Genomic DNA, 52,587 nt, shown 5'->3' with positions numbered 1-52,587 from the left:
ACCCGGACTCGTGTCGAGCAAGCCTCAGCAGAAGCCCGCACTCAGCGCACCCGAGGTCGCCGGTGATGGCCAAGGCACGGTGAGAACCTCGGATTCGACGTGTGGCCGGGTCGTGCGAGGCGGAGCGAATCCCCGACTCAGCGCACCCGCACCGCACGCACCGCCGCAGGGCGGCGCCCAGCGCCCTGACGCCCAGCGGCAGCCCCGCCACCATCACCACCACCCGGCACGTCCCCTGCCACCACCGACGAGGTCGGGTCGATCCGCTGCGACAGCACGTACTCCTCAGCGGCCTCGGCCACCCGCCCGAGCCGTTCCAGCACGAACCCCCGCAGGTAAGCCGCCCGAGCAGCACCCCACCCACCGAGCGCGATCCCACGGCCATAGGCCTCCAGAGCGGCGTCCAACGACCCGCAAGCGGCCAGCGCGTCACCCTGCAACGCCCAAGTCCGGTCATCCCCCGGACTGAGCTCGACCAGCTCGTCCGCGTACCCCAAGGCCCGCTGCCCCAGCCCGACGGACAGGTGCGTCCGCACCAGGAAGGAGTACAGGGCGTAGGCCTCGTCCGCCCAAGCCAGCCGATCCATCTCACCCTCGGGCGTGATCGAGGTCAGCGACTCCAGCGCACGCCCCAGGAGCCGGTGGGCCTCGGCGATGTCGTGGCGCACGAACGGGACCACGGCGATCGCCCGGTGCAGGCGTGCCCGGTGCAGCATCCCGGCGAACCCGTTCTGCGGCAGCTCGGACGACGCCTTCACGGCCAGTGCGGCGGCGGCCTGCAGGGAGGTGGAGTCGGCGCCGCGTGCGGCGTTGCGGAACACCACGAACAGCGCCAGGTCGCGGCGCGTCGAGGGCGGGAGGCCGGATCTGGCGCCGCGCAACGCCATCGCCTCCACGGCGGAGGACGGGAGGTGGCAGCGGAGGACGGCGAGCTGTTCGAGGGCGAGGTCGGGTGAGAGGACGTGGTTGCGCGGGTCGATCACGGTCAGGCCGATCGCCGCGGCCGCGCGCTGGGGATATCCCAGGCGCAGCAACAGGTCGCAGGCCACGCGGCGGTCCGCGGTGTGCAGGGTGCCGAGTGTTCGTTCGTGGACGCGCCACCACAGCTCTGAGGCCAGGTCGACGGGGAAGGTCGTCATCTCGGGGCCGACTCCGTCGAGGCGGCCCCAGCTCGCAGCCGTGAGCAGGCGCAGGTGGGCGGACGGTGGCGGCTCGAAGCGGGGCACCGCCGAACCGGCGACGAACGCGCGGGCCATGGCGTGGGTGACGCGGGCGTGCAGGGCGGAGTCCGGGGACGGGGCGGACAGGCCGGCGTAGACGCGGCAGGTGACGGGCACCTGTGCGGTGAGCAGGGCGCGCAGGCGCACGGCCAGCGCTCGGGGACTCGGGTCGGTGCGGTACCGCGGCATCGCGGTCATGCCAGCCTCCCTAGTTCAGCAGTTCCCAGCCGCGCCGGGTCAGGCGGTGGCGGACCGACCTGCCGTTGCGGTGGGTGGACACGAAGCCCGCTGTGCGCAGGGCCGTCGCGTGTTGCGATGCCGTGGGCAGGCTGATGCCCACGTGCTTGGCGAGTTCGGTGGTGGTGCGTTCGGAGGTGAGCGCGCGCAGCACCAGGGTCCGGGTGCGGCCCAGGGCGGGTTCGAGGCTGGCGCCGCTCGGCTGAGGTGCCGTGACCGGGTAGAAGAGCAGGGGCTGCGGTTCGGCGAACATCGACACGGCCGGGCGGGTCAGGCCGTTGAGCACCGGCACGAGCAGCATTCCGGTGCCGCGCAACGAGATCTCGGTGTCCCAGCCCAGCTCGACGTGCAGAGCCGGTGAGGTCCAGGAGATCGACGGGTGCAGCTTGCCGAGCAGGTCGCCCAGGCCGCGCGTCGCCACGTGGGACGACCGGAGCCGCACCTCGGCGTCGAACGCCTGGCGCGTCTGCGACCAGTTCGGGCCGAGCAGGTCGCGGAAACCGGAGTTCAGGGCCACGTGCAGGTCGTGGCGCGAGGTCGGGGTGCCGGCCGCGAACGACCTCAGCCACGGCGACGTCGTGCCGAGCATGCTCGCGATCTGGTCGCGCACCCTCGGCGAGGGCACCTCGAGCACCTGGCGCACGGCGTCGTCGAAGTCGGGCCGGGCGGAGTTGAAGAAGTCGGGGATGAACCGGCCGGGCCTGACCAGTTCGGCGAGCGGGCGGAGGTGGGGAAGCAGCAGGCGGTCCCACTTGCCGCCGTGCATCGTGAACACCAGTTCGTACATCGGCAACGGGGCCGGCGCGAAACGCGTGCGTGCGAGATCTTCCAACTCGAAGAGAATCGTCAACCCGCGCCCTTTGGGCGCAGGTTCGGACATCACGATTGGCATGAGCTTCCCCCCGGAGTGCCGCCACTTCCGAAGGTACGCAGGATTCGTTGTCCGGTGCCGCAGTTGCACTGGTTGACAACGATCGGTGGACAAACTCCGACGAGCGGCCCGGCCTGTTCCGGGAGCTTCAGCAGCAGGTCACGGGCGTGTTCGCAGTCCACGTCCCGATTCCTGGCACCGTCACGGCAGGTCCGCCGGCGTCACCCCGTCGAGTGCACGGGACAGGAGATCGCGCGCTGCGGACCACGCCGGCAGCTGATCAACGATGACGTCCTCCATGACCGTGCCCGAGCGAATCGAGCCCTGACGCGATCTCGGTGAGCCACCCCACGGTCGGTTCGACGATCTGCCTGGCGTCACGACCCTCCCCGTCGGTCACCGCGTCGATGACGGCCAGGTACCAGGAGAGGACCCGCCTCCACGGCGACGACTGCTCCGACGTGAGCCGCACGACTCCGCCGGATTCCGGCAGCGTCGCGAGATGATCGCGCACCTGGCCGGCCACCCGCGCCAGGCAGGAGGACTCCTGAGAGGCGAGCACCCAGTCAGGTTCGCCAGGTCCCAGTTCGGCCCGCAACAGGGCGAGCACGCGCGGGTCGGTCGTGGCCTCACCGGGCACGCGGACCCGGCCCAGGGACCGGTAGGAGGCCGCGCGGCGGTCCAGCAGCAGAATCAGACTTTCGGCGTAGGCGCGAAGCACCTCGATCTCGGAATCGTCGAAGTAGCCGACGATCTCGTCGCCACAGCGGTCCCAGCAGATCATTGCTGCAGTACAGCCGAACCAAGGACGAGACGGCCGTGAAGTTCGCCCCCGCGACCCTCCGGCGAGCGAGAACTGCCCTCGATGACAACCGCGCCTCGGCACCAGCCCGAGCGATCTTCCCGGTCAGTACACCTAGGACTTCGCGCGCAACGTGCGGTACACGCGCTTCGCCTGCTCCCGCGAAGGCATGTAGTACAAGAAGAACAACATGCGGGAGAACCAGGCCATCCGGCCGCGGTACGCGACTCCCCACGCCTCCAGCACCCCGGACTTCTGCCCGAAGCCCGCGGCGACGCCGATGCTCTTGAACCCGAACGGCTTCTGCTGCTTCCCGCGCACCACACGGGCGATGTTGTCACCGACCCAGCCGCCTTCCCCGATGGCCCAGCCCGCGTCCACAGGTGCGGGCGCACCGGACTTCAGCGGCACGACCGCCGCGTCACCCGCCGCCCACACGTTCGGCGCCACCTGGAGGGTGCGGTCCGCGATCAACCGGCCGCGGTCGTCCGCGGGCAGGTCGTCCAGGCCCGGCAGCGGCGTCACCCGGTTGCCCACCGTCGCGAGTGTCGTGTTCGCGGGGATCCACAGGCCGTCGTCGAGCTTCACGCCGCCGGCCGCCACCTCCACGACCCTGGTGCCGGTCAGGACCTCGACACCGTTGCGGTGCAACGCCTGCCGGACCAGTTCGCGGCCGCCTTCGCGGAGTTCCCGGGCGAGATCCGCCCTGGAGCTCACCAGCACCACCCTCGGTCCTCCCGCCGTGCCCGTGGACGCGCCGGTGGCCTTGGCGAGCCGCTGGGAGATCGCGATGGAGCTCTCGACGCCTGCCAGTCCTCCGCCCGCCACCACGACGGTCAGCGACGCGGGCGTCTCGTCCGAGGTTCGCGCGGCCTCGGCCACGCACCTGTCGAGGTGGGCGGCGAGGGCACCGGCCTGCCCGAGGTGCCGCAGGCGGAACCCGTGCTCCTGCAGGCCAGGAACCGACGAGACGTCCTCGGTGGACCCGATGCCGACCACCAGGTGGTCGTAGGCGATCGTCACCGTCGTGCCGTCGAGGCACTCCACCTCGACGGTGCGGCGGTCGCGGTCGACGCGGCGCGCCCAGCCCCGCACGTGTTCCGCCTCGGGCAGCGCTTCGGTGATGGGGCTGAGCTGTGCTTCCGGTGGGAGCTCGCCGGACAGGACCTCGCCCGTCCAGCCGTGGTACGAGTGTGCGTCGACCGGTGCGACCACGGTGATGCGCACGTGGCGGCCCGCCCGGCGCCGCAGGGCGCGGTACGCCCAGACCGAGACGTAGCCGACGCCCAGCAGGACGACGTGCTCCCCGGCACGCGAGCCGCGGGATTCGTCATGGGTGTTCATCGGTGCCTGCTTTCGAGTTCAGAACGGGGGTGCGAGCAGGGCGTCAGTTCTTCCTGCCGTGCACGGAGTGAGCGATCTCGGTGAGTTCGTTCGTCACGCTCGGGGGAAGACCGAGAGACGACAGGCAGCGAAGGGCCGCCGCCGTGTGCCACGCGGTCTGTTCGACGGCCCAGCGCCTGCCGCCGCACTGTTCGACCAGCAACGCCATCCGGCGCACGTCGGACTGGCCCAGGGGCCGGGACGACATGAAGTAGGTCGCCAGTTCGAGCGAGTCCCGGCCGCCGCTGTTCAGCGCGGCGACCACCGGCGCGGACTTCTTGCGCCGGCGCAGGTCGGCGAGCACCGGTTTGCCGGTCACCAGCGGGTCGCCCCAGATGCCGAGCAGGTCGTCGGTGAGCTGGAACGCGAGTCCGAGGTGGGTGCCGTACTCCGCGAGCAGGGCCACGACCTCGTCGGACGCTCCGGCCAGCACCGCACCGAGCGAGGCCGCGCAGCTGATCAGGGCCGCCGTCTTCCCGCTCGCCATCGCCAGGTACTCGTCCGGTGTGACTTTCAGGCGCTGTTCGAACGCCAGGTCCTGGGTCTGCCCGAGGATCAGGGCGCGGACCGTCTGGAGCAACCGGCGCGTCGCCCGGGCGGCGTGCGGCGAGTCCGCCTCCAGGAGCACCTCCGCGGCCGCCGCGAGCAGCGAGTCCCCGGCGAGCAACGCGGCGGGCGCGCCGAAGACCGTCCACGCCGCCGGCTGGTACCGGCGTTCGGTGTCCCCGTCCATCACGTCGTCCTGCAACAGGCTGAAGTCGTGCACGAACTCGACCGCGACGGCCGCGGCGACGCACATCTCCGCGCCGGCACCCGTGCCCGCTCCCGCCAGGACGGCGAGGCGGGAACGCAGACCCTTGCCCAGAACGCCCGTCGCCGGTTCTCCCTCCGCCGTGAGCCAGCCGGCGTGGTACCCGGCCACGACGGAGACTCCGGGGCACAGCCGGACCACGTCGTCCTGCAACGCGAGCACGACCTGGGCACGAACCGCGTCGACGTCGATCGCGGTCGTCAGCGTGGCGGTCATCGGCACTCCTGCGGGTCAGAGCGGTTGAGGTGCGGCGAGGCCGGTGTCCGTGGTGAGGCGGACGCCGTCGGGCACCAGGTATCTGGCGCAGCCGTTCGACCAGTCGAGGTTGGCGCGCATCCACGACCTCATTCCGGCGACGAACGACGCCAGTGCGTCGAGCTCCGTCCGCTCCAGGCCGAGCCATCCCCGCGTCAGGCGGTCGAGATCCCGTTCTGCCGCGAGGAATTCCCCGACCTGCCTCGCGACGAGGTCGTAGGCGGCGGTCACGGCACCCCGGGGGTCGAGCCCGCGCGCCTTCGCGAGCACCAGGACGCCGTTGGTGGTCTCGCCGTTCGCCAGTTCCTTGGGCAGCGAGACGATGTCGTTGACCCACACCACCACGTCGGACGCGCGGTCGAACATGGTGCGCAGCTGCTCGGTCTCGTGCAGCAGCGCGGGCACTTCCTCGCCGTTCGCCACCTCCAACAGGTCGAGCGACGGCGTGATCCCGCCGGACGCGCGCCGGAGCTGCGTGTAGCCGAGGAGGTCCGGCGTGTGGTGCTGAGCGCGGTTGAGCGACTCGTACTTGAACGCCGCCACGAAGTGCGCCATGTGCTGGGTGAACCGCATCCGCCACAACGGGCTGCGGTCGCGGGCCAGTTCCGCCCACACCCGCGCCAGCACGGCGTCGAGCCGCGTCCGCACGTCCGGGGCCTCGCGACCGTCCGGCGTCAGCACGCGCAGCAGCCGTTCGAGGGCTTCCGCGTGCCCGCCGACCGGGTGGTCGTAGCAGTCGTCGATGACGAACGCCCAGGTGAACCAGCCCGCCACCGCACGGACCCCGCCGGGCTCGATGCGCGGGTAGGCACGGGCGACGAGCTCGCCGAGATGCGTCCCGGCCAGCTTGCGGCGTGCCCGTTCGTCATCCAGCAGATCGAACTCGTCGGCCCACTCGAGAATGCTCCGCTCGATCACGTCGGCCAGCGGCGAGATCTCCGGCCGGAAGTCCAGCAACGGGTGGCCCGGCGGCGGTGACAACAGCAGCTCGGTGCCGTAAGAGGACATCAGGGTCATGACACGACTCCTTCCGGTTCAGCGGCGCTCGAGCACCAGCGGCAGGTCACCGGGGGTGAGCTCCGCCTTCACGAACGGCTTCATCTCGTGGCCCGGCACGGCGGTCAGGCGCCACCTGGCCGCGATGGACGCGACGGCGATGGTCATCTCGTGGTTGGCCAGGACGTCACCGATGCACTTGCGGCTGCCGCCGCTGAACGAGATCACCGCGTTGCGCGGCAGCTTCTTCAGCCGCTCGAGTTCCCACCGCTCCGGAACGAACTCGTCCGGGTCCTCGAAGACCGCCGGATCGCGGTGCAGCGCGTACGGGCTGAACAGGATGCTGGCCCCTTCCGGCACGGGGTGACCGGCGAGCGTCGTGTCCGCGGCGGCGCGGCGCGTGATGAACCACACCGGTGGGTACATCCGCAGCGCCTCGTTGATGATCCTGTTGGTGTACGGCAGTTTCGCGAAGTCCTCATAGGACGCCGTGCGGCCGTTCAGCACCGCGTCGACCTCCTCGTGCAGCCGGGCCTCGACCTCCGGGTGCCTGCTGAGCAACCAGAAGGTCCACGCCAGCCCCGACGCGGGCGTCTCGACACCGGCGGCGAGCACGGTCATCAGCTCGTCGCGGATCTGCTCGTCGGTGAGGCCCTCGCCGTCCTGGTCCTCGCCGGACAACAGGATGGACAGGATGTCGTCGCGTTCGCGGTCGTCCGCGCGGTAGGCGGCGACCATGTCGGCGATGACGTCGTCCAGGCGCCCGAGGGCGGCGCGGAAGTCGCGGTTCGCCTTCACCGGCACCTCGTGGATCAGCGGCAGCGGCAGGAACATCCGCCGGTACACGCCGTGCCAGACGATCGGGAACGAGCGCCGCACCTCCGCGATCGCCGCGCCGCTGACCCGTTCGTCGGAGAACATCGCCTGCGCGGTGACCCTCGTGGTGAGCCTGCTCATCTCCTCGAGCACGTTCACCCGTGCGCCGTCCTCCCACGACTCGACCAGATCGCCGACGTGGGACCGCATGACCGCCGTGTACCCCTCGATCCGCGCCTTCTGGAAGGCGGGTTGCACGAAGGAGCGCTGTCGCTTGTGGACGGTCGAGCTGCAGGTGCCGATGCCGTCGCCGAGGATCACCCGCATCTTGTCGATGAACTCGCCGCCCTTGTCGAACGTGCGCGGGTTCTGCAGGACCTCCTGCACCACGTCGTGCGTGACCGCCATGTAGGCGACCTCCCGCCCGAGCCTGACCTTGACGAGATCTCCCTGATGACGCAGGGAGGGCAGGAAGTTCAGCGGATCGGTGAAGATCTGCAGGGCGTTGCCGATCAAGGGCAGTCCGCCCGGCGCCTCACCCAGCCGGTAGTCGGAGCTCTCGTGCACCACCGTCATGACATCACCCGATCACAGGACAGGAACAACTCGTTCAGACGAAAACCGGAGACGTTCGGGACAACCCGTGCGCCACAACGGGGCGCGGCAACTCTTCTGCGTCGAGATAAACACCCGGACGGCGGATGTAGACCTACAGCCGCCCGACCTCTGCGCTTTCTTCCGGGCTCTCTTCCCCGGAGCACGTCCGTCCTGGCGCGGGCGGTGCCGCGTCACCCGATCAGCGATGGCGGTCGTGCAGTCGTTCCACCGGAAGAACTCCGGTGTCCGACCGCTCGCGCAGGCCGGAGGCGAGGCCCGTGAGCCAGGTGACGGTGGGTTCCGCGACCTTCCCCACGGCGACGCCGGCCGCGTCGGTCACCGCGTCGATCGACGCCAGGTACCAGCCGAGCGCTTTGAGCCACGACGTCACCTGGACCGCCGTCAGCCGCACGATTCCTCCGGAGTGCGGGAGCGTGCCGAGCTTCTCCCGCACGCGCCGGGCCGCCTCGGTGACGCACCGGACCTCCTGGCACGCCAGCACCCAGTCCGGTTCCGACGAGCCGATCTCGCAGCGCAGGATCGCGAGGATCCTCAGGTCGTCCGTCGCGGCGGAGGGGATCGACGCCGATCCGGACCACGACTCGTACGAGCCTGCCCGGTGGTCCAGCAGCCTGAGCAGGCTCTCGCCGTAGCCGCGCAGCACCTCGACCTCGAACTCGTCGAGGTAGCCGACAACCTCGTCGCCGCAGCGATCCCAGCAGATCATCGTGCCATTGGAGCGGTCGGTGCGGCTCCACCCGGCACTTTCGCGGCATCGGGAGACCGACGGCCGGGATCCGTGCCCCTGCGCACAGCCCTCATCCGTCTTCAGGCCGGTGTTCCTCGCGCAGGGCCACCAACCGGGCTCGCGCGGCCGCCACGACGTCTTCCGAGGACTCCGCCGCCTCCTGGGCGACGCGGTTCACGAGAGTCGCGACGGTGTCCTCGTGCTCGTCCTGCGCCACCATGGGATTCTCCGAACACTCCGTTGTGGACGGTCAGCGGCGCTTGACGGAGACGCCCGCCAGGACCGCGTTGTGAGGGACGCCCCGCTCCACGAAGCGCGGCCGCAGACCGGGCCAGACGTGCGGCAGGGACACGACTCCCGGCTTGACGAGGGTCGTGCCCCCGAACATCGCCCGGACACCGGAGATCTCGCGGTGGCGCACCGCTCCCCTGCCCGCCGTCAGCAACGACGAGGCCGCCGACCGGTGGGGACCGGCGAAACCCGGCGCCCGGTGGGTGACCGCGATCATGCTGTCCGCAGCCACTCCGGCGGCGTAGCGGGTCATCGTCCGCTCGGCCTCGTCGCCGGTGCCGAGCAGGTCGAGCACCCCCACCGCGAGCACCCCGACCGGCTGGTCCAGCCGCAGCCACCCGTTGTCCGCGCAGGTGACCAGCACACCCTCCACGTCCCTGATGTCCGCGTGCAGGTAGTGGCCGGAACCGCTGTCGCGCAACAGCAAGCTGCCGTGTTCGAACGCCGCGAGGTCGTGGTCGACGTGCACGACGACGGTTCCGCGCTCCAGGTAGGAGGCGACGTCGTGCACTCCGCCCCACGACGGCAGTCCCGCCCCCAGGTCGAGGAACTGGCGGACGCCGCGCCGCAGCATCATCAGCACGGCGTCGTTGAGGAAGCCGCGTTCGAGGCGCAACAGGTGGCGCACCAATGGAACGGCGCTGGAATGCGCCTCGGCGAACTCGCGGTCGAACACGAAGTTGTGGTGCCCGCCGAGCAAGTGGTCGTGCACGCGCGCCGCCGAGGCGAAGGTCCCGGACGCCAGGTCCAGTTCCGATGTGCTCATGTCGTCGGCCAACGCCGCCTCCCCCGGTTGCCAGGACTCGAACGTAGGTCGGTCTCCGACGCCTCTACCAGCCGGTTGCCCGTTCGTCCGACGACGTCGACACGAAACAACCAGCACGGTTTTTCGCGGCTGCACCAAAGGAAGCGAACTCTTCCCGAACCTCCCGAGTTCGTCGCTGACGGGTCGAGCCGGGCTTAGCGTCGTGACGGACCGCGACGTGCGGAGTCGGGCGAGGATCGGGAGGAGGCGCCGGTGATGACCCACAGCGCGATCGCGGCACGCACCAGCACGCGGTGGTACCGGGAGAAGATGGCCTGGAACACCAGGAAAGCGGGCAACGCCGTCCACCTCCACCTCGGAACCGGCGTGGTCGCGTTCGACGTCCCCGGTGACCGGATGATCCACGTGCACGAACTGCTCCTGCACCACGAGATCAGCGCGCCCGTGCTGGTGGTGACGAGTGCGCGCGAGGTCCGCGCCGTGTTCCTGGCGGAGGCGGACGGCGTTGTGCTCGGCCAGTTCCAGATGCCGCTCGGCGTCTCGTACCTGACCTGTCCCGGTGTCGTCGAACTGCCGTTGCTCGACCGTCTCGGGCAGGACCGCAGGTGGTTCGTGACCCCGGATCCCGCGTCGAGGTGGCTCTCCCCGGCGAGCGCCGTGCTCGCCGCGATCATCACCTCGACCCGGCCGTCGTCGCGCCCGCGCCGGAGCGTCCTGCGTCTGGAGCCGCGGCAGCTGATCGGCTGAGGGACGGACCCGGTGTCCGCTGTGCGGCCGCGGGCGGCACGGCCGTCCCGGGTTCCGATGCGCATCGGAACCCGGGACGGGCACTCCGTGGCGCGGAATGCGGTGGCGCGGTTCGCCACGCCGGAAACCCTAGAAGTCCCCGAACGCGGATTCACCGGAATTGCCCGATCTTCGATCGGATCCTGGACGAAAGTCCATCACCGCGAATTTCAGGAAAAAGAGGGCGAGTCGTTCCTCACAGCTCCTCACCGAAGCGGAACCCGACGCGCTTCACGGTGTGCAGGAAACGTGGCCGCGCCGCGTTCTCACCCAGCTTGCGGCGCAGTGCGGCCACGTGGACGTCCAGTCGTTTGCCCGCCTCCTCGTGCTCACCCCAGAGCGCGCTCAGCACGGCCTCCCGCTTCACCACCCGGCCCTGTCCGCCGACCAGCAGGACGAGCAGGTCGAACTCCAGCCGGGTGAGCTCGATCTCGCGGTCTCCCACCGCCACCCGCCTGCTCCTCGGATCGATCTCCAGCGCGCCGGTCCGCATTACGCTCCCGGTCTGCCCGTTGAGCGCCACGCGCCGCAGCAGAGCCTTGACCCGTGCCACGACCACGGAAACGTTCAGCGGTTTGCCCACCACGTCGTCGACACCCGCGTCGAACGCCGTCACGACCACGTCCTGTCCCGCGGTCTCCGCCGCCAGCACCACGGGACCGGTGTGGACGGTCCTGATCCGGTGCAGCGCGGTGCGGTACCCGAGATCGGGAAGGCGCTGCGCCAGGACGACGAGGTCCGGCACCTCCGCGGCCGCCAGGTACGCGCCCTCCGCACCCGTGCCGGCGGTGAGCACGGTGAATCCGGCTGATTCCAGCTCAGCGGTCAGGGCAGTGCACGAGCTCCGGTCCGGATCGGTCACGAGAACTGTCGGCGGTCTGCCTCGCAGCGATTTCAACCACTTCTCCACTCGTGCGCCCGGAATTCCCTTCCGAGATTAGGCCGAACGCCGGCGCAGGGCGGTCAGGTTAAGGAGAAAGTGACCTTCGTGCGGGAGATTGTTCCTTCCCGAACCACACGACGACCAGGATTGTCCGATGGAATTTCTTCAGGCCGCCGTCTTCGCGGCCGATCCGCTGACCGACGCAGGCCTCACAGCACTGCTGCGCGAGTTCGGGGGAATCGACGTCGTCCCCGCCGGATCCGCGCAGCGGGCCGAGGTCGCCGTCGTCTCCGCCGAGACCATCGACACCGAGACGCTCGCGCTGCTCAGCGGCGTCACCAGGACCAGCTCCGCTCACGTCCTGCTGGTGGCCGGCCGGCTGCGCGCGTCGGACCTGCCGGTGCTGCTCAGCAGCCGGATCCACCGCGTGCTCGACCACGCGACCCTCAGCAGCATCGACCTGGTCGAGGCGGCGTTCGAGGCACGCAGGGCCGACGACGTGCTGCAGCGCTACGACATGGCGCAGCGCGCGGAGAGGCTGCGCGCCCAGCACGTTTTCGCGGACGACGACGCGGAGGACACCCACCGGTTCACGCCGCGCGAGATCGCGGTCCTGCGCCTGCTGGCGGACGGGGTGGGCACCGCCGAGGTCGCCACCAGGTTGAGCTTCTCCGTCCGCACGGTGCGGAACATCATCGCGCAGATGATGACGCGCGTCGGTCTCGCCAACCGCTCCCACGCCGTCGCCCGCGCGATCCGCGCCCAGGCGATCTGACCCGCTCACCCGCCGAACGTCGGCACCCCGTCCCGTGCCAGGCCTTCCCGCACCTCGCGCACGACCTCCCTGCTCCCGGCCACGCCCACGGCGTCCGAACCGGCGCTCGAGTGGAGCTCCCTCGCCATCTCCAGGAAGTCCACATCGGGCTGGACGGAGGTGTCGACGATCACCAGGTCCGGCGCCAGAACCTCCACGCGGTCCACGAAGTCCATGCCGTAGGCCCGGACCGGTCCGTGGACGACCCACACCAACTCGGTGCTGTTGCCGGTCCTCGCGAGCCTGGCCAGCCCTTCGGCGATCGCGGTGCCGGTCACGACGAAGATCGCCGACCGGTGCAGGTGACCGAGGTACGAGCCCGCCAACGCGGGCGCCGCGTGCACCCACAGGTGCGACTGCGGGAAGTCGACCAGATCGCTCACCCAGTCGAGCCGCCGCGACACCACCAGGGTCGCACCGCCGCGACGCGGTTCGACGACGAGCGTGAACCGGTGGCACGGTCCCAGTGGTGTCCTGCTCACCATCGTGAGCGCACCAGGTCGTGCCCGCTCGAGCCCCAGCCTCAACTCGACCACCTCGCTGGAGACGCGGACGACCTCGACGGGAACGCGGCGCAACCGCAGCCACGGCAGCACCAGCAGCGCACTGGTCGCGACCAGCAGCCAGAACTCCGGTGACGGCAGCACCGCTTCCGCCCAGAACGTCCCGCGGTGCCGCCGGACCAGCACGAAGTCCATCTGCAGCCACAGCAGACCGACGACCGTCCAGGTCCCGCACCGGTGCAGCACGCGGAAGAGTCCGGGCGCGCGGTGCCGGACGGGTCCCACCGCCGAGATCTGCACGCCGGTGAAGGCGACCACCAGGAACCCGTTCACCGCCACGCACGTCGGCGGGTAGACGTCGGACCGCAGCATCGAGCCGTTCATGACCAGGAACCACAGCGTCGCCGACAGGGCGAACCCGACGTGCAGGCCGCCGTACCCCTCCGCCCATCCCGCGACACGGCGCACGGCGGGCGACCTGCCCCGCCCGAGCGCGACGGCGCACCGGTAGGCGCTGTCGGTGGCCGCCGCTGAGCGCAGGAGGACCGCGACGAGGAGGTTCAGGAGCACCAGGCGCAGGGCCACGTGCGCGGGGACACCGACCTCGAGCGGATCTCCCGGCGCCACCGCCAGGTATCCGATCGCGACGCCGGCGTTGGCCGCCGGCACCACGGCGGCGAAGAAGTTGTAGGCGGTGCGGCGAGGGCGCCGCGGGAGCTCGTCGCGTTCCTGTTCGCGATCCCGCTCGACCATGGGGCTGTTCACCGGCGGCAGCCTGACAGCGGCACATCATCGGCCCCAGCGTCCGCTGAGCGGTTTGCCCCGGCTCGTGCGAACTCTGCCCTCCCGGCGTGGTGTCCGGAGAGTCCTTTGTGCACAGAGCGGCTCCGATCGACCTCCCCCTCTTCGCGACTTCGGCACGCAGCAGTCGCCCACCTCACTCGAACGGAGTCTTCAGTCCGGAGTGGACTGAGTACATCCGGACAAGGACCCGTGTCCGGCAGACCCGACTCCGACGGCAGGCCTGGACGCGCCGCGCTGAGTCGCGGGAACGTGGACGACGTCGCCCACGAGAGGAAACGGTGTCCGCTCGACTCGTCGCGCTGCTGGAGGAGCTGATCGAGCAGCGGCGCAGTGAGAACCACCACGAAGAGGCAGAACACCTGACGGACCTGCTGATGGCCCTGGCGAGCGCGGACGAGTTGTACGCGGCGTTGTTCCGCGACGACGAGAACGCGATGGTCTTCCACGCCGAGGTGCTGAACCGTCAGCTGGACAAGGCTCGGGCGCTGGAGTCCAGGACCTCGTTCCCGCGCCCGTGATGGTGCCCGGCAACCGGCAGGGGGCTGCCGGGCACCACTTTCCTCCTCGGTTTCCCGGGATCATCGATCGATCGCGGGCTCCCACGACTTGCGAACAAGGGGGAATTCCCCCGTGGATGGCGCGCTCACCGCTCCGCGACCACTTCCAGGCCCGAGCGCGGCAGGCTAGCAGACGAACCTCGCCGGTTCCGTCGAAGTGGAGACGCGGGGGCACTCGTCGTGGACGGGAGGACCGGCCGGCTCAAGCCGCTTCCCGCCGATCTCGATCACCGAAACGCCTGGTGTCTATGGTGATCCACATCGCTTCGCCGAGGAGGTGTGGATGGGTGAGGGCAACGGGACCGCTCATCTGCCCGCGGGACTGCAGAAGTTCTTCCAGGTGGTTCTGGGCTTGGAATGGCCCGAGGCCAACGAGGGCGGTCTGCGCGAACTGCGTGATGCGTGGTCTTCTTCAGCAACAGCGGTAGAAGCGTTCTCAGAAGTCGTGGACGCGGATGCGGCGCTGGTGGCCGAAGCGTTGCAGGGTGCGTTGGGCGAGCAGGTCCTCGGGTATCTGCGTACCGATCTCGCTGATGGTGTCGGTGAGGTCGTCGAGGCGATGCGGGAGTTGTCACGTGCGGCGGGGACCGCGGCTGCTGACGTGCAGAAGGCCAAGATCATGCTGATCGCGATGGCGGCGTTGGCGTTGGCGACGGTGATCTCGTTGCTGTACTCGTTGATCTTCTCGTTCCTGGTCCCGGCGGTGGAGGCGGCGGCGCAGGTCGGCCTGCGGCTGGTGTTGCGGGAGTTGGCGGCGAGGATCGCGTCGTTGTCGGTGCGCGGGGTGGGTGCGTCGGCGGTGAAGCTGGGTGTGGACGCGGCGAAGTTCGGTGCGTTCGGTGGTGTGTTCATGGGTGGCCTGGACGGCGGGATCCAGGTGGGTCAGATCGTGGCAGGTCAGCGGGAGGGTTTTGACTGGGAGTCGTTGAAGGGCTCTGTGATCGGCGGTGTAGTCGGTGGTGCTGTGGGTGGTGTGGCGCACGGGTTGTCGCGTGGTGTGGTGTCGGGGTTGTCGGCGGAGGTGCGTGGCCGGGTGTCCGGGTCGGTGCGGGCGTTGGGGCACTTCGGTTATGCGTCGGCGCAGGTGGCCGCGGCGGGTGTGAGCAATCCGTTGATCAACGTGGCGACGGGGATGCGCGGCAACGTCTGGGACGGCATCATCGGCGCCGCCTCGCGGGGACACGCCGCCGCAGGAGGCAGGTCGGGCACGGCGGGCGGAGAGTTGAGGGTTCCCGGCTTCGAGGTACCAGGGGAAGTCGTTCCCGGCAGCCCGTCGCTGGGGTCTACCCCGGACGACGCGTCGGTCGGCACGGCCCCGGCCGGGACCCGGTCGCACAGCCCCGCACGTCCGGTGGGCGAGGCGACCAGGCCGGCTCTCGTGAACTTCCTCGACGACCCGATCCCGGCGGGCGCCCGGCACCGCGAGACGACCAGCAACCCGGTCCACTCCACCCGGGTTCCCAGCCGGGGGACGGCACCGGTCCGGACCGAGACCGCCGCACGAGTCACGGCACAGGCCTCCACCTCCGGCACCCGCGTCTCCGCCCAGTTCGTCCACAGTGGACGCGATGCCGAACCCCTTCACACCGCACCGGCGAGGACGGGCACCACGCTCTCCGAAGCGGTCACCGTCGCCGCGTCCGGCACCCCGGGAACCACCCGCCCCAGCTCCCCGGTCCAGGCCGGCGAGGCGGCAGCTCAGACCCACCCCTCAGACCGCACCGGAACGCACGCCGCGACCTCCGCGAGCGAAGCCCCGCAGAGGCACACCACCTTCGCGATCGGCGAACGTCCGCTGCGTTCGGACGCCACCCTCCACACCGGACTCGACAGTGAACCGGGTCCTTCGGCCTTCGGACCGCCCACCAGGGTCGGCACGACGTTCTCCGAGGCCGTCACCGCGGCCGGCTCCGACCCTCCGTCACGCCCGGCCTCGAAGGACGGTCCCGCGCAGGCCGGATCGCTGCGCGACGTGCTGCCCGAGTACGTCAGGACCGGCCGGGCGCTCGGTGGGGTGGCGGTGAACGCGGTCGGCTCGCGGCCGACGTTCGAAGCACACGTCAAGGGGCTGCTGTCCGGGCTCGGGGCGGGGGACGTGGAAGGTGCGGAGGCGATCACGGCGGCTTTGTTCCGCGGCAGGTTCGAGAGCCTGATGGGGGACGGCGGTCGCTCGGCCGTGCGGGTCGGGGGCGAGTGGTTCGAGGTGCGGGTGCGCGCCGACGTGCGGTTCGGCGACGTCGCGGCGGACCTGCCGGCCAAGCCGGCGTCGCTCGGGCTGCGCGAGCTCAAGGAACGGCACACGGCCGCGGTCGACGACTCCACGGCGGGGGCGTCCGCGCGGGCTCTCGCGATGTCCACGGCGGGGCTGTTGCCGTTCGCCGGGCCCTACGCGTCGGTCAGCGCCCAGGTGCCGCTCGCCTCCCCCGCCGTCGAGCGGACCGAAGGCAACTCCCTCACGGCCCAGACGACGCTGCGGACCTACGGTGACGTGCGTGCGGCGGGTGTTCCGGTGGACTACCACATCACCGTCACCGACGAGGCCGGACGACCCGTCGCCACGAGCACCCACCAGGGCGAGGTAGAACTCCTCGTCCCCGAGGCGCTGATCTCGTCGCACGCACCGCCGGACGTCCGGCAGGCGGTCGCCACCCCCGCCTGGAGCTGGACCGTCGAGTGGATCGCGCCGGACGCCCTGCTGGTGAACGAGGACGACCTGTTCGGCAGGGTCGGTGACGCGCTCTCGAAGGACGTCGTGCGCCTGGGCGCGCCGGGGCGCTCGACGCTCAGCGACTTCCTGAGCGGCAACGGGATCCGCGCCGCGCTGCCGGTCGTGCTGGCCGGAGGTGACGTCGTCTCCCCCGAGTTGCGCAGCCGTCACGGGGATGTCCGCGACGCGGTCCGGATGCGCGCCCACGCGGGCGTTGCGACGCTCGTCGACGTCCTCCCCGGCCAAGGCCAGGTGCGGACCGCCGACAGCGCGGAGCACCAGAGCTCGTGGTCGGCCGCCACGCGCGAAGGAGCCGAGCTCCGCGCGATCGCCGGAGCGGGAACGCGCGTCCACGGCATGGCGACCGTGCTCGGCGGCCTGACCGGCAGTGCCGGCGCCACGAAGGCGAGGACGGCGGGAGGTGGGGCGGACACCAGCCTCACGACGGGGCTGCGCGCCCGTGGGGACATCGGCCTGTACCGCGTCGACACGACGATCGAGGTCACCACGCCCGACGGCCAGGTGCACACCGCACCGGCGGTCGCCTACGCACGGCTCGGTCTCCGGGAGGCCCACGACCTCGGCCTGCCGGTGCCGGAGGGCACGAGCGGCCGGTTCACCGACGTCGGCGAGAGGTTCGAGCCGCCGCTCCTCGCGGCGGGCGCCGCGTCGGGGCAGGTGCGCGTGGGCCGGTTCGACGTCGCGCACCGGGTGGTCCCCGCCGTCGAGGCCGCGCTGAGGCGGACCCCCGGTCTCGAAGGACTGCTGCACGACTGGAACGCCGACGCGGAACGACTGCACGGCGGGGAGTTCGGCGGACAGCTGGTCAACTCGCGCAAGCTCACCACGGCCCTGTCCCCCGCCGCGCTGCGCGCGAAGTTCGGCAGCCTGATCGGCCCCGGCATCTCGGTCAGCTTCAAGATGAGCGGTCTCCTCACCGACAGGTTCGTCAGCGTCACGGTCAAGGCGAGGACCGGACCGGGAACCCACCTCGGCCGTGCCGAGGACCGGACGATCTCCCGCACGGCCGAGTCGACCTCCACGCTCACCGGTTCCACGGCCACGGACGTCGGCTGGTCCGCCGGTGCGGAGGGACGCGCGGTGGTCGTACCGGGAAGCGGTGACGTCTCCGGCTTCGTCGGCGTGTCCGTCAGCCCGATCCAGTACTCCGACAACCGGAGCGCGCGCAACCGCGGTGCGCTCGCGGTCTCCGCCGGCAAGGAGAGCGCGGGCGGCGCCGCCCACGTCTTCGACCACGACGTCGAGCTGGAGATCCAGATCCAGAGCCACACCAGGGCCCGGCCGTGGGTCCGGCGCCTGACTCCGGGCTCGCCGTTCCGGACGGCGCCGGTGGTCACCGCGCTGCCGGGGCCCGAGCCGATCTCGGGCAGGGCGGAGCTGTGGGTCGACGAGTCCTCGGTGCTGCGCGAGGACCCGTCGGAGTTCGCTCCCGGGACACCCGCGGTCACCCCGTTGCCGCAGCCACCGGCCATCGACGCCCTTGTGAACGACGGCAACCCCGCGATCCTGCGCTGGGAGGACGTGGCGCACACCGAGTTCCTGCGGGACCAGGCGCTGCGGCTGATGTCGGAGGCGGCGGGCGGCGACGGCGTGCTGGGTCTGCCGGGCAGTGCCGCTCGCGACCGCCTCGACGCGATGTTCTCGCCCGAGAGGCTCGGCGCGCGGAGCCGAGAGCTGCTCACGAGCGGTCTGCGGGAAGGCGGTTTCCGGTTCGAGCGACGCGTGGCGGACCGGGTCGGCGCGGTCGGCGTGCGCATGTCGCTGCACAACCCCCGGGTGGTGACCTCGTCGGACGCGGGGCGGGCCGAGACCGCGTGGACCGGGGTGTTCAAGGCGGGCGCGGAAAAGGTCCGGCGCCGCGCCTTGGGGGGCAACGCCCAGGTGCTCGGCTACGCCAACGGCGTCGGCGAGACCGCGGTGGGCCGGGGTCAGACCGCTGCCCGCGCGGCCTGGACCCCCTGGGGCCGCAGGCAGGCCGTCGCCAGCGAGGTCACCACGAAGATCGATCGCGCGAACGAGCTCTCGCCGCAGAACCGCACCGTGCTCGTGCGGTACGACGCGACGGCGCGCGTGGTCGCCGAGTCGCGCCGGGAGAGCCTCCTCGACGGTGCCGTCTCCTGGGCTGCGGCCGACATCGCGCTGCCCGGTTCGGTCTTCGCCTGGCTGACCGAGGAGCAGGCACGGCACCAGGGGCTGCTTCCCGGCAGGGCACCGCGAGCCCCGCTCCCCGATCCGCTGGCCGGGTTCGGCGGGGACTCCGGTGTGTTCGGCATGGCGGCACTGGAGGAGAGCCCCGACCTGGGCCCGCTCGTCCAGGCGACCCGCGGCGCGCTGGGCGGCCTCGGCGACCAGCTCCTGCCCCGCTCGCTGTTCGACGACTCGATGGGGAGCCTCGAACAGCTGCGGGTCCTCACCGGCGCCGGCACCGTCGGCAGCCTGCTCGACGACGTGCTGGACGGTGGCGTGCCCCTGAGCGCGCACACGACCGGTCTGCTGACCTCCGCCGGGTACGCCGTGCGGTTGAAGGGGACCGTGCTCGGCACCGAGTTCGCGGGCGTCCGCCACGACGAGGGCGAGCTGACCTCCTCCGTCACCTCCAGCCGGGGTGACAGGCGGATCGTCGAGAAGTTCACCTCCGCGGGCGGACAGCTGCGGATCGCGGCACGCGGGATGTTCTCCTCCGGCGAGTCGGGGACGAAGGGGTCGGAAGGGGTGTCCGGGGGCGTGGGCGTCACGCGGGACCACTTGTGGAGCAGGACCACCACCACCGGCGCGGCAGCGACCCGCGCCGCCATGAGCGGCGGACCGCAGGCCCGTGACCACGCGCGGATCCGGTTCGAACTCGAGGTGTCGAAGGGCACCGAGGTGCTGTCCTCGGTCACGACCGATGCCGAGGTGACGGTGCTGACGCCCGCCGACGACCGGCGGATCCTGCGGCAGGCCGCTCCTCCCGTGGCGCCCGCGACCGCCGACGTGCCCGAGGCGGCGCGCACTCCGGAAAGCCTCACCTCCTGGCGCGGCAGCGGCGCGACGCTCCCGCCGACGACCATGGTGACCGCGACCCGCGGCGCCGCGGAACTCCGGGCCGCCGCGACGCGGGCTCTCGCCCTCGCGGGTGCCCCCGCGCGGCTGACCGGCGCGGGAACCGGGCCCGCGCACACCCTCGCCTCCGCGCTGACGAACTCCGGCCTGCGCGCGGGCCTGACCACGATGGCCGACAGCGGTCTACCGCTCCCGGCGCTGCACGACACCTCCGTGTTCCACCGCGGTGAAGCGACCGTGACCGTGCACGCGCGGTTGTCCAACCCGCGACTGCTGGGCCTGTCCGAGACGGTCAAGCTGCTGCAGGCCGGCAAGCAGCTCACCGCCTTCACCGCCGAGGCGGCCGAGGGCGGCACCGAGTCGGCCTCCGTCACCGCCGGCGAGGGCGCGGTGGGCACCTCCTCCGGGCACTGGTTCGCCCCGCCGGGACTCGACCTCCAGAAGACCTCACGAGTGCTGCACGCGCACAACAGCCTCGCCGTGCACCGCCCGGTCGTCGTGCAGCACACCGGCCTCACCGGGCTGGTGCGGCTCGACGCGGACTACCGCGTGGTGGCGGGCACGGGCGAGGGCCGCACGGGGGCGGCCGAAGTTCGCGCACCGGGATCGGTCGTGGTCAGGATGACGGTCGCGGACATCGCGAAGCTGTTCCACCGAGCCCTGCCCGAGGTCCTCCGGCGTGAGCAGGACGCGGTCCGGAGCGCGGATCTCGCCTGGCTCGAGCACGAGGAGCTCGCGCGGCGAGCGCAGTTCGCCGCCGACGACCTCTGGCTGTACGGCGAGACGAACGCGAAGCGGTGGACCGGAGCGGCCGGCTCCGGCGCGGAGGAGATCGCAGCGCTGGAGGGCGAACTGCGCACGGCGGTGGAGGCGGTGCAGCAGGACCAGAACTCGTTGCGCGCCGAGCGAGCGGACCTCGACCACGAGGTGCGGATCCTGGAGGCCCGGGCCGAACTCGCGCTGGCGCTGCGCAACGCGGCCGAGCCGGGCTCCCCGGACGAGGCGCGGGCTCAGGAGATCAGCGCGGACCTGGCGCGGCAGGAGGTCGGCGTCCGCGCGGAGCTCCAGGAGCTGACGCGGCTGCACCAGCAGGCGGTGGCCGACTTCGCCCGGCTCAACGACCTGGTGCTGCGGTGGGAGGAACGGGGCGACCAGGCACCTCCCGCCGGTGAGGTGGCCGCCGAGCTGGCCGCACGGGCCGGGCGGGCCGCCGACACGGCGCGGGCGGAGTGGTGGGCGGCCAAGCGCGCTCTCGAACGGCGCATCGCGGCGTTCAACCTGGACGCCCCCGTGGACCCGGCGTCCGGCCAGTTGACGCTCTGGTAGTCAGGCTCCGACCGGCTCGGCCTGGCCCAGCGCGGACACGGCGAGGCCGTACCGGGTGCGGCAGCCCGCCTTGGCGAACAGGCGGGTGAGGTTCTTCTCCACCGTCTTCTCGCTCATCCGCAGCGCCTGGGCGATCTGGCGGTTGGTCCGGCCCGCGCGGATGTGGTCGAGGATCGCCAGGTGCGTCTCCGAGAGGTCCGTGTCCGGGGTTGCCGCACCGGCCGCACCGGTGTCGGCGACGAGAGAGCGTGCGTGCGAGAGCAGGCGAGACGCGCCGATCCGCTGGGCGACCTCCACGGCGTCCGGCTGCCCGAGGAGTGCGATCTTGTACTGCTCGCCGCGGGCACGTGCGCTCTGCACGACCTCGCCGATCCGGGCGTCGTCACCGTCCGCGAGCCCGCCGACGAGCAGGCAGGCCTCTTCGGCCGCCGCCGAGCCGGACTCCTCGCGCCAGTGCCGTGCCAGGGCCGCGACGTCGTGGACGCGGTGCGGCTGCTCGACGCGCAGCGCCAGCGACACGAGCCGGGCCAGGATCTCGGCCTTGCCGGGAACGTCACCGGTGCGACCGTGGCGGTGGTAGGCCTGCCAGGCGATCTCGAACCCGCCCGCCAGGTCGGTGTGCGCCCGGAGCCCCGCCTCGACCCAGCCGCGCCACAACGGCAGGCTCGTGACGCCGGACGAGTTCAGCAACCAGGCCTCCGCGCGGTCGTCCTCACCCCGCCACCCGCTGATCTCGGCCGCGAGCACCCGGACGTGTTCGTCGGCGGTCCGGTCGGCGTTTCCGCGCAGCACCAGCTCGCGTGCGGCGCTGAGCGCGGTGGTCCAGTCCCCTGCCGCGAACGCGGTGCGGACGCGGTGGTGCGCCGCGAGAGGGCCGCGCGTCGGCGTCCCGTAGTCCGGGCCGAGCACGGCGGAGAGCAGGGGCACCAGGTCGCGGACGGCGCACGCCGACCGCACCCGTTCACCACCGGTGTGCCGGGCCGGCCTCGTCGCGACCGGGGCGAGCCAGTCCTCGGGGAAGCAGTCGCGCAGCGCGTCGAGGCTGAGGGGCACACCCGCGGTCCAGCGCTCCAGGAGGACCAGCGGGGCGGTGCGGGACGACTCCTCCTGCTCACCGGCGCACAGCGACTCGTCGACCGGCTCGCCCGTGTGCACCGAAGCCAGCACGGCGGCTCTCGTGAGCTGGACCAGTCCGGCGGAGTCCGTCCCCGTCCGCGTCGCCTCCGCGGCGAACCGGCCGAGGCGGTCGTACTCGGTCGTGCGGATGAGGTGCCGGATCAGTTCGGCCTGCGGTGCCGCGCGGTCGGGGGAGTGCCACCACATCGCGCGCAGGTGCTCGGTGCGGCTTCCTGCCACCGGTGGCGCGGCAGCGAGCCGGCGCGCCAGCTCCGGGTCCGGGAGCAGGGCCGTCCCCGCGGCCACGACGTGTTCGACCAGGACCGCGGATCCTTCGCCGCCGAGCCGGTCCCGAAGTTGCCCGGCCATCGCCGCGTGCAGCCGTGACAGGTGCTCGGCTGTGGCGTCCGTCCTCAGCGCGGCCGCCACGGCCGGAACGCGGCACCTCAGGCGAGCCGACGCGTCGCAGTCGAGGATCCCCAGCGCGACGAGCTCGTCGGTCGTGCCGCCGCACTCCGGCACCGGGCGCCCCGTCGCCGCCGCGAGCACCGGCAGCTGGTCGACGGCGAAGCCGGCGGGTCCGGCCGCGAGCAGGACGAGGTCACGGCCCACCTCGCCGAACCGCGAGAGGGCGCGCACCAGGTGGTGCCGGTCGGGCAGGGCCACGGGCGAGGCGGGAGCGCGCAGGCACATGGCGCCGTGCACGACGACGAGGCGTTCTTCCGCGCGCAGCCGGGAGACCGCGCCGAGCACGGCGGCCGGGTTGCCCCACAACGGCCCGAGCGCCTGCCGCAGCACCCGTTCGAGCACCGAGTCGGGTTCGGCGTGCAGGGTCCGTTGCAGCAGCACGGCCGTCTCGTCCTCGGTCAGCGGGCCCAGCTCCACCACCTGGTCCGCCACCGCGCAGAGCTTGTCCTGGCCGCTCGCGGAGTCCAGGGCGCAGGTCGCGACCACGAGGTGCCCGGCCCGCCGCATCACGGCGATCGCGAGGACCGGGTCGCCCAGCCGGTCGGCGTCCTCGACGAGGACGGCGATCCGGCCGGTGACGCTCACCCTGCCGAACAGCGTGCTCAACGCGTTGAGCAGGCAGAAGCGCAACCACGGCGAGCGGTAGGTCTCCGGCGAGCACAGCCGGCTCACCCGGTCGATCGCCTCCGGGAGCCGGGTGTCGGCCCGCAGGAGCTCGAACTGCTCGCGCAGCGCCGCGAGCAGCAGGGTGACGCCGAACTGGTCCCAGCCCGGCGCCGGGGCCCCGCACCCGATCTCCAGGACCACGGCGCCGCGCTCGCGCAGTTCGCGCCGGAACTCGTGGGCCAGCGCCGACTTGCCGATCCCCTCGCTGCCCCGGATCACCGTCAGCCCGGCCTGCCGGTCCTGGGCCAGCACCCCGAGGGCGGACCGCCGACCGACGAAAGTGCCTCGCTGACGTGCCATGAGCTCTTCCTCCCGACCCGGAAAGACACCGGTGAACGAGATCAGCCCATCGACAGCGACTCCAGAAAACCTCTACGACCGCGCCGGGTGCCAGCACCGGGCCCAGTCACTGGTGATCTTCACCGCGACCGGCTCGCCGGGCACGTCCGGCCAGATCCGCAGCAGGACGTCGACACCGGGCGGGCGCAGTTCGGCGCCGTGCGGGAAGCGCACCTCCCGCACGTGGTAGCGGACCCGGTAGTCACCCGGCCCCGTGAGCAGCGGGCCGAGCACGCACAGCGGGCGCTGCGCCCAGTCGAGCAGGGAGGGCTCCCCCGTCGCCGAGCGGTAGCCGACCTCGACCACGTCGTCGAAGTCGGCGGCCACGCAACCGGGCGGTGAGGAGAAGGCCTCGACGGTGAGAGTCGCCGTGCGCGCCCCGTCCGGCAGCTGGAACCTCAGCGCTCCGGCGCAGGCGGTCACGATCTCCCCGTGCCACGGCCGCGACGGGCCCTGGCTTTCGACGCCGCCGCTGATCGTGAAATAGGGAAATGTCACGTCGAGGAGGCAATCGGCGTTCCCGATGGGAACACCGGGCACTCCGCGAGAGGACATGACGGCCATCGTGGAGACGAATTCGGCACTTTTCGCGGAGCCCACTCCGCGTCAGGTGTTTTCGTCCAACCGATGTGCCCGATTTTTCACGGGAAGACCAACGCGTCGAAATCGATGTCGGCCACGTTCCCGACCGCCGAGTGGAGCTTGCGCTCCCCTTCCACGACATCACCGAGCACGGACGACCGCAGCGCCTGCGCGGCCTCGGCCAGCCCCACGAGGAGGTCCACGTACTGCTCGCCGCCACGGCTGCCGCGCTGGGCGGTGCTCATCGTGGCCAGGCGGTCGACGTGCCGATCCAGCTGTGCCGCGAGCTCGAACTCGGGAACGATCGGCGACGAACGACGGAACCGCACCTCGTCCGAATCCATGCGTCCGATCGTGGCACGGGGTCGCGACGTCCGGAGCGACGTCCGGCCGATCGGGGGCAGACCCTGCCCTTTCAGCTCAGGTCGACGTTGCGCGCCAGCAGCTCGCGGCGGCCGGTCAGGTTCCTCTTGCGGTAGACCGAGGACAGGTGGAACTCGACGGTCCGCACGGTCAGGGCGGTGCGCGCGGCGATGTCCTTGTTGCTCAGGCCGTCCCTGGCGAGCCACGCGATCCGGCGCTCCTGCTCGGTCAGCGGCGGCCCCGCCACGGCCGTGCCCAGGCCGTCCAGGGAGACGGCGATCCGGCGCGCGAGCATGTCGCTGTGCAACTCGGCGGCCAGCCGGGAGGCGCGGTCGAAGTGGTGGCGCGCCCCGGAGGGATCGCCGCTCAGCGCCAGCCGGACCGCGAGTTCGCGGCTCGCCTCGGACAGGTGCATCCGGCAGCCGGCGAACTCGAAGAGGTCGACGGCGTCGCGCAGCCGTTCGACCTGCCTGCCGTCGTCCTGCACGAGCGCGAGCACGTAGAGCGACCAGCCCAGGTTGATCGGGCCTCCCCACGCCTGGGCCGAGGCCGCCTGCTGCCGGGCCAGGCTCGCGGCGAGGTCGGGCTGTCCCGCGGCCATCGCGGCCAGCGCCGCGATGCCCTGGCGCTGCACCACGAGGAACGACGACGCCAGTTCGCCGGCCGGGTACCTGAGGGCGGCCAGGCAGTGCTCCAGCCCCTCGGAGTAGCGGTCCGCGTACAGGTGCGTCAGGCCGTGCACCGAGCGCAGCACACCCCGCACGGCCGGCACCTCGGCGATGATCGCGGAGAAGTCGTGCTCCTCCACGAGCTGTTCGGCCTTCGCCGCGTCGCCGAGGAGCAGGTGGATCTCGACCAGCGACAACGCGGCCATCCCCCGGCCCCGCCCGACCAGCGGCGTCAGCTGCTCTCGCGCTCCCAGGAGGTCGCCGATCCAGCGGGTGATCTGGGCTCGCAGCACCGGCAGCAGTTCGACGATCGCGGGCACCGGCGAGTCGCGCAACCGGAGCAGGTGCGCGTCGGCCGAGGCGACCTCACCGGCGCTGACGAGGATCGAGACGGCACGCCAGACGCACCGGACGTTCTCCGCGCAGGCGGGCGACGCGAGCGCCTCCTCGGCCAGTTCCACCGCCGCGATCCGGTCGTGCCCGCCCTCGTCGACCGCGGCCAGCGCTTTCGTCGCGGCACACGACTCGTGCCCCTCCACCGCGAACGTCACGCACCTCTCCTCGTTCACAGCGGTGGGATCACCGTCCGGGCCAGTCCGGTTCGTCCGGTCACGCCCAGTTTGCGGTAGATGTTCGACAGGTGGAACTCGACGGTCCGCACCACCAGGTGCAGGCCGCGGGCGATGTCCTTGTTGCCGACCCCCGCCCTGGCCAGGTGCGCGACCTTCAGCTCCTGGTCGCTCAGATCGGACTCCTCGCTCGCGAACCTCCGCAGGGCCTCCCCGGCACGCTCCCGCCACACCCCGGCCGGGGCGTGGCCGCGTGCCGCCGTCAGCACCTCCAGACCGCGCGGCCGGTGGCCGTCGTGGCACAGCTTCGCGCCCAGGTCGCACCGGGTGCGCACGAGCTCGAACGTCGCTCCCGCCCGTTCCAGCAGCTCAGCGGCCTCGGTGAGCTGGCGGACGACGTCACCGGACACCAGGGCGGCGGCGCGCAGGGCGATGCCGACCGCTCCGGGCGTGCCCCACCTGCGCGCGTCGACGAGTTCCTTCTGGGCCAGGGCGAGGGCGACGTTGCGCCGCCCGAGCGCGGCCGCGCTCAACGCGGCCTGCGAGCGCCACGGCAGCACGGCGGGGTTCACGACCTCGACCCGTGCGAGCTCCCGCCCGCACTCGACGAAGTCCTCGTAGGCCTGCGCGGCGCGGCCCGCGGCCAGGTGCTGTCCGGCGCGGGCGTGCAGGAGTTCGGCCCGGTCCCGCCGGCCCGCGAAGGTCGCGCCGAGGTCGCGGGAGTCGAGCAGGTCACCCGCCCGGTCGGCCTCACCCCGGTCGACCAGGGCGGCGGCCGACCAGGCGACGACCAGTCCGGTGCGCCAGGGACGCCCTTCGTCGTCGAGGAGGGCCTGGAAGCGCCGGTGCGCGGAGTCCGGCCTGCTCGTGGCCTCGACACGGGCGGCCAGCAGCTCCGCGGCGTGCCGCAGCCGCGGTTCCGACGAGGTGTCTCCCAGGGCCCGCTCACAGCTCCGCAGGGCGGTTCCGGCTTCGCCCGAGTACACGAGCGCGAGGTTCGCGAACCAGAAGGCTCCCAGTTCGCCCGCACCCGGTTCGGCCAGCGCGCGCCGGGCCCGTTCGACGGCGGCTTCCCGGCCGTGACCCCGGTTGACGTACACCACCGCCTGGACCGCCGCGCCGAGCGCCGGGCTGAGCGTCTGGTCCGCGCGCCGGTCGGTGTCCTCCGGCCGCGGTCCGCCCGCGAGGTGGACCAGGCCGGACGGGTCGGGCGCGTCCTCCTCCGGCCGGTCGAGCAGGCGGTCGATGCCGCGGAGCACGAGCTCGTCGGCTTCCCGCCAGCGGCCCTGTTCCGTCAAATCGGCCCGGGCGAGCCTGACGGCGTCGAGTTCGCGGCGCGGTTCATTTCTCGCGTCGCCAGTTCCCTGCATGTCCATCCATTGTCGACGGGGCGTCTCGGCCCGGAAGCGGTCACGTGCCGAAGTCAGCTGACCACGCCCCGACTAATGCCGCCAAATTAGATAGCCGAACGATTCTCGTCAATCACACAAGACAGTGATCTTTCGCGCGAACGGTGAGTGACTGTGCCGGTGCTCACTGTGGATCGCCCGCAGTCTTTCGGCTTCCGTTCCACTAACGCACCCCGGCGCGAGCACGATCGTTGGGAGACGGGGTGGTTCCGCTTCCGGCGGAGCGTTGAGGCGCGATGTGGCGGCGAGGGCGTGATGGGGCTGAGGCTCGACCTGTTCGGCTCGGTGCGGGCCCGGATCGGCGGCGACGAGGTCGAACTCGGGTCCGCCCAGCGCCGCGCCCTGCTCGCGGTGCTCGCGCTGCAGGCGAACCAGGTCGTCACCCGCACCGAGCTGATCGACGCGCTGTGGGGCGAGAAGCCTCCGAGCAGCGCGAGCGGCAGCGTCTACACCTTCGTGTCGTCCCTGCGTGCCGCGCTCGAGAGTGAGAGCGCTCCCACGGTTCTGGTGTCCGAGGGCTCCGGCTACTGCCTGCGACTTGGTCCGGACGCCGTCGACGTCTTCCGGTTCGAGGAGCTCCGCGAGACGGGCCGCCGCCGCGAACGCGACCACGACCGCGCCGGAGCGCTCGCCGCGTACGCCTCCGCCCTGGAACTGGCCGCCGAGGAACCCCTGGCCGGTCTGCCGGGCCCCTTCGTCGCCGCCCACCGCGACCGCCTGCGGGAACTCCGCCTCGACCTCGTCGAACGGCGGGCCCGTCTCCTGCTGGAGACGGGCGAGGCCGCGCTGGCGGTCTCCGAGCTGTCCCCCGTGGCCGCCGGTCATCCCGGCCACGAAGGCCTGCAGAGCATCCTGCTGCTGGCGTTGCACCGCTGCGGGCGGCGCGAGGAGGCCCTGCGGCTGTTCGAGGAGCTGCGAACCGCCTCGATCGAGGACTTCGGCACCGAACCGGGTCCCGGTCTGTGCGCGCTGCGTGACCAGATCGCCGCGAACGACCCGGCGTTGCTGCCGGCCGCGCAGGCCGCGGCGCGGACCCTGGCGCTGCAACCGCCGGAGGTCTTCGTCGGGCGTGAGGACGAACTGGCCGTGCTGCGCGCCGCGGTGGCGCGGCTGGGCCGGGCCGGGGAGGCGGTGCTGGTCGAGGGCGAGCCGGGGATCGGCAAGACCGCGCTGCTGGCGGTGGGGTTGAGCGGTGCGGACCACCGGATCGCCGCGGCCGCCGTGGACGGACCGGCGGGGACGACGCCGCTGCAGGTGGTCCTCGACGCGCTCGCCCCGGTGGCGGGGACGATGGCCGAGCGTCACCTCCGGCTCGCCGAGGCCGCCCGCGCGGTGGACCCCGCGTCGCCGGACGCGGTCGAGGGCCTGCTCGGCGAGGTCGAGTCGTTCGTCGAGCAGGTGTGCGCCGCGGGGCCGCTCGTCCTCGTGACCGACGACCTGCAGTGGGCCGACCCGCTGAGCCTGCGCGCCTGGGAGCGGCTGGCAGCGCTCACGCACCGGCTTCCCCTGCTGCTCACCGGTGCCTGCCGTCAGGTGCCCGGACACCGCGCGCCGGAGCTGGCCCGCCTCGCCTGCGCGGCGACGGTGCTCACGGTGGCGCCGCTGCCGTCCGATCAGGCGTTCGGCCTGGCGGAACGCCTCGCCGGAGCCATCGACGTCACGCTCCTCGACCTCGTGCCGCGTGCGGCGGGCAATCCCCGCTACCTGCTCGAGGTCGTGGCCGGTGCCGCCGCGGCCGAGCCCCCGGTCCACCTGGCGGGACCGCTGCCGGTCGACCTCCCGGAGTGTGCCGTCACCGCCATCGCGCACAGCCTCGGCTTCCTGGCCCCGGGCTCCCTGGAGGTCCTGCGCCGCGCGGCGTTGCTCGGCGGCACGTTCGCCCTGAGCGAGCTGGCGATCGCGGCGGGCGGCGCGGGTGGGATGGAGGCCGCGATCGAGGAACTGCTGTCGGCGGGACTGCTGGTCACGGCACCGCGCGGGCTGGCGTTCCGGCATCCGGCGGTCCAGGAGTCCCTCCTCGCCCGGTTCTCCCGGTCGATCAGGATCGCGATGCACCGCGAGCTGGCCGAGGCGCTCGACTCCGGCCGGGCGCCGGTCGAGCGGGTCGCCGCCCAGCTGCTCGCCGGGCCGGTGCCGCCGGACCGCTGGGTGCACGAGTGGCTGACGCGGTCGGCGGCCGACCTGGCCGCGCGGGAGCCGTACTCGGCGCTGAGGCTCCTCTGGGCCGCGCTGGCCAGCGGAACCGCCGGCCCGCACCGCGACCGGCACACCGTGGTGCTGGCCAGGCTCAAGCACTGGCTCGGCAGCGAGATGGGCGGCACGGCGGGCAGGCCGGCAGGCCAGTCCGAGGACCCCGCCGTGCGTGCCGAGATGCGCTGGCTCATGGCCGTCTCGCACCACCGGCGCGGCGATCGCGCGCGAGTGCCGGCGGACACCGCGGACGCGCTCGCCGATCCGCTGATCCCCGCGGTCTGGCGCCACCTCCACGTCGCGCTGGCCTCCCAGGCCCGCTGCCAGGCCGGTGCACGACGGAGCCAGTGCGTGGAGGACCGCGTCGAAGCCCGGTACCTGGCAGGGCGGTGGGACGAGCTGATCTCGGAGCTGAGCCGGGTGCTGGACGACGGCCCGGCCATGGCGACGATGGCGCTCGGCCACCCCACGCCCGCCCGGCGGCTCAGCGGCGCGCTGGCACTGGTGACGGCCCGCCGGGACCGGTCAGTGGACGCCGGCACGCACCTGAGGGCCGCCTGGCAGGGAGGCCTCGACGAGGACGCGGAGGCGGAGGGTGGCGAGTTCGTGGTCGCCGCGCGGGCGACGATGGCGGAACAGCTCGGCCACCACCGGCACGCGCTGGAGGTCCTCACCGCGCTGACGCGGCGCCCCACGCCGCTGGCGCACCGGCTGATGCCGTCCCTGGTCCGGCTCGCCGTCGACCTCGGTGAGCACGACCAGGCCAAGTACGCGACGTTGCGCTGCGAACGGGCACCGGACCAGGCGGTCGCGGCCCTGCGGTGCCGGGCCCTGCTCGACCACGACCCCCTGGTCGCGCTGGCCGCCGCCGCGATGGCCGGGGAGAACGGCGACGAGCTCGACGCGGCCGAGGCCACCGAGGACGCCGCGGTGCTCTTCGCGCGCAACGGCCTGCTGGTCGAGGCGACGTCCGCGTTGCGCACCGCCGTCGCCCGCTACCAGGAGCTCGGCGCCCACTGGGACGTCCGCCGGGCCGCAGCGCGAACGAAACGGGCAGGTGAGCGGTGAAGACGCTGGAAGTGGACGTGCTCGGCCCGTTGCGGGCCCGCCTGGACGGCGACGAGGTGACCCTCGGGCCCGCCCGGCAGCGCGCGGTGTTCGCGGCGCTGGCCACCTGGCCGTCCGCCAGGCCGATGTCGCGCGGCGAACTGATCAGGGCCGTGTGGGGCGAGTCCGCGCCCGCCAGCGCCGACGGCAGCGTCCACACCTACGTCTCCGGCCTGCGCCGCGTCCTCGACCCCGAGCGCACCCGCCGGTCCACCGGCGGTCCGCTGGTCTCCGACGGGCTCGGCTACCGGCTCGTCCTGCGCCGGCTCGACACGCAGGTCTTCGACCAGCTGCGGGAGCAGGGCGAGAAGGCACGCGCCGGAGGCGATCTGCGCGCCGCCGTCGAGGCGTGGGACGCCGCCCTGGAACTCTGGCGCGGTGACGCCCTGTCCGGCATCCCCGGGCCGTGGGCCGAGGCGTTGCGGGTCCGGCTCACCAGCGCCCGGCTGGCGGTGGTCGAGGCGCGGGCCGCCGCCCTGCTCGCGCTCGGCTCGCACGAGGACCTCGTCCCGGAACTGATCGTGCTGGTCCGCGAGCACCCGCTGCGGGAAGGCCTGTGGCATTCGCTGATGAGTGCGCTGCACGCCGGTGGCCGCACCACCGAGGCGCTGGACGCCTACCGCCAGGTCAGCGGCATCCTGCGCACCGAACTGGGCGTCGCCCCCGGCCCCGAGCTGCGCGCCGTCCACCAGCAGGTCCTCGGCGACGGCGGGCAGGCCCGGCAACCGCGCCGGCCCCTGCTCTCGGTGCTGCCGGGACAGGTCGCGAGGGCGTTCGCCGACCCCGCGGAGACGAGCCGCGGGCGGGCGCACGAGGTCGAGGCGGTCCGGCAGCTGCTCGACGACGTCGTGGCGGGCCGGGGCAGGGGGCTCTGGCTCGAAGGCGAGCCGGGCATCGGCAAGACCTCGCTGCTCACGACCGCGCTGCGCGACGCCGCCGAGCAGGGGTGCCACGTCGCGTGGGCCGCCGCGGCGGAGCTCGGCCGGCGCTTCCCCCTCCAGGTGCTCATGGACGCCCTCGGTCTCAGCGCCGCCGACAACCCCGCCACGACGGACGTCGTGCTGGCCCACGTCACGAAGCTCTGCGCGCAGGCGCCGCTGGTGCTGGTCGTCGACGACCTGCAGTGGGCCGACGACGCGACCCTGGAGGTGTGGCGCCAGCTGGCCGCGGCCGCGCGCCGCGTGCCGCTGCTGCTCGTGGCGGCGACCAGGATGGGACCGCGGCGCGCCGAACTGGCACAGCTGCGCCGCACGGTGCAGCTGCACGGTCACGAGGTGCTCGAACTGGCACCTCTGTCCGAAGTGGACGTGATGTCCATCGTCGAGGACTTCGTCCAGGGCACCCCGGGGCCGGCGCTGCGAGCACTGGTGGGCCGGTCGGCCGGCAACCCCATGTACCTGCGGGAGGTTCTCGGCGCACTGGCCGGTGACGGCGTGCTGACGTTCACCGGGGACGTCGTGGACCTCCAGCACGACGCGCCGTACGAACCGCCGGAGTCGCTGACCGGGGCGGTGACCCGCACGCTGGACATGCTCGACGGGCGCACGCGCGAGGTGCTGCGCCGCGCTTCGGTGCTGGGGCCCCAGTTCGGGGTGGCCCAGGCCGCGGCCGTGGCGGGGGAACCCGTCTCCCTGCTCCTGCCGTCGTTCGAGAACGCGATCACCGCGCGCGTGGTCGTCGAAGCCGGGCAGGAGCTGGCCTTCCGGCACCCGATGCTCCAGACGACGCTCTACGGCGAGCTCTCCCCCGCGGACCGGCTCGCGCTGCACCTGCGTGCCGCCAGGGTGGTCGCCGACACCGACGGCCGGGTGGAGCAGATCGCCCAGCAGCTCCTCCTGGCGCCCGGCCACGACGACGAGTGGACGATCTCCTGGGTCACCGAGCACCGCGAGGAGCTGGCGAACAGGGCGCCGCTCGTGGCGGTCGAGCTGGTGGAGCGGGTGCTCGACAGCTGTCCGGTCCCGCGTTCGTGCCACGAAGACCTGCTGCACACCCACATCCTGCTGCTCTACCGGCTCGGCCGGGAGCCGGAGGCGCTGGCCCGCGAGGCCGTGGCGACGACGGACGACCCGGCGCGCAGGGCCGAGATGCGCCACATCACGGCCGCGATGCTGCACCGCCGTGGTGCGTCGGCCGAGGCCCTCGAGGTGCTGGAGCGCAACGACGGTCCCGACGTCCCCCGCTTCTGGCGGCAGCGGATGACGACGTTGCGGGCCACCATCAGGTCCGACGGCGTGACGGACTTCGACCTCGCCGCCGAGCGGGCCGCGCAGGCCAGCCGGACCGCGATCGCCTCGGGTGAGCCGTACCCGATCGCCGCCACGCTGCAGGCGCGGTGGCTCATCGACTCCGTGCGGCGAGACCACGAGTCCGCGCTGCGCCACGTCGACCGCGCCATCGAGACCTTGCGCGGTCAGGACGAGCACACCGACCTGCTGCACGGCCTGATCGCCAACAAGGTGTTCACGCTGCAGAACCTCGACCGTCCGGCTGAGGCGGGCGAGACGCTGCGCGCCGCGCGGAGCACCCACGGCCGCGGCCCGGTGCCGCTCGCCCTCCAGAGCGCCACAGCCGTCCAGGGCTTCTGGTCCGGTGACTGGGACGCCGCGCTCGCGACGCTCGACGCGGTGGCGGAGAGCAGTCCCGGTCTGGCCAGCAGCAGCGTGCTGCCCACCGAACCGCTGCTGAAGCGCATCTACGGCGTGGCCGCGATGATCAACCAGTTCCGCGGCAACGGGGACGAGGCGGAGCGCCTGCTCGCCCGGGCCCGCACCCGGTTCGACGGCGGCGCGCCCCGGCCTGACGGGTGCGACTTCCTGTTGATGGCCAAGTGCATGCTCCGCGCCCACCACCACGAGGACGTGGAGAGCGCGCTGAGCCTGGCCGCACCCATGCTCGACACCAGCACGGCGAAGCTGACGGTCAACCACCAGTGGTTCCCGGCGCTGGCCCGGATGGCGCTGGTGAACGGCAACGCCGTGGTCGCCGCCGAGGCGCTGGCGGCCTGCGAGATGGAGGCGCGCAAGGAGAAGCTCCCCGCCCGCGCCGCCAACGCCCTGTTGTGGTGCCGGGGCATCGTGCACGGTGACCCCGAGCCGATCCTGGAGGCGGCCGCGCGGTTCCGGCGCCTCGGCCGGGCCGTGGAGCTCAGCGCCTCGCTGGCCGACGCGGGCCGGCTGCTGGCGGGCACCGACCGGCGGATCGAGGCCCAGGCGTGTCTCGACGAGGCGGCGGGCATCCTCGACCGGCTCGGCTCGTTGTTCGACCGCGAGCGGTTCGAGCTGCACATGAGCCGGTTCGGCCTCAAGCCGTCCACTCGCCGCGTTCGCGAGGCACGCGTGGCCGCCGGCGCGCTGACTCGCGACCAGGTCTCCTAGATGACGCCGGCACGCATCGCGTAGGCGACCGCGTGCGGCCGGTTGCGGAGGTTGAGGCGCGTGGTGAGCGCGTAGATCACGTTCTTCACGGTGCGCACGGAGTAGCAGAGCTCGTCGGCGATCTCCGCGGTGTCCCGCCCTTCCGCCATGAGGCGCAGGACGTCGACCTCGCGCGCGGTGAGTCCGGCAGCGCCGAGACCGCGGGGTTCCATGACCTCGCGCTGCAACCAGCGCACCTTGTCGAGCAACTGGCCGAGCATCTCCGCGGGCAGCATCGCGCGGCCGCCCGTCACCGCGACGACGGAGTCGACGAGCTGGTCGCTCGTCGTGTGCGCCCGCAGGAGCACCGACGCGACCCGGCACTCGACCGCGGTCAGCACGTCGGTCTCCTGGAACTGGTCCGCCAGCAGGACCTTCGGCGCCGCTTCGAGCACGGGCGCCGACCTCAGCTGCCCGATCAGGCGCGGCGTGAGGTGGCTCGCCTGGACGACCAGCACGTCCCGTCCGGACAACTCGGCGCGGTCGACGACGGTGACCTCCTCCCGCCCGCGCAGAAAGCTGGTGAGACCGGCCTCCATGATCGAATCGACTGCGAGCACCGCAACGCGGACCGGTTCCACGGCTTTCACTCCTCTCGCGCCCGCCGCTCGTGGCGACGGGTCTCAGCAACGTCGGTCAGATGACGCCGGCACGCATCGCGTAGGCAACCGCGTGGGCCCGCGACTGCAGGCCGAGCCGGGACATCACGCCGTAGAGCACGTTCTTCACGGTGCCTTCCGAGTACGTCAGGCGTTCCGCGATCTCGTCGGTCTGCAGGCCTTCCGCGATCAGTCGCAGCACCTCGCACTCCCGCGTCTCCAGCCCGGACAGCGTGAGTCCGGCGGGCTCCAGCACCTGGGAGCGCAACTGGGAGAGCTGGGCGAGCAGGACGCCCTGCAGGTGCGGCGGCAGCACGGCGGCCCCGCGGCTCACCGCGAGCACCGCCGACACCAGCGCGGCCTCGGTGATCTCCGCGCGGTACAGGACCGCCTCGATCCCGCTCTCCACCGCGGGGAGCACGGCCTCGGCGCGGAACTGGTGGGTGACGAGCACGCACCTCGGTCCGGCGGACCTGCCACCACGGGCCCGCAGGTTCTGCAGGTAGGCGAACGACTTGGCCTCGGCGATGCCGTCGACGACCAGGACCACGACGGCGGGGCGACCGGTCCCCAGGTCGTCCTCGCTCATCAGCCTCAGCCGGCTCGACGAGGAGAGCATCGCCGCCGCACCCGCGCGGCTGACCTCGTTGGCACCGTGCACCAGCACGTCGACGACGTCCATCACGCCTCCTCGGGGAGCGCTCCCAGTGGTCACACCACAAGCTTGCGAACACCCACTTCACAAAGCCTCTATTGGACTTCGCGATGGCGTCGGCAAGGGAGTCACCGCAGTTCAGCGGCCTCTGGCCTTTCCTCGCGCAGGAAGTCACCGGTGAGCCTGATCGCCGCCGGGCCACCGGGGTTGATCAGGCAGTCGAACTCGCCCAGGAGCCCGGTCAGCCCGGCGAGGCCGGTCCGCCACCAGTCCGGGGAGGCCGTGCGGTCGCGGTGGACCTGCCCGGTGCAGACGACCACGCACGGCACGTCGTCGGGAGACCTCACCACCAACGGCCTGCCGTCCCCGTTCATCGCGACGTCGACGAGCACCTCTGCCAGCACACCCCGCGCCTGCTCGATCGGCAGCTCACCGCGCAGGACCAGGCGCAGCGCCGCGTCGACCGGGTCCGACGGCGAACTCCCGTCCGACGGGACGTAGTCGGGGTTTGCCTGGAACTTCCCGATCGCTCCCTGCCCCTCGACGGCCCACACCCCCACGACCGCCCGCAACGGCGGCGGTTCGCCCTCGTCCTCCGGCTCCCAGCCCGGATCCATCAGCAACAACCAGTTCTCTTCCGTCACGCTCTTCCTCTCAGCACTTGCAGGGCTTGGTGCACGGCGACGCGGCCGGGTGGTCCCGCCCGGCCGACGCGGTCGAGCAGGCCGCGTTCCGGGGCCAGTCCGTAGTGGTGCAGGTAGTAGCCCAGCGCGTCGGAGAAGATCCACGCCCCGTCCGTGCGCAGGGTCAGCGGAACGACCTGCCCGCGCTCGCGTTCGACCACGTCGGCGTCCGTCGCCGAGGTGGCCAGCACGATCGGCGCGGCCAGCAGGTGCGCCAGCACGGCGGGCCGCAGTTGCACCGGCACCACGGGGTGGTCCGGCGTGAAGAACGGGAACCCGTCGGCTCCGATGCCGTCACCGACTCCCGCGAACCTGAACGCGGGCACGAGTTCCGCCGACCACAGCAGGATCGCGCTCTCCAGTGCCCGCTGTGCCTGCCTGGGAACCGGTTCTCCGTCCACGAGCACCTCGACCCGGGGCGGGTCTGGACCGTGCACCGCGCGGACGAGGCGAGCGGACACCGGGGCAGGGTCCGGTGCCGTGACGACCGCGATGTACTGCGGCACCGAGCCGGGTTCGCACCAGGTCTCCCACAGCGCGACGGCACCGGGCTCCTCGAGGAGGGTGGCCACCAGTGCCGCTGCCGCGAGTTCGTCCGGTCCTCCGGCCGGCGGGTAGGAGTACCACCGGCTCGTCGCGGTCACGCCGTGCGCTCCGGGCGGGATCCGGTAGCTCCGGCCAGGTCCGCGACGGGCACGTGCCGCTGCGTGCCGTCCGGTCCGAAGCGCACCCAGCCGGCGGCGCCGTCCGGTCTCATGGTCCCGTCCGCCGCGCGGCTCCACCCCGTCGCGAGCACCTGGCCCGCCGGGGTGACCGCGGTGCTTTCCAGCGGCACGAGCACGTCGGCGCCCAGAGCGGCGGCGGTCTGGCTCGCGTCGGACTCCGGTGCGCCGGCGAGCACGACCACGTTCTCCCCGGTGCGCAGGTCCCGTGGCAGGGCGTCGAAGAAACGCGCGCCCGCAACGGGTTCGAGCACGATCGCGCCGATGCTGACGCGCTCGTCGTCCTCGAGTGACCGCACGGTGCCGTCCGGCCGCACCTCCACCCGTCCCCGGTAGGTCGAGACGGTGCCGGTGAACCCCTCCCCCCGAGCGAGGACCTCCAGTGCGGAGAGCCGTTCACGGTGCTCCGGCGCGCCGAGGCGGCAGCTCAGGAAGGTCAGGGCCGGGCTCCGCCGCCAGTCGCCGAACCTCGTTGTGTCCAAAGAGGACAGTTCACGGATCATGCCTTCCGCGTCCACCGTCCTCACACCACCGGAGTGCAGCGGCACGCGGAAACCGTCCGCGCCGTGGTGCACGGCCACGGTGAAGGCGCCCAGGTCCGCGGCCGCCCGAGCCACGTGCGCCTCGCCGCTGTTGAGGAAGGCCACGCCGACCGGACGACCGGACGCGTCCCGCAGGGCCGTCACCACCGGTGGTGCGTCCGGCGGAACGGGAAGATCGGCGCGGAGGTCCGCGAACGCGCGGGCGGTCGTCACGATGTCCGGCGCCATCACCGCCTCGTACCCCACGTCCGCGACCGGGAAGTGGGCGACGACGAAGGCGAGCGGGTGGCCGGAGTCGCTCGACAGCACAACGGGCGAGAGCACGAGTTCGACGTCCTGCGGCGTGACCGGGAGCCCGATGCGCTCCAGCCGTGCGGCCTCGGTGGCGAACGTCCGGGCGAACGCCGCGTTCACCTCTGCTGTCCGTTCGTTCGCGTGCTCCTGGTTCACGCCGTGTCCCACGATGTCGACGAACGGTCGCACCGCGTGCCTGCGCGCTCTCCAGGCCGCACCCCGTGCGATGTTCTGGACCAGTTGCCGCATCTCGTCGTCGAAGTGGCCGGGTGCGAACAGGTCGGTCCGGTACTCACCCGTGATGGCCAGTTCGCCCAGCGACACCAACGGATCATCGGCGATCGTGACGTCGGTGTAGGTGCCGCCGTCGACCCACAGGTCGCCACCGGCGTCGACGTCCACCCTGGCGTTCGCCGCGAGCAGACTGCCCAGCACCGGCTCGCCCGCACCCCACGCCCGGTGCAGGGCTTCCGCGGGAGTCGGCCCACCGCCGGCGGTTCGAGCGTTGAACGAGCAGTTGAGCACCCGAAGGTGCGTCACCGCTCCTCGGTGGTGCGTCAGGAACAACTCGCCCGCGCGCACGATCCGCGCCAGTTCGTCGCCGCCCACGTTGACGGAGTCGCCGCGCTGGTGCGGCCGATTCGTCGCCAGCACCGCCTCCATGCCGTGGGGATCGGCGTGCGCGGCCACCACCCACGTCGATGCCGGGGCCGGCAGCACGTAAGACCGTGCTTGGCCCCCGGGTTCCATCACGTAGTAGTGCTGTCGCTGGTTACCGCGCGTGGCGCTGACACTCGTGTTGACCGCGTCGAAGTCACGCGCCGGGAAGAACTGCCCGTGCACGCCGAGCGCGCGGTTCACCATTGGGTGGTGGACGAGGTCGGCCGATCCGGGACGCCGTGGCGCGGCCTGGTCGAAGCCCGGTCCGTCCAGCACGAGTCCGGCGGGAGTCACGGTCAGCTCTCCGCGAGGCGCGAACACCGTCCGCGCGAAGCCACCGGTGAAGATCCCCTCCGCGAACGCCGCCGCGTCGGGTTCGGAGCGGCCGGCGATCGGGGCGAAGAGCACCGGCTTGGCCAGTCCGCGGGCCGTCTCGCCGCGGGTGCCGATCCCGAGCATGTCGCGCAGGAGTGATCCGTCACCGAGCACCCTCGCGAGTTCGGCCGTTCCCACCTGGAGCGGGGTTCCGTCCGAGCGCAGCACGAGGTGGCCGTCCGCGTCCGGCCGGGCGAACACGACGCCGGGCCGGCCGGACCACGGAGCGGCGACGGTGAGTCCGCCGGGGGCCGCGTAGGCACCGAGCGCGGGTCCACCCGGCTGCCTGGCCCAGTTCCGCACCCCCTCCAGCAGACCGTGGTCGCCAGGTGATCGCACGAGGACCGCCGCGATCCGGCCTTCCGCGTCGTGGACGGCCTCGATCCTCAGGTCGCCGTCCCGCAGACCGGAGACCTTGTTCAGAACGCCGTCGTCGCGGCGAACCGGGGCGTGGACGTCGTTGAAGTGACCGGCGGTGCGCAGGGCCCCCGCGAGGTCGAAGCCGAACCCGCTGTGGTTGTTGCGCTGACCCGTCGGACCGCCGGTGAGCACGACGGGGCGCGTGGGGTCGGCGACGAGCGCGTCGCGGAAGTCGGGGATCTGCAGCAGCACACGACCGAACTGGGCCCCGTCCAGCTCCAGCCGTCCGCCGCCGCGGCGGTCGAACCGGGCGTGGGACACCGCTCCGTCCAACGACACGACCAGCGGATCGGTGATCTCCGCCGGGAACCGGTGCACCCGTGATCCGTCGTCGACGAAGTCGAAGACACCGCCCTGCTCGTCCCAGCGCAGGTCCGCCGGTGTGACCGTCCGCACGGTGCCGACAGCACCGCCCAGCGGGATGCTCACCGCTCCCACCTCACTGATCTTGACGGGGCCCTGGTAGTGGTAGGTCTCGGCCCAACCGGTCAGCGACTGCAGGTGCTCGGCGAACTGGCCGCTCAACACGTTGCGGCCCGGTGCGGCGGTGTCGTCCGCCACCAGAACGACCAGCGGCGCCTGCGTGTGCGCCGAGTTCAGCCGGGCGAAGCCGGGATCGCCCGCCATCCGCGCGGCCATGGCGACCGCGCTCGGAGCAGGGCCGGCGAACGTGCCGTGGCGCGCTTCGAGGAGCAGGAACCTCGGCGACTCGCGGGTGTCGTCCACCGCGTGCGCCCAGTTCGACGGCACCTCCCACCTCGCCCCCGCGGTACCGGTCACTTCGAGCACGCGGTAGCTGTGGTCGTTGCCGCCACTCCAGTGCCCGAGACCGACGGCCGCGCGCGACTCGGCGCTGAGGTAGCTCAGCAGGGTGGCCCGACCGGTCGAGTCGGTCAGCAGCTCGCCGTCCGCGGGCCTGGGTGGCATCGGCACGTGTTCTTCCGACGTGTCCGGCCTTGTCAGGCTTTCCAGAGGTGGTGCGTCGACCGGGTTCCACGACTCCACCGGCCCCAGCTGGTCGACGAGCGTGCGTTCGATCAACCACGCGTGCCGCGGCTTCAACGTCGCTCCGATGTGGACGGAAGGACCCATCGGACCGCCGTCGCTCTCGACGCGGCTCAGCGTGCTGTCGCGGAGGAACACCCGCCTCGCGTCGACGTGCTCGTCCGAGAGGCCGACGAAGTGCAGCACCTCGTGGGCCAGCGAGGGACCGTCGTCAAGACGCCAGTGCAGCTGGTCGCTCGGGAGAGTGCTGTCGCGCGGCCGTGTGCGGATGTCGGCGTGCGCGGACTCGTCCGGTCGCACGAACTCGACCCGCACGTGCAGCTGGTCGCCGCCGGGCAGGCGGTGGCCGGCGTTCACCACCGAGTCCACTCCACTGTGGACTGCCGCTTCGAGCTCCGGGGTCGCCCCGTGCAGCCTCAGCCGCACCGTGAATTCACGGACGAAACGCGAACCGACCTGCATGCGACGAACGTCGTAGCGCACGAGGTGCCGCTGGCCGGCCAGCTCGTCCGCCGTGGGGCTGCCGCTGATGAACGGGTCGAACCGCTCGGTGTCCACGGTGCGCACGTCGACGCTCGCGCGGAGGTGCTCCCACTGCACCGGACGCAGTGGCGTCCCGGATGGGTCGAACCACGAAGCCGCGACAGGTCTCGCCACGTCCACTTCGGACGGACGCGGCGGCATGGGAACCGAATCCCGTTCTCCCGGAAGGATCTCGGCGGTCAGCCGGACCGGTGCGGGCAGCCCGAAGGCTTCTTCGGCGTCGGCAGGGCGTTCCAGCGCGTACGGCGGCCCGTCGGCCTCCTGTCCGTCCGGCCGGGTCATCAGCCAGTCGGACGGCTGCGACGCGCTCTCCCGCACGACCGGTCCCGCGTCGCCGAAGCCCAGGTGGAGGTCAGCGGCAGGCCTCGCCACCGGCACACCGAGCTCGGCGCTCACCTCGGCGGCCAGCTCGGCGAGCCCGGGCCGGTCCGAGACGAACAGCCGGACACCACGCCACTCGCCTGCCGTCGCCTGAACGGCGTCGACCACGTCCTGCGCCGACAACTCGGCACCAGGTCCCGGCACGACGGCGAAGACGCCCTTCTCCGCCGGGAGCATCTCGGCGACCGCGAGTGCGTTGTCCTGGCCGAAGAACGCGCCGGCGCGGATGGGCGTGTGCGCGCGTTCGAACGGGGACGGGCGGACTTCGCCGTCCGGGTGGTGCCGGACCCAGCCTTCGCTCGCAACCCTGTCCGCCGCGCTCGCGGGGAGGTCGACCCACACGCCGAGCGACCTCGCCGCCTCCAGGGCCGCGTCACCCATCGACTCCAGGTCCGGTCCGGCCACGCGGATGCCGTCGCGGCCGTTCCACCCGCCGACCAGCGCGGAGTCGGTGATCACGGCCGCGGTCGCGGTGCCCGCGTCCGAGCCCAGGAGGACGGCGAACGCCCCGTCCCCGGCCTTGGGGAACGTCTCGGCCTTCGCCCGTTCGCCCGCGTTCCCGCCGAGGACGACGCCGGCGTTAACGGCGATGCCGGACCGGCGGTGGGTGTCCGCCGTGAAGAGCTGTGCCGGTGCGCGGTACTCGCGGAGCGAGACCTCGACGGCGAACCCGTCGAGGTCCGCTGCTCGCGCCGCGCGTTCGGCGGGGTCGCTCACGACGATCTTGCGGCGCGGGCCGTCGAGCAGGGCCCGGACGTGCACCGGACGCCCGTCCGCGGTGTGCAGCACCTGGCCGGACCCCTCGGCGAGCGCGTTCCAGAACGCGATGCGCTCGGTCGCCGTGCCCAGCCTGCCGTTCACCGCGATCCCGCCGCCCGGCCGTTCCGTTCCGGTGTTCAGTTCCTGGGCGAGCTGCGATCGCACCACCGCCTGGTAGCGATCCGGGGCCAGGTCCTGCACGGTCCTCGACCAGCGGTCGGTGAGCTCACGCCACGCCGCCGCGTCTGGTTGGCCAGCGGTCACAAGGGCGAACGCGCGCTCGTTCAGCGCGGCGAAGTCCTCCCGTGAACGGACCGCAGCACGGCCGATCTGCAGGAGCGCGGCGATCGTCGGCACCCGTGAACGCAGGGCGGTGTTGACCACTGCGATCTCCGCCGTGGTGTCGCGGTGCTGCGTCTCGTGCCCCGCCGCGGCGAACAACGCCTCCCCCAGCACCGGCGGTGCCGCGAGCAACGCCGTGAAGAGCGGGTCCTTCGCCAGGGTCGTCCTTGCCCGCGCGCTGAGGTTCAGGGTCGCGAGCGTCGCCAGCCTGACGACGAGCGGTGCCGCCGGATCGTGGTCCAGGCCTCGCAACAGCGGTCCGTCGAACGGGTTCTCCCCCCGGTGCAGCCGGTCGCGGACGTCGTCGAGCAACTGGGTCAACCGCAGAGGCGACACAGGACGGAACACGCGGGGTGCCGCGCCGCCGCGAAGCTCGTACGACAGCGGTGCGAGCGAAGTGACGAGCACGGCGTCGTTGACCAGGCTGCGCACTCGCGTGCGCACGGATGCGTCCTTCAGCACCGCCAACGCGCCGTCGATGTCCGCCAGCCTGGCACCCGTGCCGGACGGCAGGTCCCGTTGCTCCAGGGCGCCGGACCCGAGGGTGGTGAGCTCGTCCACCCACGCGCGTTGTGCCTGCGGGGACAGGACGATCTCCCCCGCTCCCCTGGAGACGTCCCGGTACGCGGTGGTGAGGCCGGTGCTCGGCGCGGGCCTCAGGACCGCGGACCGCATCCGCGGCGACACCGGGATTCCCGGAGAGGACGCGGGGGTGCTGGGCACCACCGGCTTCAGACCCAGTGCCTCCAGACCGGCTTCGTCGGCCCGCAACCAGACCTCGCCGTCCGGGCCCGTGGACACGGCGGGACGCGCCGGGCCACCGGGCGGGGTCACGGTGATCGTCGAGCTCAGCTCGGCCCGCACGAGGTAGACCTTGGAGGGCTTCGCCGCGGACGTGGACGAGCCGACCTCGTTCTCGTCGAACACGTTGAGGTTGAACAGGTTCGCGGAGAGCCCCGGCACCAGCGACTCCGCGAGACCTCCCGCGATCGCGGCCTCGGCACCGGCTTCCCCGGTGACCTCGGTGACCGCGTGCCCGGTGCGCGACGCCGAGTTGGTGAGCGTGGCACCGGGCAGTTCGGTGACGACCTCCCGGCGGCCGAGGTCCATCCGGATCGTCACCGAGTCCACCTGCCGGCTGCCGACGGTGACGACGTGTCCGTTGCCCGACAACGCTTCCGCGAAGTAGTTGCTCAGCTGGCCCGCGCGGGTGCCGACGAGCAGCGAGGCGCCGCGCCGGGCGCTGAGCCCGTCGGCCAGCCGCACCAGTTCGGCGTGCAGTTTCGGTGCGGGGAAGGGCCATGCACGCAGCGTCGACTCGAGCGGGATTCCCCTTGCCGGGAGGGTTTCCCGCAATGATCCGTCCACAGTGGCCAGAGGCGCCGCCGCGGCAGGGACGGCGACCGTGGTCCGGATCGCCGCGGGAATCGTGAACGGGTTCGGCGTGTGCGTGTCCTGCACCGGTGTGTGGCGCAGACCGGGCAGGTGGCGGCGGTACTGGCCGGAGTGGGCCCACGGGCGCAGGCGCACCTGGACCTCGATGCCGAACTCGTGGCGCACGCCCCGGCCCGCCCACGTGTAGGTCACGACCTGCTCGTGCACCTTCCGCGTCTGCGCTTCGCTGGTCCGCCGGCCCTCCACGGCCGCGTTCGGGTCGAGCAGCCCGGAGAGCTGCGAGCCCACCCAGCCCTCCGGCGCCCCGACATCGGGCACGGCGGACCCCTTGACGCCCCAGTTGAAGCTCGACCTCTTGCCCGCGACGTGATGGCGGGTCGTGGTGACCTTCGACTGGTGGCGGAAGTGGTCGTCCGCGCCGAGCACCCGTCCGTCGACGCGTCTCGCGCTGACGACCACCAGCTGTTCGAGCTTGCCGGACTCGCCCAGCCGCTCGCCCAGCAGTTCGGTGCCGCCGTGGAGCATGTCGGTGAGCATCGTGCCGAAACCGCCGAGGACGAGACGGGTTCCGAAGCTCTGCACCAGCGCGTCGTGCAGCTGGGAGTACTGGGCCGCGACCTCCCTGTCGGTGATCTCGTTCTCCCACTTGCGCAGTTCCTCGCGGAGCCGGTTCTTCAGCTCGGTGACGACTTCCGGCCGTGCGGGTTCGACGGGGCCGTGTCCCTTCACGACCGGACTCGACGTGGGTGCCGGGGTCTGCACGGCGTGGTAGGCGGCGCGGTCGTCGGGGTGGACGTTGCGGTCGAGGTCGTGGCTCGTGAGCTCGCCGATGCGCGGCAGGTCGCTCGCCGTCACCCACACCTTCACCGCGCGCGGCACGAACTTGTCGCGCTCCTGCCTGCTCACGTGCCCTTCGTGGCGACCTCCGAACGGCCCGGTGCGGCTCCGGCCGACCGACGTGGCGAGGTGGTGGTGCGCGTCGAACTCGACGAGGTAGCCGCGTTCGACCCGGCTGTGGCTCGTCTCGAGGTCGACGGTGTCGGTGGTGCTCGACATCGGTCCCCTGGAGTAGTCGGCCGACAGCCCGCCGCCACCGGTGAACCGCTCCCCCGCCTTCACGGACGCCTCGAAGGACGCGGCGACGGCGTTCTGCGCGCTCTCACCGGACATCAGCACGGTCTTGCGGTGCTGCGTGCGGCCGAACGTCTGCGCGTCGTTGCGGTCGATGATCCGCGGGTTGCCGTAGGTGGTGGTGAGCCGGACGTCGCCGGTGAGGTCACGACTGCCCGTGCCGAGAGGGCCACCGTCGTTGTAGCTGCGCAGCGGCAGTTCGTCGGCGGGGCCGGCGGCGACGGCGAGCCTGCCCTGCCGGCTGCTCCAGCTGCCCCACGTCTCGAGCGCGGCCCGTGAGGCGGCCGTGGCCTCGTCCTCCGCGCGGCCACCGAGGTTCGCCGGTTCGTCGCCGAACACCAGGCGCTGGACCAGTGCCTTGGCCTCCTTGCCGAGTCCCTTCTCCGCGGTGAGGACGAGCATCTCGGTGGCGGTGGAGACCAGGTGGCGGACCGGCGAGACCGAGTCCACGACGTGTTCGGCGGGCAGGGTTCCCGGCCGCATCGGCGGCAGGGGCGCCCCTCGCGTCCAGCCCGTCTCCGGGAGGACGTCCTCCGGCACGACGTCCACGCCCTTGCCCGGCCGGGCCGGAACGGCGATCTCGAGGCGCCCGGAGACAGGCCCGTCGTCCCACTTCATCGGGGCGTCGAGGTCGTGCCACCCGGCGCCGGTGCGGACCTCGATCTCCACCGGGAACTGGTAGAGGTAGCTCGGTCCGCCGCGGCCGCTCCACGTCTGCTCCGTCTCCACGGACTGCGACACGGACCCCCGGCGTTCCTTCGTGCGCGATGGCCCGATCTCGCCGGAGAGCGAGGCGGTACCGGCACCGCCCTCGACCGAGACGTGGAAACCCTTGCTGCGCCGGCGAAGGCTCTCGAAGCTGTGGAAGTCCCTGGCGGAGATCCGGCCGGCGAGCTCCTTCCAGGCCGCGGCCTTCACGTACCGGCCCTTCGAGGCCTCGACGTTCCCGCGCAGGAACAGGTCCCCGGCGGCGCCGGGGAGGGGCAGGCGCAGGCCGTCACCGCCGTCGAGCAGGGACTGGGCGTCCGCGGTGAGCAGCTGACGCAGGTCCTCGGTGACCTTGGCTGCGTGCGAGCCCGGGATCAGCCCGGTGGCGGCCAGCCGGTGCACCACGCGGCCCGTGACGTCCTCCAGGGTCTCCCGCGTCAGCGTCCAGCGCGCGCTCACGTGACCCGGGACCTCTTCGAGGCGCAGGCCCGACGGACCGCGCAGCGAGGCGACGCTGCCTCCCGTGCCCGCGTCGTCGGTGTCGGAGCTCATCTCGCCCTTGCGGGCGACCGAGAGCCGCGCGGCGCCGGGCACGGTGATCGGTGCCGGCAACGCCGCGTGCCCTCGGGAGAAGCCGGGCGAGCCGGAGCTCCTGGGCGTGCTGGGCCTGCGGGCGTCGGACATCGACACGAGGTAGTGCAGCTCGATGTCGTGGCTGTCGAGATCACCGGTCGTCTGCTCGTCGAGGTCCCGCTGCAGTTCCGTGGTGTGCACCCCGGTGTCCTCGGCGGACCTCCGGTAGCTGACGCCACCGCTGAGCGTCACGCCGATCGCCTCGGCCAGGCTCTCCCCCACGCCGACGGCGATCTCACCGCCCCACTCCCTCGTCCCGCCTTCGGACAGGCGGTGCTCGGCGCTCGTCGAGTGGCGGTGGCTGATGCTGCGACGGCCGCTCTCCACGTGCTCGGAAGGCCGTCGCGGGCGATGGGGCAGGTGAGCCCGGCCGAGCACGATCTCGACGGGGTGCCGCCGGTGGTCGAACGTGAAGGTCCTGCGGACGAGCCCGCCCGTGACGATGTCGCGCCCGTGCTCGGGGCCGAGCGAGTCGAGCCACGACCGCAACCGCGCGGTCTCCGGATCGGCGAGGTCGAGGCGCAGTCCGTCCTTGACGCGGTCGAAGACGTCGCCGATCCCCGCCAGCACGACCTGTTTGATCGCCCTGCGCTCGCGTTCGAACCTCGCGTACGCCTGCTGCCGGTCGGCCGGGGACGAGCCCGGCTCGATCTCCGCGTAGCTGCTCGACACCGACCGCGGGCTCTGCAGCGCGGGGTCGATCCGCTTGGGCCACGCGAGGGTCATCGTCACCGGCACGTCACGGATCTCCGGCGCCGTGTGCCGACCCCGGCGCGAAAGCCTGCGCCCACGTGGTTCCACCGTGATCCGGTGGACGACCTCGTGCACGGACTCGACCGTCTCGGTCTCCCGATGCGCGTCGATCCGCAGCCCTTCCGCCTTCCGCACCGCGGCGCCGCTGCTCGACTTCGCGCCGATCCCGGCGACCCGCCCGGACACCGTGACCGGTCCGGCCGGGACGTCGAGCATCTTCGACGGGTCGACCGGCGTCCGCTCGACCTCCTTCGCCGACCGCGTGGCCGACTCCGCCGTGTGCGTCGAGCCGAAGTCGGCGCTCCCGGCCCTGGTGTCCCTCGCCGGTCCGATCGCGACCACCTGCACCCGCACGTCGAACGCGTCGTCGTAGATCCTGCGAACACCGTTGAGGGTGTCGGCCAGGACCAGCAGCACCCGGTCCGCGTACTGCTCGGACACCCACTTCCCGTCCTTGCCCGAGGCCGTGAACATCTGCCCCAGAGCCGCGCGGACCGGCCCGAACTCCGGCTTGCCGAACACCAGCGGCAGGTCGATCTTCGCCCTCACGGCCAACTGGACGGCTGCCGGATCGGGCGCGGTGCGCGGCACCTGCGTCGCCGGTGCGTTGACAGGGCCGTGGAGCTCGTGCTCCGGCGGGCTCGGGTAGGTGACGACGTCCGGGGCGGGGTGACCGGTGTGGGTGGCCGAGGTGGCGCCGTCGAGGGCCTCGAGGTTGTGGGCACCGAGTTCCAGCCCCGCCGCGGCCCCCATGATCCCGGGTTCGTCGGCCCTGCCCAGGAGCGCGGGCCTTTGCGAATCGGCATGGGTGTCGGCGAGGCCGAAGAAGTGGAAGACCTCGTGCACGGCGTGCTCGGGTCTGTCGACGTGCCAGGTGAGCTGGTCGGTGCGCGCGTCGCCGTTGCTGCTCAACGTGATCGGCACGGCGTCGTGCGGGTTGGAACTCCAGTGCTCACCGTTGTCCGGCGTGTGGGAGACGCTGAAATGGGCCTGGTCGCCGTTGGAGTACCGATGACGGTGGTTGAAGTGGGTGTCGAGCAAGCCCTGGACCCGCGCGGCATAAGCAGCCGCCGCAGTCGGGTCCTTCGCGCGGAGCGAGATGGGAGCGGTCGCCTCCCTGATGGTGTGCACCGTGCCGTCCTCACCGGTGAAGGTGGCACGGCGGAGGTCGAACCGGATCTGCGTGATGCGGCCTTCGATCTGACCGTGCTCGATCTTGGGGTCGCGGACGGCCTCGAAGCGTTCGGCGGCGTGCCGTGTGGGTGTGACGGCGTCCCTGACGTCCGCCCACTCCCGTCCCGACGCGAATCCGGTGGCAGTCGATGCCGGTGCACTGGTCACGTCCGGCGCGGCGGGGAGGGCGGTCGGCACTGCGTGCGACTCGGAGGCGTTGTCCTGCTTGGACTTGTCCGCGTCGTCCGCGTCCTTGGCCGAAACGTCTGTCGCGCTCAAGCTGGTGGCGTCACCGGCCGCAGCAGGTTCAGCACGGTCTGTCTGAAGCTCGCCGTCTCCCACAGGCTCCCCTGCATCGGACGGCCGGGCCGGGTCCGCGACCGAGTGAGCAGACAACACCTCGTCCGCGTCCTTTTCGGACTTGCTTTCGCTCTCAGCGACCTCTCCCCCGTCCGGGAGGAGGTCGCGGTAGGCGGGCAGACCGTCGAAGGCGGTGATCGATGGGATCTTGAAGTCTGGGACCTTCAGGTCAGCAACGCCACCGCCACCGGCCCGCACACCGTCAGCACGAGACGCGGCGCCGATGATGCCGTCCCAGACGTTGCCGCGCATCCCGGTGGCAACGTTGATCAACGGGTTGCTCAACCCCGCTGAAGCCACCTGCGCCGACGCGTAACCGAAGTGCCCCAACGCCCGCACCGAACCGGACACCCTGCCACGCACCTCCGCGGACAGCCCGGACACGACACCGCGCGACAACCCGTGCGCCACACCACCCACAGCGCCGCCGATGACGCCGCCGATCACGGAGCCCTTCAACGACTCCCAGTCGAAGCCGTGCCGCCGGCCCGCGGCGATCTGCCCGAGCTGGATCCCGCCGTCCAGCCCGCCCATGAACGCACCACCGAACGCACCCCACTTGGCCGCGTCCACACCCAGCTTCGCCGTCGCCACACCGACCCCGCGCACCGACAACGACGCGATCTTCGCCGCCAGTTCGCGCAGCACCAGCCGCAGGCCGACCTGCGCGGCCGCCTCCACCGCCGGGATCATGAACGAGAAGATCAGCGAGTACAGCAACGAGATCACCGTCGCCAACGCCAACGCCGCCATCGCGATCAGCATGATCTTGGCCTTCTGGACGTCCGCCGCCGCCGTCTCCGCCGCGTGCGACAACTCCCGCATGGCGGAGACCAGGTCGCCCACCCCGGCGACGACGTCGCCACGCAGATACCCGGCGACCTGATCGCCCAGCGCGCCGTGCAACGCCTCGGCCAGCACGGTGGCGTCCACGCCCACCGACTCGGCGAACTCCTCTGCCGCCGACGCGGCCGACGACCACGCCCCGCGCAGCTCGCGCAGACCGCCCTCGTCCGCCTCAGGCCATTCCATGCCCAGCACGACCTGGAAGAACTTCTGCAACGCAGGAGGCAGATGGGTGGTACCGTCCGCGCCGCTCACTTGGTCAGAACCCTTTCACACTGCTGGTGTTCACTCGGACTGCGCGAAGGACTCGCTCATCGACTGGTCGAGCTTGCGGGCCGAGTCGCGGTCCAGGTCCTGGAACGCGGTGCCCGCCTGCTGGAGCAGGTCGGCCATCTGCAGTGCACCGTCACGGGCTCCCGCAGCGCCGTCCTGGAGGTCCTTGGCCTTCTGGACGTAGTTCTTCGCGAACGCATCGCCGATCTGGTCGTTGCCCCAGCAGCCGTCGTTCTCCGCCACCTTGCGGGTGAGCTCGTCGAGCGCTCTCGACAGGGCATCGCCGGCGCTGCGGAGTTTCGACGTGGCCGAGGAGAGGCCTTCCGGGTCGAGGTAGAAGTTCTCCGCCATGGTCAGCCTTCCGCCCTGCGCGTGCCGAAACCGCCGAGCAGCGGGCCGATGAGCGCTTCGAGAACGTCCTGCGGGTCCGTCTTGCCGCCCGCGAGGCCGGCCAGGTCGACGCCTCCGGGACTGGTGGACCCCATGATCTCGGTCATCTTCTCGATGCTCTGGGCGCGGCCGCGCTGCAGCGTCTCCTTGAGGACCTCGGCCAGCTGAGTCGGTGCCAGCAGCCGGTACTTGGCTTCGTTGAACGAGATCCCGGTCAGCTCACCGCGGCCGTCGAAGGTCATCTCCAGCGAGTTGTCCTTCGCCCTGACCTTCGTCTCGCCGTCCTTCCACATCTCGCTGAGGCGGCTCAGCTTGCGGCGCTCGGCGTCCAGTGAAGCCAGCGCCTCCTCGATGCCCGAGTCGTGGTTGAAGGACTCGTTGTATCCGAGCGTCATGTCAGTTCCCTCGTCCGTGTTCTTGGCGCCTGCCGAGTACGGCCGCCCCGGCGCCGGCGGGTGACCAGAGGTCGCGGTCCGCGCTGATCGGCAGCTCGGGATCGCGGTCGGTCGCCTCGTCGACCTGTCCTGTCGTGCCCCGCCCGAACGCACCCGCTCCCTGACCCGCATGCCCTGGCAGGAAAGGAGGTGGTGTGCTTTCGGAGGTGACCGCCTGTGCGGTCCGTTCGACGGGGACCGGCACCACCGGGCTCTCAGTCGCGAACGAGGCCGCGCCGCCGGCGGAACGCGGTGGCGCGGCAGGTGCCGACGCCGTCGCGGATGCTGTGGCGGGCACCTGTGCGACCGAAGTCGGCGTGTCACGCGAAACGGTGACAGGCCGCGCTTCGGACTCGGCGGTGTTCTTCGCCGCGTCCCGCTGGTCACGGCCTCGCGCCGAGACGGTTCGGCCGAGGGCGGGTATGCCGCGACCGAGCACTCCCCCGGCTCGCGGTGCGTCGACCGCCGGTGGACTCACCGCCGCCCGCTTTCCGAGCACCGGCGAGATTCCCGCCTCCTTCGGCATCGCGGCGGCGAAGATGCCTCCGATCACAGGAGCCGCGTGTCCCGCGCACGAGGCCTCCCCCGCAACACCTTGCTTGCCACGAACTTCCGGTGCGGCCCCGGCACGACCGCCGGACCAATGCCCTGCGGCGGCGAAAGCGGTCGGGCTCGCACCGGCCAACGGCATCGCGCTCGTTCCGGCGAACGGCATCGGGCCCGCCTCGGCGAAAGGCCCTGCACCCGAACCGGAGTCGGCGTGCCGCGTTTGCTGCGCCACCCCGCCGGTTCCGCCTCCGCCGCGCGGAACGGCGCCGGAGGGCGACAACCGCGTCAGGTTCGGCTGGCCCGGCATGGAGTCGCCGCAGTGCCGGTAGGTCGTGCCGAGGTCGTGCAGGACGCGCAGCGCGGCCTGCTGGTCGTGGACGCCCTGCGCCCTGAGGTCGCGGATCCGGCGCTGTGCTTCGGAGAGCGCGTCGCCGGCGTGGCGCATCACCGTGCCGTAGCCGGGCGAGGTCATCGACTGCAACAGCCTGTCGACGGTGCCGTCGACCTCGCGGGCGGTGTCGTCGAACGAGTTCGCGACCCGCCCCTGCCACGAGTCGGAGATGGCGCGCGCCTCACGCCGTATGCCGTCCCTCACCGCTTCCAGCCGGGCGACGGCGGCGTCGAAGGCCGCCGCACGGGCGTAGAAGACGTCCGGACTCACCTCGTTGACCAGTTGAGCGAGCTGGTCGAAGTTCAGGGTCGCGAGCGCGGCGTCGTCGAGGACGTGGGTCATGGTCAGCTCCTGCCCACGACCGGGGGCGGCGGGACCTCGGCACCGTTGTCACCCCAGGCCCCTTCCTCGGCCTGCAGCCAGATCTGCGGTTCGCGTTCCTTCTCACCCGCGTTGGCTCCTCCGGCGCCCATGCCCGCACCCGCCCCCATGCCGCCCATCGGCATGCCGCCGGGCGGCATCGCCGCGCCGTCCATCCCGGCCGGCAGGGTGGTCACAGGTCCCGCCATGCGTGACGTCGCGCCCGTGTCGAACTGGCCCGCGACGGACTGCGAGGAGCCGAGGTCCGCGGTGCCGAGCGATCCCGCCGAGCCGCCGAGGTGCGGCATGCCACCACCGGCCGCGGGTGTTCCGCCGCCAGACCCGCTGCCCGGCGAGAGGAACTTGTGCATCGCGTCGGACGCACCGCCGTCGGACTTGGCGATCGCGTCGTTCACGGACGCCTTGGCAGCGGCGAGTTCCTCCTGGCGCGCGGCCGAGTCGTCCGGCGCGGCCAAGCGGTTGATCGCGTCGGCCGCCTCCCGCTGTGCCTGCGCGAGGCTCTGGTCGTGCCCCGGCGCGGACGGGTCGACCGCGTCGTCGAGCGAGTCGATCGCCTTGTGCGCGGCGGTCTTCGCGTCGTCCAGGCCGGGCTGGTCGGAGCCGAGCTGGTCGATGACCCGGTCAGCGGTGGCCTTCGCGTTCTCGAGAGCCGCGTGGTGCCGGGGGTCGACGAGCTTGTCGATCGCGTCGTCGGCCGCCTTCTTCGCCTCGTCGAAGGCGTGCTGGCGCGCCGGGTCCTGGGTGCCGGAGCGGAGGTCGTCGATCGCCTTGTCGGCGTGGTGCTTCGCCTCCTGGAGAACGCGCTGCTGCTCGGGATCGGTCTCACCACCCGACCCCGCACCGCCGCCGGAGTGCGTTCCGGCCGCGTCGCCGCCGAGACCGGCTGACGGCTTGGTCAGGTCGCCGATCGCCTTGTCCGCGGCCTGTTTCGCCTGCTCCAGCGCCTGGTCCCGAGCGGCGTCGCCGGCCCGGTCGCCGGTTGCCTGCGAGGAGTCACCCGTCGACGGCGAGGTGCCGGTGGACGGGGACGCTCCGCCCGAGGACGACCCGTCCGGCGAAGC

At 72.3% G+C, this 52,587-nt stretch carries 32 protein-coding genes (1 of these 32 cut by a window edge); 6 read left to right on the top strand and 26 right to left on the bottom strand.

Annotated features, from left to right (window positions below; genetic code table 11):
• Positions 1–137 precede the first annotated feature (137 nt).
• The 10 genes from IE307_RS37165 to IE307_RS37120 all read right to left on the bottom strand — a co-directional run bounded on the left by IE307_RS37165 (position 138) and on the right by IE307_RS37120 (position 9,805).
• Positions 138–1,418 carry a tetratricopeptide repeat protein gene (locus tag IE307_RS37165; protein WP_191304141.1) on the bottom strand — a complete coding sequence of 427 codons (1,281 nt, stop codon included), beginning with the start codon at positions 1,416–1,418 and terminating at the stop codon, positions 138–140.
• 10 nt (positions 1,419–1,428) lie between these two features.
• On the bottom strand, positions 1,429–2,289 hold the full coding sequence (locus IE307_RS37160) for an ArsR/SmtB family transcription factor (RefSeq protein ID WP_191304140.1): 861 nt from the start codon (positions 2,287–2,289) through the stop codon (positions 1,429–1,431).
• Positions 2,290–2,608: 319 nt separating this feature from the next.
• On the bottom strand, positions 2,609–3,112 hold the full coding sequence (locus IE307_RS37155; RefSeq protein ID WP_191304139.1) for a DUF2017 family protein: 504 nt from the start codon (positions 3,110–3,112) through the stop codon (positions 2,609–2,611).
• Positions 3,113–3,244: 132 nt separating this feature from the next.
• Positions 3,245–4,474 (bottom strand): NAD(P)/FAD-dependent oxidoreductase, encoded by a 1,230-nt coding sequence (locus tag IE307_RS37150; protein ID WP_191304138.1) that lies wholly within the window; start codon positions 4,472–4,474, stop codon positions 3,245–3,247.
• A 43-nt stretch (positions 4,475–4,517) separates the two neighbouring features.
• Positions 4,518–5,540 (bottom strand): polyprenyl synthetase family protein, encoded by a 1,023-nt coding sequence (locus IE307_RS37145; RefSeq protein WP_191304137.1) that lies wholly within the window; start codon positions 5,538–5,540, stop codon positions 4,518–4,520.
• Positions 5,541–5,555: 15 nt separating this feature from the next.
• Positions 5,556–6,596, bottom strand: a complete 1,041-nt coding sequence (locus IE307_RS37140) for a terpene synthase family protein (protein WP_191304136.1) — start codon at positions 6,594–6,596, stop codon at positions 5,556–5,558.
• An 18-nt stretch (positions 6,597–6,614) separates the two neighbouring features.
• A complete protein-coding gene (locus tag IE307_RS37135; RefSeq protein ID WP_191304135.1) occupies positions 6,615–7,967 on the bottom strand; it encodes a cytochrome P450 in 1,353 nt (450 codons plus the stop codon).
• Between the two features lie 220 nt (positions 7,968–8,187).
• Complete coding sequence (locus IE307_RS37130) at positions 8,188–8,715, bottom strand: hypothetical protein (RefSeq protein ID WP_191304134.1); 528 nt, start codon at positions 8,713–8,715, stop codon at positions 8,188–8,190.
• A 91-nt stretch (positions 8,716–8,806) separates the two neighbouring features.
• The gene (locus IE307_RS37125; RefSeq protein ID WP_191304133.1) at positions 8,807–8,956 is read right to left on the bottom strand and encodes a hypothetical protein; all 150 of its coding nucleotides are present in this window, start codon (positions 8,954–8,956) and stop codon (positions 8,807–8,809) included.
• A 30-nt stretch (positions 8,957–8,986) separates the two neighbouring features.
• Positions 8,987–9,805: an SAM-dependent methyltransferase gene (locus tag IE307_RS37120; RefSeq protein WP_191304132.1), complete on the bottom strand. Its 819-nt coding sequence runs from the start codon at positions 9,803–9,805 to the stop codon at positions 8,987–8,989.
• 240 nt (positions 9,806–10,045) lie between these two features.
• On the opposite strand from IE307_RS37120, the gene IE307_RS37115 reads away from it, so the two are divergent.
• Positions 10,046–10,540, top strand: a complete 495-nt coding sequence (locus IE307_RS37115; protein ID WP_191304131.1) for a hypothetical protein — start codon at positions 10,046–10,048, stop codon at positions 10,538–10,540.
• Positions 10,541–10,775: 235 nt separating this feature from the next.
• Here the strand turns inward: IE307_RS37115 and IE307_RS37110 are convergent, their stop codons facing one another.
• Positions 10,776–11,477, bottom strand: coding sequence for a response regulator transcription factor (locus tag IE307_RS37110; RefSeq protein ID WP_229905458.1), 702 nt, complete (start codon positions 11,475–11,477; stop codon positions 10,776–10,778).
• Positions 11,478–11,616: 139 nt separating this feature from the next.
• Between IE307_RS37110 and IE307_RS37105 the strand changes: the two genes are divergently transcribed.
• On the top strand, positions 11,617–12,237 hold the full coding sequence (locus IE307_RS37105) for a helix-turn-helix transcriptional regulator (protein WP_191304129.1): 621 nt from the start codon (positions 11,617–11,619) through the stop codon (positions 12,235–12,237).
• 5 nt (positions 12,238–12,242) lie between these two features.
• Here IE307_RS37105 and IE307_RS37100 read toward each other — a convergent pair whose 3' ends face one another.
• Positions 12,243–13,544 (bottom strand): FNR domain-containing protein, encoded by a 1,302-nt coding sequence (locus tag IE307_RS37100; RefSeq protein ID WP_191304128.1) that lies wholly within the window; start codon positions 13,542–13,544, stop codon positions 12,243–12,245.
• Between the two features lie 317 nt (positions 13,545–13,861).
• On the opposite strand from IE307_RS37100, the gene IE307_RS37095 reads away from it, so the two are divergent.
• Positions 13,862–14,101: a hypothetical protein gene (locus IE307_RS37095; RefSeq protein WP_191304127.1), complete on the top strand. Its 240-nt coding sequence runs from the start codon at positions 13,862–13,864 to the stop codon at positions 14,099–14,101.
• Positions 14,102–14,423: 322 nt separating this feature from the next.
• Positions 14,424–21,236: a WXG100-like domain-containing protein gene (locus IE307_RS37090; RefSeq protein ID WP_191304126.1), complete on the top strand. Its 6,813-nt coding sequence runs from the start codon at positions 14,424–14,426 to the stop codon at positions 21,234–21,236.
• Here the strand turns inward: IE307_RS37090 and IE307_RS37085 are convergent, their stop codons facing one another.
• The 5 genes from IE307_RS37085 to IE307_RS37065 all read right to left on the bottom strand — a co-directional run bounded on the left by IE307_RS37085 (position 21,237) and on the right by IE307_RS37065 (position 27,377).
• Positions 21,237–23,786 (bottom strand): AAA family ATPase, encoded by a 2,550-nt coding sequence (locus IE307_RS37085; RefSeq protein WP_191304125.1) that lies wholly within the window; start codon positions 23,784–23,786, stop codon positions 21,237–21,239.
• Between the two features lie 72 nt (positions 23,787–23,858).
• A complete protein-coding gene (locus IE307_RS37080) occupies positions 23,859–24,323 on the bottom strand; it encodes a hypothetical protein (RefSeq protein ID WP_191304124.1) in 465 nt (154 codons plus the stop codon).
• A gap of 143 nt (positions 24,324–24,466) precedes the next feature.
• On the bottom strand, positions 24,467–24,751 hold the full coding sequence (locus IE307_RS37075) for a hypothetical protein (protein ID WP_191304123.1): 285 nt from the start codon (positions 24,749–24,751) through the stop codon (positions 24,467–24,469).
• Positions 24,752–24,822: 71 nt separating this feature from the next.
• Positions 24,823–25,989: a helix-turn-helix transcriptional regulator gene (locus tag IE307_RS37070; RefSeq protein WP_191304122.1), complete on the bottom strand. Its 1,167-nt coding sequence runs from the start codon at positions 25,987–25,989 to the stop codon at positions 24,823–24,825.
• Between the two features lie 14 nt (positions 25,990–26,003).
• Positions 26,004–27,377 (bottom strand): helix-turn-helix domain-containing protein, encoded by a 1,374-nt coding sequence (locus IE307_RS37065; RefSeq protein ID WP_229905457.1) that lies wholly within the window; start codon positions 27,375–27,377, stop codon positions 26,004–26,006.
• Positions 27,378–27,671: 294 nt separating this feature from the next.
• Between IE307_RS37065 and IE307_RS37060 the strand changes: the two genes are divergently transcribed.
• Both IE307_RS37060 and IE307_RS37055 read left to right on the top strand, forming a co-directional pair.
• Positions 27,672–30,674: an ATP-binding protein gene (locus IE307_RS37060; protein WP_191304121.1), complete on the top strand. Its 3,003-nt coding sequence runs from the start codon at positions 27,672–27,674 to the stop codon at positions 30,672–30,674.
• Positions 30,671–34,090, top strand: a complete 3,420-nt coding sequence (locus IE307_RS37055; RefSeq protein ID WP_191304120.1) for an ATP-binding protein — start codon at positions 30,671–30,673, stop codon at positions 34,088–34,090. The genes IE307_RS37060 and IE307_RS37055 overlap by 4 nt, the downstream gene beginning before the upstream one ends.
• On the opposite strand, the gene IE307_RS37050 is transcribed toward IE307_RS37055, so the two are convergent.
• The 9 genes from IE307_RS37050 to IE307_RS37010 all read right to left on the bottom strand — a co-directional run.
• Entirely contained in the window at positions 34,087–34,710 is a 624-nt protein-coding gene (locus IE307_RS37050; protein ID WP_191304119.1) for a helix-turn-helix transcriptional regulator, read from the bottom strand. The genes IE307_RS37055 and IE307_RS37050 overlap by 4 nt on opposite strands.
• A 55-nt stretch (positions 34,711–34,765) precedes the next feature.
• Positions 34,766–35,410, bottom strand: a complete 645-nt coding sequence (locus tag IE307_RS37045) for a response regulator transcription factor (protein WP_191304118.1) — start codon at positions 35,408–35,410, stop codon at positions 34,766–34,768.
• Positions 35,411–35,511: 101 nt separating this feature from the next.
• The gene (locus tag IE307_RS37040) at positions 35,512–36,027 is read right to left on the bottom strand and encodes a type VII secretion system-associated protein (protein WP_191304117.1); all 516 of its coding nucleotides are present in this window, start codon (positions 36,025–36,027) and stop codon (positions 35,512–35,514) included.
• A complete protein-coding gene (locus tag IE307_RS37035; protein WP_191304116.1) occupies positions 36,024–36,710 on the bottom strand; it encodes a hypothetical protein in 687 nt (228 codons plus the stop codon). Before IE307_RS37035 ends, IE307_RS37040 begins: the two co-directional genes overlap by 4 nt.
• Entirely contained in the window at positions 36,707–49,363 is a 12,657-nt protein-coding gene (locus IE307_RS37030) for a WXG100-like domain-containing protein (protein WP_191304115.1), read from the bottom strand. The genes IE307_RS37035 and IE307_RS37030 overlap by 4 nt, the downstream gene beginning before the upstream one ends.
• Before the next feature lie 30 nt (positions 49,364–49,393).
• Positions 49,394–49,732 (bottom strand): WXG100 family type VII secretion target, encoded by a 339-nt coding sequence (locus IE307_RS37025; protein ID WP_191304114.1) that lies wholly within the window; start codon positions 49,730–49,732, stop codon positions 49,394–49,396.
• A gap of 2 nt (positions 49,733–49,734) precedes the next feature.
• Positions 49,735–50,166, bottom strand: a complete 432-nt coding sequence (locus IE307_RS37020; protein ID WP_191304113.1) for a YbaB/EbfC family nucleoid-associated protein — start codon at positions 50,164–50,166, stop codon at positions 49,735–49,737.
• Between the two features lies 1 nt (position 50,167).
• Positions 50,168–51,487 carry a WXG100 family type VII secretion target gene (locus IE307_RS37015; protein ID WP_191304112.1) on the bottom strand — a complete coding sequence of 440 codons (1,320 nt, stop codon included), beginning with the start codon at positions 51,485–51,487 and terminating at the stop codon, positions 50,168–50,170.
• Positions 51,488–51,489: 2 nt separating this feature from the next.
• On the bottom strand, positions 51,490–52,587 hold the 3' end of the coding sequence (locus IE307_RS37010) for a hypothetical protein (protein ID WP_191304111.1). 2,136 nt of this gene lie beyond the right edge of the window; 1,098 of the gene's 3,234 nt are visible here — the last part of the coding sequence; its start codon lies beyond the right edge, outside the window — the gene reads right to left on this strand; its stop codon occupies positions 51,490–51,492.

This window comes from Lentzea cavernae (assembly GCF_014653695.1).
Classification (GTDB): domain Bacteria; phylum Actinomycetota; class Actinomycetes; order Mycobacteriales; family Pseudonocardiaceae; genus Lentzea; species Lentzea cavernae.
The sequence above is the reverse complement of the archived record's forward strand: the minus strand, read 5'-3'. Positions and strand labels throughout refer to the sequence as shown.

What these genes read in the sequence shown, in the direction of transcription:
- IE307_RS37065 (WP_229905457.1), bottom strand. Translation starts at nt 27,377, where the DNA reads ATGCAGGGAACTGGCGACGCGAGAAATGAACCGCGCCGCGAACTCGAC.
- IE307_RS37020 (WP_191304113.1), bottom strand. Translation starts at nt 50,166, where the DNA reads ATGACGCTCGGATACAACGAGTCCTTCAACCACGACTCGGGCATCGAG.
- IE307_RS37025 (WP_191304114.1), bottom strand. Translation starts at nt 49,732, where the DNA reads ATGGCGGAGAACTTCTACCTCGACCCGGAAGGCCTCTCCTCGGCCACG.
- IE307_RS37045 (WP_191304118.1), bottom strand. Translation starts at nt 35,410, where the DNA reads ATGGACGTCGTCGACGTGCTGGTGCACGGTGCCAACGAGGTCAGCCGC.
- IE307_RS37090 (WP_191304126.1), top strand. Translation starts at nt 14,424, where the DNA reads ATGGGTGAGGGCAACGGGACCGCTCATCTGCCCGCGGGACTGCAGAAG.
- IE307_RS37060 (WP_191304121.1), top strand. Translation starts at nt 27,672, where the DNA reads ATGGGGCTGAGGCTCGACCTGTTCGGCTCGGTGCGGGCCCGGATCGGC.
- IE307_RS37085 (WP_191304125.1), bottom strand. Translation starts at nt 23,786, where the DNA reads ATGGCACGTCAGCGAGGCACTTTCGTCGGTCGGCGGTCCGCCCTCGGG.
- IE307_RS37150 (WP_191304138.1), bottom strand. Translation starts at nt 4,474, where the DNA reads ATGAACACCCATGACGAATCCCGCGGCTCGCGTGCCGGGGAGCACGTC.
- IE307_RS37140 (WP_191304136.1), bottom strand. Translation starts at nt 6,596, where the DNA reads ATGACCCTGATGTCCTCTTACGGCACCGAGCTGCTGTTGTCACCGCCG.
- IE307_RS37165 (WP_191304141.1), bottom strand. Translation starts at nt 1,418, where the DNA reads ATGACCGCGATGCCGCGGTACCGCACCGACCCGAGTCCCCGAGCGCTG.
- IE307_RS37125 (WP_191304133.1), bottom strand. Translation starts at nt 8,956, where the DNA reads ATGGTGGCGCAGGACGAGCACGAGGACACCGTCGCGACTCTCGTGAAC.
- IE307_RS37155 (WP_191304139.1), bottom strand. Translation starts at nt 3,112, where the DNA reads ATGATCTGCTGGGACCGCTGTGGCGACGAGATCGTCGGCTACTTCGAC.
- IE307_RS37145 (WP_191304137.1), bottom strand. Translation starts at nt 5,540, where the DNA reads ATGACCGCCACGCTGACGACCGCGATCGACGTCGACGCGGTTCGTGCC.
- IE307_RS37105 (WP_191304129.1), top strand. Translation starts at nt 11,617, where the DNA reads ATGGAATTTCTTCAGGCCGCCGTCTTCGCGGCCGATCCGCTGACCGAC.
- IE307_RS37130 (WP_191304134.1), bottom strand. Translation starts at nt 8,715, where the DNA reads ATGATCTGCTGGGATCGCTGCGGCGACGAGGTTGTCGGCTACCTCGAC.
- IE307_RS37135 (WP_191304135.1), bottom strand. Translation starts at nt 7,967, where the DNA reads ATGACGGTGGTGCACGAGAGCTCCGACTACCGGCTGGGTGAGGCGCCG.
- IE307_RS37075 (WP_191304123.1), bottom strand. Translation starts at nt 24,751, where the DNA reads ATGGATTCGGACGAGGTGCGGTTCCGTCGTTCGTCGCCGATCGTTCCC.
- IE307_RS37015 (WP_191304112.1), bottom strand. Translation starts at nt 51,487, where the DNA reads ATGACCCACGTCCTCGACGACGCCGCGCTCGCGACCCTGAACTTCGAC.